Below are 56,301 nucleotides of genomic sequence, written 5' to 3' on the forward strand. Positions count from 1 at the left end.
GATGGACACCCTTGCCGTCCGGCTAGTGGTTCCCCTTACCGGGCCCACAGGGGACTTGCACCCCCAAGTCATCCGGCCAGCACCACCTGTACCGGAACAGCGCCCGTCAAGGCGCTACGCGCCATGCCTGGCGCACCAAAACAAACGCCGCCCGGGATCCGGGCGGCGCTGGGAGCTACAGGGGTTTCCTGGCCGGCAGAGTCAATGCTCTCCGGCAGGTCGGCCGACACCCGGATGACGACCGTCATCGGAAGCCTTGGGCTCCGGCGCCACTTCAGGCTCATCGACTTTCACACCACCTGCGGGACCACTGTCTCCCCAACCTTTCGGCGGACGAGGTGTTCGGCCCTCCATGATGTCGTCGATCTGGTGACGATCGATGGTTTCGTACTTGATCAGCGCATCGGCCATCATGTCGAGCTTGTCGCGGTTATCGATCAGAATCTGCCTGGCCTTTTCGTAGCAGGTGTCAATGATGTTGCGGACTTCTTCGTCAATCCGCTGGGCCGTTTCCGGCGAGTACACCGTCTGGGACTGGCCGGCGGACATGCCGAGGAACGGCTCTTCGCTGTCAGTGTCGTACTGAAGCGGCCCAAGCTTTTCGGACAGCCCCCAGCGGGTCACCATGTTGCGGGCCAGGCTGGTCGCCCGCTCGATATCATTGGATGCACCGGTGGTAACGCCATCAAACCCAAGGGTCAGCTCTTCGGCAACACGGCCACCGAAAAGACTGCAGATGGAGCTGATCAGGAAACGCTTGCTGTGGCTGTACTTATCCTCTTCAGGGAGGAACATGGTCACACCCAGCGCACGGCCGCGAGGAATAATGCTGACCTTGTAAACCGGGTCATGCTCCGGCATCAGCCGGCCGACAATGGCATGGCCAGATTCATGGTAAGCCGTGTTCCGCTTTTCCTTCTCACTCATGACCATGGACTTACGCTCGGCGCCCATCATGATCTTGTCTTTGGCCAGCTCGAACTCTTCCATGGAAACCAGGCGCTGGTCACGACGCGCCGCAAACAGGGCAGCTTCATTCACCAGGTTGGCCAGGTCAGCACCGGAGAATCCGGGTGTACCACGGGCAATCAGAGCCGGTTCTACGCCATCCGCCAGGGGCACCTTCTTCATGTGCACCTTGAGGATCTGCTCGCGGCCGATGATATCCGGCAGGCCAACGACCACCTGGCGGTCGAAACGGCCCGGGCGCAACAGCGCGGGGTCCAGAACGTCCGGACGGTTGGTGGCGGCGATGACGATAACGCCTTCGTTGCCTTCAAAGCCGTCCATCTCAACCAGCAACTGGTTCAGGGTCTGCTCGCGCTCATCATGACCACCACCCATACCGGCGCCACGATGACGACCGACCGCATCAATCTCGTCGATAAAGATGATGCACGGGCTCTGCTTTTTGGCCTGCTCGAACATGTCGCGAACACGGGATGCACCCACGCCCACGAACATTTCCACGAAGTCGGAACCGGAGATGGAAAAGAACGGCACCTTGGCTTCACCGGCAATGGCTTTGGCGAGCAGGGTTTTACCAGTGCCCGGCTGACCCACCATCAGAACGCCTTTGGGAATGCTGCCGCCAAGACGCTGGAATTTGCTGGGATCCCGCAGGAAGTCCACCAGTTCTTTGACGTCTTCCTTGGCCTCATCAACGCCGGCCACGTCACCGAAGGTTGTCTTGATCTGATCTTCACTCATCAGACGGGCCTTGCTCTTGCCGAAGGACATGGGGCCTTTGCCGCCGCCACCTCCCTGCATCTGGCGCATGAAGAAGACAAACAGCGCGATGATGATCAGTATCGGGAACGCAGCCACCAGCAACTGTGTCCACAGGCTCTGGCGCTCAGGCTGCTTACCGATAACCTCAACGTTGTTCGCGAGAAGATCGTCCATCAGCTTGTTGTCAGACACCTGCGGACGGATTGTCTGGAACTGGGAGCCGTCACCACGGGTACCCTGAACCTCCAGCCCATCGATTGTGACCTGACGGACCTGCCCTTGCTGGACCATCTCCACAAACTGGGAATAATTGACTTGTTGGCCGGTGGTGGTGGGAGAGAAATTCTGAAACACCATCAGCAGCACGGCGGCTATAATTAGCCAGAGAACCAGATTTTTTGCCATATCGTTCAAGGATCATCACCTGTGAATTGAAGGGTTAGCTTTTCGAAAGCACCCTTTTCAGACACCTTACACCAATTGTACGCCCGTCCACCAGAAACGGCCCATCCGTATCGGCCACACGGGACATACAGATTTTCCGATGAAAAGCGGCCATACCATTCATAGTGGGCGCCATATCTGAAATTACAACAGCGACACCAGACCACCCCCCAACTTCCTGGTACTTTTTGACCCAGAGTCGATCAATTTGTTCCTTCGGCCTGCCAGCGACCACTTCAATAACTTCAATACATGTTAACGGCCATTTTTACGGCAAGACGATCTGTTACAATCCTTCGATTATACGTTCAAGTCTGCGCATGTGCCGCTGACCTTTTGTTAATTGCATCGATAAAGAGATTACATCATGAGTCTTTCACCGGAACAGCGCCGGGAATACCGGGCCATTGCCCACAATCTGAAGCCGGTCATCATCGTTGGCGACAAAGGTCTGTCGGAGGGGCTGCAGGAAGAACTGGAGCGCGCCCTGAATGATCACGAGCTGATCAAGATCAAGGTGGCAAACCAGGATCGCGAAGCAAGGCAGGAAGCCATCGCGGCACTTTGCGAGAGTTCCGGCGCCGAGCTGGTCCAGACCATCGGCAAAATCGCCGTGATCCTGCGCCGCGCGAAGAAACCCAACCCCAAGCTGTCCAACCTACTGCGCCACAAGCACTGATCCGACGCCCGGGAAGCAGGAAACGTGAACATGGGGTCAGATGAAAGCTTTCATCTGACCCCATGTTCACCGCACCGGGTGATCAGACGTATTCGACTTCCTCGATCTCGTATTCCACGGTACCAGAGGGCACGCGAATCGCGACCACGTCACCTTCACTCTTGCCAACAAGGGCCCGGGCGATGGGTGAGGAAATCGACAACTTCCCTGCCTTGATGTCGGCTTCGTCCTCACCAACGATTTTGTAGATGACTTGCTCATCCGTGTCCATGTTGAGCAGATGGACAGTGGTGCCAAAAATCACCTTTCCGGTGTTCTCCATGGCGGTGACATCAATCACCTGGGCGCCCGACAGCTTGCCCTCGATTTCCTGGATACGGCCCTCGATAAAGCTTTGCTGCTCCCGGGCGGCATGGTATTCCGCGTTTTCTTTCAGGTCGCCGTGCTCACGGGCGTCGGCAATGGCCGCAATCACCCGGGGACGATCTTCGGACTTCAGCTTCTGAAGTTCCTGGCGGAGGCGGCTCTCCCCCTCCTTTGTCATCGGTACTCTGTCAGCCATAGTCTCACTTTCCTGCGTGAAGATCCTGAAGGCGGCGTACAGTGCGCTCCGGGCCGAACTTGATGGCCCGGCAGAAGGCTTCGCCGCCCGCCAGTGTCGTTGTGTAGGTTACCTTGGTCTGCAATGCCGACTGGCGGATCTGGGCCGAGTCGGAAATCGCCTTGCGACCTTCGGTGGTATTGATGATCAGCTGAACCTGACCGTTCTTGATGGCATCCACGATGTGCGGACGACCTTCACGGACCTTGTTCACCCGGTCAACCTCAATTCCGGCCTCTTTCAGGGCCTTGGCGGTACCGGTAGTAGCAATCACCTTGAAACCGGCCTCAACCAGATCACGGGCAACTTTCGCGGCGCCCGGCTTATCCACGTCGCGCACCGACATGAACGCAGTTCCCTTGGTCGGCAAGCGATCGCCGATCGCGAGGGCGGCCTTGGCAAAGGCCTCATCAAAGCTGTCACCCAGGCCCATGACCTCACCGGTCGACTTCATTTCCGGCCCGAGGATCGGATCCACCGCCGGGAACTTGTTGAACGGGAATACCGATTCCTTCACCGCGTAGTAGCGCGGGATGATTTCCTGGGTGAACTCCAGTTCCTTCAGGGTCCTGCCCGCCATCACCCGGGCCGCCACCTTGGCCAGGGACACACCAATGGCCTTGGACACAAAGGGCACAGTCCGGGACGCGCGCGGGTTGACCTCGATCACGTAGATCTCGCCGTCCTGCCAGGCCAGCTGGACATTCATCAGGCCCACCACATCCAGCTCGATGGCCATCTTCCTGACCGCGTCGCGCATCTCGTCCTGAACCTGCTGGGACAGGGTGTACGGCGGCAGCGAACAGGCGGAGTCGCCGGAGTGTACGCCGGCCTGTTCGATGTGCTGCATGATGCCACCGATGACCACGTCCTTGCCGTCGCAGATGGCGTCAATGTCCACCTCGATGGCGGCATTCAGGAAGTGATCCAGCAGCACCGGGCTATCGTTGGAGACCAGAACCGCGTTGCGCATGTAGCGCACCAGTTCTTCCTCGTCGTAGACGATCTCCATGGCCCGGCCGCCCAGCACGTAGGACGGACGCACCACCAGCGGGTAGCCGATTTCACGGGCCGCCAGAATGCCTTCCTCGTGGCTGCGCACGGTGGCGTTTTCCGGCTGCTTCAGGCCCAGGCGGGTGATCATCTGCTGGAACCGCTCCCGGTCCTCGGCGCGGTCGATGGCGTCCGGGCTGGTGCCAGTAATGGGCACGCCGGCCGCCTCCAGGCCACGGGCCAGCTTCAGCGGAGTCTGGCCGCCGTACTGGACAATCACACCCTTGGGTTTTTCAACGTGGATGATTTCCAGCACGTCTTCCAGGGTGATCGGCTCGAAGTACAACCGATCGGAGGTGTCGTAGTCGGTGGACACGGTCTCCGGGTTGCAGTTGATCATGATGGTTTCATAGCCGTCCTCACGCATGGCCAGGGCCGCGTGAACACAGCAGTAATCGAACTCGATACCCTGACCGATCCGGTTCGGGCCGCCACCGATCACCACGATCTTTTCGCGATCACTGGCATCCGCCTCGCACTCTTCCTCATAGGTGGAGTACATGTAGGCGGTGTCGGAGGCGAATTCCGCGGCGCAGGTGTCCACCCGCTTGTACACCGGACGGATGTCCAGCTCGTGACGCAGCTTGCGCAGGCTCACTTCGGAGATGCCCAGCAGCCTGGCCAGGCGAGCGTCGGAGAAGCCCTTGCGCTTGAGGCGGAACAGGGTGGCCTGGTCGATGTCGGCCTTGCCGGCACTCTTGAGCGCCTGCTCTTCCTTGATCAGGTCCTCGATCTGCACCAGGTACCAGGGGTCCACGTGGGTGTGCTGGAAGACATCATCTACGCTCAGGCCGGCGCGGAAGGCATCCCCAATGTACCAGATCCGGTCGGCACCGGGCACGTTCAGTTCACGGGTCAGGGTTTCCCGGGAGTTTTCGGAATCCAGGTCCTCAAGTTTCTCATCAAAGCCTTCAGAGCCCACTTCCAGCCCGCGCAGGGCTTTCTGCAGAGATTCCTGGAAGGTCCGGCCAATGGCCATAACCTCACCCACGGATTTCATCTGGGTGGTCAGGCGGGCGTCGGCCTGGGGGAATTTCTCGAAGGTAAACCGGGGAATCTTGGTGACCACGTAGTCGATGCTGGGCTCGAACGAGGCCGGGGTGACGCCACCGGTGATTTCGTTGCGCAGCTCGTCCAGGGTGTAGCCCACCGCCAGCTTGGCGGCGACCTTGGCGATCGGGAAGCCGGTGGCCTTGGAGGCCAGGGCGGAAGAACGGGACACCCGCGGGTTCATCTCGATCACCACCATGCGGCCGGTGTCCGGGTTGATGCCGAACTGGACGTTGGAGCCACCGGTTTCCACACCGATCTCACGCAGCACCGCCAGGGAGGCGTTCCGCATGATCTGGTATTCCTTGTCGGTCAGGGTCTGGGCCGGGGCCACGGTAATGGAATCACCGGTGTGCACGCCCATGGCATCGAAGTTCTCGATGGCACAGACGATGATGCAGTTGTCGTTCTTGTCGCGGACAACTTCCATCTCGTACTCTTTCCAGCCGATCAGGGATTCGTCGATCAGCAGCTCGTTGGTCGGGGACAGGTCCAGACCACGGGTACAGATTTCCTCGAATTCGTCGCGGTTGTAGGCAATACCGCCGCCGGAGCCGCCCATGGTGAAGGATGGGCGGATAATGCAGGGGAAACCGATGTCGTCTGCCACTTCCCAGGCTTCCGCCATGGTGTGGGCGATGGTCGCGCGCGGACACTCCAGGCCGATTTTTTTCATGGCCTTGTCAAAGCGATCGCGGTCCTCAGCCTTGTCGATGGTATCGGCGTTGGCACCGATCATTTCCACGCCGTGCTTTTCCAGGATGCCCTGCCTTTCCAGATCCAGCGCGCAGTTCAGCGCAGTCTGGCCACCCATGGTGGGCAGCAGTGCATCCGGCTGCTCTTTCTCGATGATCTTTTCAACGGTTTTCCAGGTGATCGGCTCAATGTAGGTGGCATCGGCCATCACCGGGTCGGTCATGATGGTCGCCGGGTTGGAGTTAACCAGGATCACCCGGTAACCCTCTTCGCGCAGCGCCTTGCAGGCCTGGGCTCCGGAGTAATCAAACTCGCACGCCTGCCCGATCACGATGGGGCCGGCGCCCAGGATCAGGATGCTTTGGATGTCGGTACGTTTTGGCATGTCTTGGTATACCTGTCAGCAACTGTTGAATTCTGGCAGCGCAACACGCGGCGCCCGTGAGTTTTCCGTGGCGATCAGCCTCAGGCAGATCGCGTCTCCATCAGGCGGATAAACTCGTCGAACAGGGGCGCCACGTCATGAGGACCGGGGCTGGCTTCCGGGTGTCCCTGGAAGCTGTAGGCCGGCTTATCGGTCCGGCGGATGCCCTGCAATGTGCCATCGAACAGGGACTTGTGAGTCGCCTCCAGATTGGCAGGCAGTGTTGCCTCATCCACGGCAAAGCCGTGGTTCTGGCTGGTGATCATCACTGTGCCTTGGACCAGGTCCTGTACCGGATGGTTGGCACCGTGGTGGCCGTGGCCCATCTTCATGGTTTTGGCGCCGCTGGCGAGGGCCAGGAGCTGGTGGCCCAGGCAGATACCAAAGACCGGGATGTCGGTTTCCAGCACTTCTTTAATGGCAGTGATGGCGTAATCGCAGGGCTCGGGATCCCCCGGGCCATTGGACAGGAACACACCGTCCGGATTCATCGCCAGCACTTCCGAGGCCGGGGTCTGGGCCGGCACTACGGTGATGTCGCAGTCACGGGACGCGAGCATGCGCAGGATGTTCAGCTTTACACCGTAATCCCAGGCAACCACCTTGAACCTTGCTTCTTTCCGCTCACCGTAGCCCTCGCCCAGGGTCCACTCGGTCTCACTCCAGGACCGGATCCTGTCGGAGGTGACTTCTTTCGCCAGATCCATGCCCTTGAGGCCGGGGAAGGCTTTGGCCAGCTCCAGTGCGCGCTCGGCAGTCGCGTTTTCGCCAGCCACGATGGCGCCGTTCTGGGAGCCCCTGTCCCGCAGGATCCGGGTCAGGCGGCGGGTATCAATGCCGGCGATCCCAACAATGTTGTTGCTTCGCAGGTAGTCGTCCAGATTTCCCTTGTTGCGCCAGTTGCTGGCCAGCAGCGGCAGATCCCGGATGATCAGGCCGGCGGCCTGGATGCGATCTGACTCGACGTCTTCTTCGTTCACACCGGTGTTGCCGATATGCGGGTATGTCAGGGTGACGATCTGGCGGGAATAGGACGGGTCGGTCAGGATTTCCTGGTAACCGGTCATGGCGGTGTTGAACACCACTTCACCACTGGTTTCTCCGTCAGCGCCAATGGCGCTGCCGTAGAACAGGCTTCCGTCTGCGAGTGCAAGGATTGCTGGTGTGCTCAAGGCTTGTATCCTCATCGAGTGGCGTATCGGTTCGTCACGAACAGGAACGCAAGCGCAAATTCAGGTCGCAAAAAAGCGAGAGGGAGTCAGAACTCCGTCCCGCTTTTTTGTAGGCCGGGAACGGTTTTTGTTCCCTGGGCGTTTTTCAAAGCTACGCTTGGTGCAGTTAAACCGCCTCATTGTAAAAAATATGGCGGTTTTTGTCCACGGGAAAAGCCCTCACTTCAAATCCAGAACATCCTGCATATCATAAAGTCCGGCCGGCTTACCCTTCAGCCAGAGCGCCGCCCTCATGGCGCCCTTCGCAAAGGTCATCCGGCTGCTGGCCTTGTGGGTCACTTCGATGCGCTCACCTTCGGTAGCGAACAGCACAGTGTGATCGCCCACCACATCACCGGCACGGATGGTTTCAAAACCGATTTCCCTGCGAGTACGCTCACCCGTAAAACCTTCGCGGCCATAGACGGCACATTCTTTCAGATCGCGACCAAGGGCATCAGCGACAACCTCACCCATCCGAAGCGCGGTGCCAGAAGGAGCGTCCTTCTTGTGGCGGTGATGGGCCTCGATGATTTCGACGTCGTAGTCGTCACCCAGGGTCGCAGCGGCAGTGCGCAGCAGATTGAGGACGACGTTAACGCCGACGCTCATATTAGGCGCAAACACCACGGGTGTGGATTCTGCAGTCAGAGCCAGTTGCTGTTTTTCGGCGTCGGACATGCCAGTGGTGCCAATGATGAGCATCTTGCCACTGGCTTTGCAGAACTCGGCGTTTTCCAGGGTCAGGTCCGGGAAGGTGAAATCGATGAGGACATCGAAATCATCCTTCACGTCGGCCAGGCTGCCGGCCATTTTCACGCCGGTTTTGCCAAGGCCGGTCATTTCGCCGGCGTCGGCACCGATCAGACTGCTGCCCGGCTCTACGACGGCGGCACCGAGTTCAAGGCCTTCGGTACCGTCAACGGCCTCGATCAGCACTTTTCCCATGCGCCCGGCGGCGCCGATGATTGCTACCCTCATGCTCGCTTTCCCTTTTTAACCCTTGTTGAACCCTAAGAGCTTGGCCCGTCAGAATTTCATTTCGTCGAAAAAGCTCTTCACACCCTCAAACCAGGAGGTTTTCTTGGGGCCGTGATCGCTTCCGTTGCTGGCATCGAGGGTCTTCTGGAACTCATTCAGCAGCTCTTTCTGGCGCTTGGTCAGGTTTACCGGTGTTTCCACAATCACCCGGCACAGCAAGTCGCCTGCGGGGCCGCCACGAACCGGGTTAACGCCTTTGTTGCGCAGGCGGAAAAGCTTGCCGGTCTGGGTTTCGGGCGGAATCTTGAGCTTCACGCGGCCATCCAGGGTCGGCACTTCCAGCTCACCGCCGAGGGTCGCATCCACGATGCTGATGGGCACTTCACAGTAGAGGTTGCGGCCATCACGGGTGAACAGGGAGTGCTCGCGCACGGCGATCTGTACGTACAGGTCACCGGGAGGTCCGCCATCGACCCCCATTTCGCCTTCACCGGACAGGCGGATACGGTCGCCGGTATCCACGCCGGGCGGCACTTTAACAGAGAGCGTCTTTTCTTCCTGAACCCGACCCTGGCCATGACAGGCCTGGCAGGGGTTCTTGATGATCTGGCCAGAACCGCGGCAGGTGGGACACGCCTGCTGCACGGTAAAGAAGCCCTGCTGCATACGTACCTGCCCCATACCCTTACAGGTACCGCAGGTTTCCGGGCGGGAGCCTTTTTCGGCGCCACTGCCGCCACACACTTCACATTCGCGATGTCCGGGAATCTTGATCTGGACGGTTTTGCCTTTGACGGCTTCTTCCAGGTCCAGCTCCAGGGTGTAACGCAGGTCGGCGCCACGGGTGCTGCGGCCACGGCCGCCGCCACCACCGAAGATATCGCCGAATACGTCACCAAAGATGTCGGAGAAGCTGGCTCCGCCGCCTCCGAACCCACCACCGGCCTGACCATCTACGCCGGCGTGACCGAACTGGTCGTACGCCGCCCGCCTGGACTGGTCCGCCAGTATTTCGTAGGCTTCGCTGGCCTCTTTGAACTTGTTCTCGGCTTCCCTGTCGTCCGGGTTACGGTCGGGGTGGTACTTCATCGCGAGCTTTCGATAGGCTCGCTTGACTTCCTTCTCGTCCGCATCCCGGGAAATCCCGAGAATTTCGTAATAATCGCGCTTGGCCATGCTGTTAAAACCCTGTTTTTAAACGCGGAAAACGCGGAGATGCCCCCGCGTTTTCCAACTGCCTGATGTACTTCAGATTTATCGCTTGTCGTCGTCTTTCACTTCTTCAAACTCGGCGTCCACGGCGTCGTCAGCCTGCTTTGCCTGGGCATCTTCCTGCCCACCAGCCTGCTGTGCCTGCTCGGCCTGATCTGCGTACATCTTCTGGGCCAGCTCGGAAGAGACTTCGGTCAGCTTCTGGGTCTTGGCCTCGATGTCTTCCTTGTTGGAACCCTCCAGAGCTTCTTCCAGCTCTTTGATGGAAGCTTCGATAGACTCTTTCTCGCTGTCGCTGACCTTGTCGCCTGCCTCTTTCAGAGTCTTGCGAACGGCGTGCACCATCGCGTCGCCCTGGTTGCGGGCCTGGACCAGCTCTTCGAACTTGCGGTCCTCGTCAGCGTTGGCTTCGGCGTCACGAACCATCTTCTCGATTTCATCATCGTTCAGGCCGGAAGAAGCCTTGATCACGATGGACTGTTCCTTGCCGGTGGCCTTGTCCTTCGCGGACACGTTCAGGATACCGTTGGCATCGATGTCAAAGGTGACTTCGATCTGCGGCACACCGCGCTGGGCCGGCGGAATGTCGGCCAGGTCGAAACGGCCCAGGGACTTGTTCTGGGCAGCCTGCTTGCGCTCACCCTGAACCACGTGAATGGTTACGGCGGTCTGGTTGTCTTCCGCTGTAGAGAAAGTCTGCGACTTCTTGGTCGGAATAGTCGTGTTCTTCTCGATCAGCGGAGTCGCCACGCCACCCATGGTTTCGATACCCAGGGTCAGCGGGGTTACGTCCAGCAGCAGAACGTCTTTCACATCACCGGACAGCACGGCTGCCTGAATAGCAGCACCCATGGCCACGGCCTCGTCCGGATTGACGTCCTTGCGAGCCTCTTTGCCGAAGAACTCTTTTACCTTCTCCTGCACCAGCGGCATACGGGTCTGACCACCAACCAGGATAACCTCGTCGATCTCGGCGGCCTTCATGCCGGCATCCTGCAGAGCCACTTTACAGGGCTCAAGGCTGCGCTGAACCAGGTCTTCCACCAGGGATTCCAGCTTGGCGCGGGTCAGTTTCACGTTCATGTGCTTGGGACCAGACGCATCCGCGGTGATGTACGGCAGGTTAACGTCAGTCTGCTGGCTGCTGGACAGCTCAATCTTGGCCTTCTCGCCAGCCTCCTTCAGACGCTGCATCGCCAGGGAATCACCACGCAGATCGATGCCACTGTCTTTCTTGAACTGGTCTGCCAGGAATTCAATGATTTTCAGGTCGAAGTCTTCACCACCCAGGAAGGTGTCACCGTTGGTGGCAAGAACCTCAAACTGGTGCTCACCGTCCACGTCCGCGATCTCGATGATGGACAGATCGAAGGTACCACCACCCAGGTCGTAAACTGCGATGGTGCGATCGCCGCTCTTCTTGTCCATGCCATAGGCCAGGGCAGCCGCGGTCGGCTCGTTAATGATACGCTTCACATCCAGACCGGCAATCTTGCCCGCATCTTTGGTGGCCTGGCGCTGGCTGTCGTTAAAGTACGCCGGAACGGTAATAACCGCTTCCGTTACCTTCTCGCCCAGGTAGTCTTCCGCAGTCTTCTTCATCTTCTTCAGAACTTCTGCAGACACCTGCGGCGGCGCCATTTTCTCGCCCTTAACTTCTACCCAGGCGTCACCATTGTCCGCCTTGGCAATCTTGTACGGCACCATTTTGATGTCTTTCTGAACCACGTCGTCTTCAAAACGACGACCGATCAGACGCTTGATGGCGTACAGGGTGTTGTTCGGGTTGGTGACCGCCTGGCGCTTGGCTGACTGGCCAACCAGGGTTTCACCATCGTCGGTGTAGGCGATGATGGACGGGGTGGTGCGATCACCCTCGGCGTTTTCAATAACCTTGACCTTGTCGCCATCCATGATGGCTACACAGGAGTTGGTCGTTCCCAGATCTATACCGATAATCTTGCTCATTGAGTCACTCCAATTCTTCTGAATGCTTTCCCGGAGGCCCGGCCTCCGCTGTCGCTATTTAATGGCTATATTGGCGCTTTAATCGGCTTTTCAAGCCTGCTCATCAATTTTTGGTGCATCTTCTGCTTTGGCGACGACCACCATGGCCGGACGTACCACACGGCCATTCAACAGATACCCTTTCTGCACTACGGCCACCACGCTGTTGGGTTCGGCGTCCGGGGCCGGCACCATGGACATGGCCTCGTGTTGCCGGGGGTCGAACGGTTCGCCCACCGGGTTAACCGGCTCAACATTGAATTTTTTCAGGCTGGACATGAACAGGCTCAGCGTCATTTCCACGCCTTCCCGAATGGAAGCCACCAGCTCGCCGGACTCTTCCTGGCCTTCGGTGCTCTCAACCGCCTTTTCCAGGCTGTCTGCAACCGGCAACAGCTCCTTGACGAACTTCTCCAGGGCAAACTTGTGGGCTTTCTCCACATCGATCTCGGCACGACGGCGCACGTTCTGCATCTCGGCCTGGGAGCGCAGCATCTGCTCCTGGAACTCCTGAACCTGAGCCTTCAGCGCATCCACCTCAGACGTTTCGCCTTCGGTGGAATCCTCTTCAGCCGTCCGGGCTTCCTCTTTGGCAGCCTCAAGGGCTTCGTTCAGCTCCTCGTGCTCGTTGCGGTTCTCATCAGTGCTCATGGCTACTCCTGCTTGGTCTTCAGCGGCCTTCTTTTCTGTGGCCGGTTGAACATGGGCTCCGGCCGCAGCGCGCCGGAAAAATGTCGTTGCGAACGGATATGGGGCCCCGCTTTCAGGTTTCAACCACCGGCGCCTGCATTCCTGAAGAAAATCACATCACAGGTTTGCAAACAGGAAAAACCCTGTATATATTCACAGTTACTGTATGTATTCACAGCATCGAACAGTAATATAAGACTGCTCAACCGGTTTTCAGAAAGTCGCGGAGGTTATCTGCATGCTTACCCAGCTCACGGTTTCCAACTACGCCATCGCCGAACGGGTGGAACTCCAGTTCAGCAAAGGCATGACTGCTCTTACCGGCGAGACCGGCGCCGGCAAATCCATCGTGCTGGATGCCCTGGGCCTGGCCATGGGCGGCCGTGCGGATGCCGGCGCAGTTCGCCACGGAGCCAAGCGCGCGGACATCACGGCCACATTTGATGTATCCACCATCCCCGAGGCAACCGAGTGGCTCGCAGAGCATGAGCTGGATGATGAAAATGACTGTATACTTCGCCGCGTTATCAGCAAAGACGGCCGTTCCCGCGCCTATATCAATGGCCAGCCCTGCCCGCTGAATCACCTCAAGGAACTTGGCGGCGTGCTGATGGACATCCACAGCCAGCACCAGCACCAGTCCCTGCTGCGCAAGGAAACACACCGCAAACTGGTGGATGAGTTTGCCGGCGCCGAGGCCCTGGCCGCCGATACCCGGGAGGCGTGGAAAACCTGGAACCAGATCCGCCAGCGCCTGATCGAACGGCAGCAAAACGCCGATGAAGCGGAAGCCAAGCTTCAGTTGCTGCGTTACCAGGTGGAAGAACTGGACCGCCTGGCACTGGAAAGTGGCGAGCAGGAGCAGCTGGAACAGGAACAGGCACAGCTGAGCCAGGCGGACACGGTTCTGCACAACAGCCATCAGGCTGCCCTGCTGTGCACGGAAGACGAGACCAGCGCCGCCGATCTGGTCCGCCAGGCCCTGCAGCAGCTGGAACAGCTTCCGGTAGACGTGCCGGCACTGGCCGACACCATCCAGATGCTGAACGAGGCCCAGATCCAGATCAGCGAAGCCGGCGACAACCTGCGCCACTTTGTCGAGGATTACGAGGCGGATCCTGCCAGGCTGGCAGAAGTGGAAGAACGGCTGAGCGCCATCTACCAGATGGCGCGGAAGCACCGGATTACCCCGGAAGAGTTGCCGGAACTGCACCAGCGCCTGAGCGCCGAACTGGCCGAACTGGAAGGGGGAGAAGGCAGCCTGGAACAGCTGGAAGCGGAACTGGCCAGCCAGCGCAGCCGGTTCGATGCGCTGGCTGGCCAACTGTCGGAGGCACGCGCCAAGGCTGGCGCCGAGCTTGACCAGCGCGTAGCCGCAGAGCTCGGCCAGCTGAGCATGCCCAACATGCAGTTCATCACCCATCTGAACCGCAACACCGGCGAAGAACCTGCGGCCCACGGTCTGGAGGAGATTGAATTTCTGGTCAGCGCCAACCCCGGGCAACCGGCACGACCACTGGCCAAGGTTGCCTCCGGCGGCGAGCTGTCACGTATCAGTCTCGCGATTCAGGTGGTGGTCGCCCAGACCTCAACCACACCGACCCTGGTCTTTGACGAAGTGGATGTCGGTATCGGCGGCGGCACTGCCGAAGTGGTTGGCCGGCTGCTGCGCACACTGGGGAGCAATGGTCAGGTGCTTTGTGTCACCCACCTGCCGCAGGTCGCGGCCCAGTGCCATCAGCACCTGTTCGTCAGCAAGTTCACTGATAAGGATGCCACCTTCTCAAAAATCGAAACACTGGACGACCAGGGCAGAATCAGCGAAGTGGCACGAATGCTGGGCGGTGTGGACATGACAGACCATACGATCGCTCATGCCAGGGAAATGTTTTCAAAGGGTCAGGCAACTCACCACTGACCCGAAAGAACCAAACCTCTACCCCTCTCGATCCTGAGAGCTGTTGGGGCGGGCCTGAACACCCGCCCCCTTTTTCTGCCTGGCGCTTCCTTCTACCTGGCGCTTCCGCGGGCCGGAATCAGGATTTGATCGGCTTGACGTAAAGAATCAGACTGTGGTCCACGATTTCGTAACCGCGCTCTTTGGCGATCTTCTTCTGACGCTCTTCAATCATTTCATCGAAGAACTCGATAACCTCACCGGTCTGAGTACAAACCATATGATCGTGGTGATCATCACCGGCCATTTCAAAAACGGCATGGCCGCCTTCAAAGTTGTGGCGCAGCACCAGCCCTGCCGCCTCAAACTGCGTCAGCACCCGGTAGACCGTCGCCAGCCCCACGTCATCCCCCTGATCCAGAAGCTTCTTGTAAACATCCTCGGCGCTGAGATGATGCTCTTCGGCCGTCTCCAGTATGTTGAAGATTTTCACTCTCGGCAGAGTCACTTTCAGACCGACTTTTCGTAATTCGGCGTTTTCAGATGACATGTTACTATTCACTCTTTGGTGTGCCTCACGGCTTCCGGTATGATGAAGCCGCCATTAAACGTAAACGGTTAACCCGTGTCACACCTGCCTCGGGCAGGCGATTTCAAGATAGAGGATTTCCCCCGGCGATGCAAAAGCTCACAGCTCTCATTCTCACTCTCGTTCTATCCGGTTGTGGTTTCCCGGGCGTTTACAAGATCAACGTCCAACAGGGAAACATCGTAACCGATGATGAGCTGTCGCAACTGTCCGAGGGCATGTCCCGCAGCCAGGTGCATGCAGTGATGGGAACACCACTCATGCTGAACCCGGTCGATCTCTCCCGGGAATACTATGTGTATACGTTTCAGCGGGAAGGTGGCGATATCACGGAGCAGCGAATCATCGTTTATTACGAAGGCGATCAATACGCCCATTACGAAGCACAGCTGCTCGAAGAAACCCCGGCTTACTGAGCTCAGGCTTTCTTCTTCGCCCGATTCAGGCGCGCCTGTTTCGGGTCGATCCTGAGCGGTCGGTAGAGCTCCACCCGGTCTCCCTCGCGGAGTTCATGGGTCGCAGGATCCTTGATGACCTTCCCGAACACGCCCATGTCAGTGGCATCCACATCAATTTCCGGGAAAATATCAGCAATACCTGAGAGTTTCGCTGCCTCCAGCGCGGTCACCCCCTCAGGAGCCTTCACCGGAACAATTTCCTGTTTGTCCGGGCGGGCATAGGCCACTTCCACCTGAATCATGCACCCTCCGTCCGATAAAGATCATCCGCACGGCGGCAGAACGCATCCACCATGGTATTGGCGGCCTGGCTGAACACCGGTCCGAAGGTGATTCGGGACAGGGAACCGGAAAATTCAAACTCAAGAGAGAGAATCACCTTGCAGGCGTTGTCGTCCAGCGATTTGAAGAGCCAGCGACCGGTCAAATTCCGAAACGGACCCTCCACCAGGTTCATCTCTATCGCATCAGGCATTAACAGCTGATTCCGGGTGGTCAGGGTATGCCGTATGCCACCCTTGGCAACTTCCAGGGAAGCGGTAATCTGCTCCGGATTCCGCTCATGAATCTCGGCGCCCGCACACCAGGGAAGGAATTCGGGGTAACGGGCAATGTCGTTTACCAGGTGGAACATGCGCTCGGCCGAGTGCATTACCAAAGCTGTTTTGTCGATCTGATGGGGCATTGGAACCGGTTGTCCTGCTTGCAAACACGCTGTCAAAGGGTGGCGGACTTCTGAAAAGGAAGACAGTCTCAATCACACGCTATGATAAAGGATATCGTCCTCTTTTGGGGCTTTTTCCCCCGACTTTCCGTTCTTGTCATTTTCCGCCGGCGGCGACTGTCCAGCGGCGGGCACGGTTTCATTGCCCGCGGATTCAGCCCCGGATGGCTCCGCCGATGCCCGGGCATCGACAGGCTCCTCCAAAGGTGCCGCCCTGTCACGGGACAGTAACGTCGCAGGCTGCCCACACCACACCGCCGTGCTGTCGCTGTCACAGAGGTTCGACAGTGAAAACGCCGTGTATTGAACGCCAATCCAGGCAACCACAAGTGGCAACACCAACCGCATCACCCAGAACCAGATACCGGCGAACAACCCCGGTGCCGCACCCAGCATCGTGCGGGAAAGGTGCCGGGTCAGGCCCCAGCCGGCAAACAACGCAATCAAAATGGCGACCAGAGGAATCAACAAGCCACCGGTCACCAGCTCCAGCCACCGGAAAATGGTGGCGCCGCCAACACGCTCCTGTGCCCACAGATTGAACGACAGTAGCGATGCCAGCCCAGCCAGCCATACCGCCAGGCCGATCAGCACCACAGACATCCCCCGCGGCGCCCCGGTCCATTCACGGAACCAGCCAACGATGGGTTCAAGCAGGTTCAGCGATGTGGTCCAGACGATCAGCACCACCATAAGAAATACGGTGGCAATCACGAACTGACTTGCCGGCAGCTGGGCCAGCGTTACGGGCATGGAAACGAACAACAGGCTGAACCCACGTTCGCCATCAAAGCTATTGCCGTCCGTGGCCATGGCAAAGATCATCAGGCCGGCAAGGATCGCCACCAGGGTATCCATCAGAACAGCGGCAAGAATCGAACGCTTGAGGCGGGTATGAGGCGTGGTGTAGGAACCAAGAATCGCCCATACACCCATACCCAGCCCCAGAGTATAGAACGCGTGGAACAAAGCCGCTTTCAGACTTCCCCAACTGAGGTCTTCCGGGTGCATGGCCAGAATCTGGCCGACGGCACCATCTATCCGCCCGTACCAGACCGCCAGAGCGAATAACATCAGCATCAGCACCAGAGTTCCCGGCACCACCACACGCAGCGTCCGTTCAAGGCCTTTGACAACCCCCTGCGCCGATACCCAGATCACCAGCAGCAGGAAAAAGATATGCCAGCCCATGAACATCCGGTACTCGCGAGGGTCTGAAACCAACCCGGCCAGGATCGCCGTTGCCTCAGCGTCTCCCGCCCCGGAGAACCGCCCCAACGCGCCAAAGAAGACATAAGCCAGAGCGATGGAACCGAATACCACCGTAAACGACAGCACCAGGAAGGCCGCAAGAATGCTGAGCCGGCCCACCGCCATCCAGGCGCGGGAACGTTTGGCACTACGAATCAGGCCGTCCATCGCCAGCACAATACCGTGGCGGGCATAACGACCAAGGGCGGCCTCCGTGACCATCAGCGGCAGGGTGACCAACAGCAGGCACGCCAGGTAGAGCAGGATGAACAGGCCGCCACCGTGCAGGCTGGCCAGATAGGGAAACTGCCACAGATTGGCGAGACCAACGGTCGCACCCACCGCAGCCCAGAAGAAAGTTGATTTTCGGGTGAAGGACCCGACATGTGTCTGATACGGCGTAGGCATTCGCGCCCCTGAGACCCCTGAATAAGTCTGGGTCAGTATTGTAGCCGAAGGATCCGGCCGCGCACGAACTGGCAAACGCCGTGTCGCTGATTTCGTGACCGGTCCGGCACTCCTGGGCTACAATGCGCCTTTTTCCGGCTGTACAAACGCCGGCCCGTTCATTCGTCCGACCCCGGATTCATTGATTCATGAGCAAGAAAAAACCCGGAACGCCGAGCAGTACTATTGCACTGAACAAGAAGGCGAAGCACGAGTATCACATCGAGGACCGCTTCGAGGCAGGTCTCGCCCTGCTGGGCTGGGAAGTGAAATCCCTGCGCGCCGGCAAGGCCCAGCTGGTGGACGCCTATGTACTGCTCAAGGACGGCGAAGCCTGGCTGCTCGGCTCTCACATTACGCCACTGATCGCCGCGTCTACCCATGTCATTGCAGACCCGACCCGCACCCGCAAACTCCTGCTGCACGCCAAGGAAATCGCCAAGATCGTCGGCAAGGTAAACCAAGCCGGTTACACCTGTATTCCGCTGGCACTCTACTGGAAAAACAACAGGGTAAAGTGCGAGATTGCCCTGGTAAAAGGCAAGAAACAGTTCGACAAGCGCGCCACCGAGAAAGAGCGGGACTGGAACCGCCAGAAGCAGCGCATCCTGCGCGATACCAACCTCTGATTACGGCCCCGCACCGATTACCAAATACCTGACACCGGTCATGGCCAGCACCGGCCGGTGTGTCGCATACTCAGTCTCTTTGTTCAGATTTCCAACAGGCCTATACTCGGGAGTCCCGGTGCATGGCAAAGGGAGAGCTTATGTCACCTAAACGGATACCCATGTCCGCCGTTGATCGGGCGTGGCTGCGCATGGACACCCCCCAGAACCCCATGATGATCTGCGGGGTGTGGACGCTGGAACGTCCTGTTTCCATGAATCGCCTCAGGCACACGCTTGAGGAGCGATTCCTGTGCTTCAACCGGTTCCGGCAACGGGTTGTGGACACCGGAGACCGTGCCTACTGGCAGGATGACCCCCTGTTTGATCTGGACAACCACCTCCACCAGATCGCCCTGCCGGGAAAGGCCGATAAAGCCGAGCTCCAGAAACTCGTCAGCGACATGAACAGTACCTCGCTGGATTTCCGGCAACCGCTCTGGCAAATGCATTACATCGACAATTATGGGAGCGGCGGTGCACTGCTGATCCGCATCCACCATTGTATTGCCGATGGCATCTCCCTGGTTCGGGTCATGCTGTCACTAACGGATAAAACGCCAGAACCCAAGCTGGGTAAAGTAGCGTCAACGCGTCATTCAAAACCCCGCCAAAGGTCCACAGTCCAGCAATTGCTCCACCGCGCGGTGAACAACGCGCAAACTGCCACAAATCAGGCCAGGCTGTTCATTCAGTCCGTCCGGGAAGAGCCTAATTACCCTCTCAAACTGGCGTCCACCGCCAGTGCCGTGGCCCTGGACCTCATCAAACTCGGCCTGGCCCCCGTCGAGCCCAAAACCGGATTGAAGGAGCCACTTTCCGGGCGCAAACAGGTAGCCTGGGCAAACCCTCTGGATCTGGCCGAAGTGAAAGCGTGCGCCAAGGCTCTGGGTGGCACCATAAACGATGCATTGCTCTGTACGGTCACCGGGGCTTTACAGCGGCATTTTGCAGCTCATAAGGAAACCGTCCCCGAGTGCGGAATCCGCGTGGCCGTTCCGTTCAACCTGCGACCTCTTGATCAACCCATAGAAACCCTCGGCAACAAGTTCGGCCTGGTGCTGGTTACCCTGCCGGTGGAAGTGATGGACCCGCTCATGTGCTTCCGACAGGTTCAGGAGAACATGAACCGGCTCAAGCGATCCTATCAGGCCCAGGTCACCTACAGCCTTCTTGATTTATTCGGTCGAGGCCCCGATGTCATCGAACGGAGAGCTCTGGACCTGCTCAGCAACAAAGCCTCCGCCGTACTGACCAACGTGCCAGGGCCGAAAGAGGCTCTGTACCTAGCGGGCAGTAAGCTGACCCAGCCTATGTTCTGGGTACCCCAGAGCGGCAACATCGGCATCGGCATGAGCATTCTCAGTTACGCCGGCACCGTTCAGTTCGGCATTACCGTCGACAAGGCCATCCACGCCGATCCAAATGCCGTGATGGACTACTTCCGGGAAAGCTTCCAGGCCCTGAGCCACGCGGCCCTGGCCGGCAGGCATGGCAGTCATGAACGCAAGGCCAGCTAGGCCGGTAGGTACATTTACCGGCCCGGCGGCACAAAACTGCAACAAACAAACCTTGAAGTCCGGCGAACCGGACACATATACTGGGTGTAAGGGGACGACATGGCTTCGACGCTGGTGGCGATCCCTTGAGTGCATGTCGAGATGGCAGCGAATCTCGTTAATCCAAAGCTGCAACGCAATAGTCGCAAACGACGAAAACTACGCACTAGCAGCGTAAGCTGCTAGTCGTCCTGACCGGGTCGCCCGTAGCCCGGAAGCAACATCTCAGGACGTCATCGCTTACGGGATGCTCCGTTATCCAGAGTTCACTGGCTAGCGGCTAAGATTCAAAGAACTCGGTTCCTGCACCCTGGCTCTCGGGTCGCTCGAACTTAAATCAATAGAGAGACGCTAAACATGTAGACCTCAAGGCTGAGTACTGGCGGACGCGGGTTCAATTCCCGCCGTCTCCACCAACCAAGAGTTTCAAGAGGTCCATCGAGATCCGCTGAAACGCCCCAAGGCCCCGGAAACGGGGCTTTTTTATGCCTGTCACATCCATATTGATCCATTGGCATCCACGCTCACTTGTGGGTAACATTGTGGGTAACAGCACTTTTCCAGAAGTCGTTACCCACAAATCGGACAATCATGGCCCGCCAACTTAATAAACTCTCCGCTAACGAAGTAAAAAATGCCAAAGGTTCCGGGAAGATACGGAAGCTGGCAGACGGTGGCGGCCTGACACTGATCATCAGAGGCGAGTCCAAGTATTGGTGGCTGCGGTACCGTTTTGCGGGTAACGAGAAGACGCTGTCGCTGGGCAGTTACCCACAAGTCACTCTCGCCGATGCTCGTCGAGCTCGCGATGAAGCCAGAGCACTACTCCAGCAAAACATTGACCCCAGCGCTAACCGACAGCGGGAGTCCACACAGCGGATGTCGGATGGCGAGAATACCTTTCGCACCCTCTGTGAGGACTGGTACAAGCAGAAGCACTCCGTTGAAGTGACGGAGGCGCATGCAGTCCGGAACTGGAGAAGACTGGAAATCTACACTTTTCCTCTGCTGGCCGGACGCCCTATCCGCTCCATTCAGCCAGTGGATGTCCTGCAAGTCCTGGATGCCATTGTCAAAAAAGGCAACACAGAGACCGCTCACCGGGTCAAAACCCTTATCAGCCTGGTGTTCCGGTACGCAGTTGCAACATCGAGGGTCGACTCCGACGTTACCCGCGATCTGACCGGCTACTTACCCAACACACAAGTGAAACACCAGCACGCGCTGGTTCGGCCCGATGAAGTTTCCCAGTTGCTTAAAGATATTCATGCCTACCAGGGCCACTTTGCAACGTCAGCCGCCTTGAGGCTCTCGCCGCTGGTGTTTACGCGCCCCGGCGACACCAGACAGATGCTTTGGGAACAGATCGATTTCGACAAGGCTCAGTGGGAGCTACCCACCACAAAGAACGGCGCGCCATTGATTGTGCCCCTGTCGCATCAGGCAGTTGCCATCCTTAAGGAAGTAGAACCAGTTACCCAGCAACGGAGCCGGTATGTATTCCCAAATGCCCGGGATGCGAAACGCCCCATGAGCAACGTGGCGATCAAAGCAGCATTGGATCGGATGGGATACGGAGGCAAGATGACGGCTCACGGCTTCCGGGCTATGGCCCGGACTCTACTGCAGGAAGAACTCAAGTACCCCGTCGACCTGATCGAAATGCAATTAGCCCACCGTGTTGCGGACATGCACGGTCGCGCCTATAACAGGACAGAGTTCATCGATGATCGCAAAGAGATGATGCAAGCTTGGGCAGATTACCTAGACGATCTCAAGCACCCGCCTGATTCCACCCATTAATTGACATCGTGAGCCCGAAAAGATGAGCAACCCAGCGAATCCAGACAAATACCCGCAACGAGTTAACATTCCTAAGCCAACACCCCCGACGAAGAGCGATCAGGTAAGGGCAATTGTCGAACTCACATTGTCCGTCATGCAGAAACGCTTGCATAAAAACGGAAATGTTTACCTCGTAGATACTGAAACCAGAGAGGTCTTCTTCATCGACGAGGAGACAATTTTTAATAAGATTACAGACGTAGCATTCTCCAGTTACGATATCGTTATTAGTAACTCAGCGATAGAAACAGCGAAACGTATCCTCAAAGCTGAAACTAAGGCTATTCCAAGCAAGATAAGTATTAGAGTTGGTATAGGGCAGCACTCTTATTTTTTGGATCTAGCTGACGGAACAAATTTCATTCGATATTCATCAGATGGAGCTGAACAATTTCTTCTTGATCCCCAGTCTAAGCACCTCATAGATGTTGACTTTTTACGACCACCCAACCTTTCCAGCATCGACGCAAGAATTCGCCATGATTCAGGTGTACCTGGGGCCTTGCTGTCGAACCCTGATGAAAAAGAATTTCCTTACCTGCTATCAAAAAAATCGCCTCATCTAACTTATATATTAGGCCTGACCAACATTCCCGAAACATACTACAGCACCGTGATAACTTGGATGGTTTGCACACTTTTTCCGGAGAGAGACCAAACAATTCTGGAAATAACCGGTGCAGAAGACTCTGGAAAAAGCACCGCAGCCTGGATTATTAAAAGCTTGATAGATCCGACTGACAAAAAATTAAACGAAGCACCAAACTCGTTAAAAGAATTACTTTCCCTCGCTCAAAACAATTACATAATTGCAATAGATAATGCAGACGACATTTCAGACCCTTTGCAAAAGCATATTTACGAGCTATTAAACAATGGAATAAATAACCAGATCAACCACGGAAACTCAGGACATAAATGGACCATCAATCTAAGAAATCCGGTTATTGCTGCCAGTACGTCCTCAATACTTTCAAATCCACTTCTTATTAAAAAAGGAATATCTCTTGACCTTCCAACACTAGATGAAAAAACCTTGAATGAAAATTTAAATCAGCTATTTCAAGAAACCAGATATCAGGCCTTACTTGAATTGGTAAATATTGCAGCTGGCACACTTAACAAGCCAAGATCACCATCACTTACAATTAATGACGAAATATATTTTGACAATTTTGCATTAACGGGAGTAATGGTCTGCAAATATTTTAATGCCAATATTAGCTCATTTGCAGAAACACTTAGTGAGTTAAGAAGCGAAACCAACGAAAACATCATAGATGAATCTGTTGTTGCCAGATCTCTTCTCTTATGGGCAGCTGAGAACCCCAAATATAAAGAAAATAAGCCGTTAAGTGATTGGCAAAAAGATCTCTTCAAAAACCTTCCAGAAGAAGACCGTAATGACTGGCCGAAAAGCACGCGGAAATTTGGCGCTGAATTAAAGAAAGTTGCCCCTAGGCTTAAGAAAAAAGGAGTCTCTTGCAAATCATTAGGAAAGCAAGGATCGAACGTTGTTTGGGAGATCCGAGTCACCGAGACCACTCAACTCTCTGACGACATTGACGACGTTTAAGACATCTTTTTTTCAAATTTAATGTATTGGTATTAATCCAAGCCCCGAAAATAGGCCTGTTGAGGCCCTGAAATCATCTCGAATTGGCGAGACCGCTGCACGCCTACCCTCACTCGCTCACCCAACCACGCCAATAATTGTTGCTGCCTGAACTGAACGCATGGCGAGGTAAATGACTACCGATCAGTGCTCCAAGCTATAAAATCGAGCAGGCCACCAAGTCCGGCTCCAACCGCAATGGCTTGTATAACAGCGAGACCAATATTTAAATCTTCCTCCATAGATACACTGGCATCTATTATTGTTTACACAGTCGCCAGATCCTTTGAACGCATACGCTTTGGAGGAGAAAATGAGAGTACTTAGACTTAAGGACGTAATTGAGAAGACCGGCCTAGCCCGTTCGACTATTTATAAGTACGTTGACGCGGGCACTTTCCCCAAACCCATCCCTCTTGGAGGCCGATCGGTAGGCTGGGTTGATGCCGAGGTACACAGGTGGATTACAGAAAGAATTGAAAACCGCGACATCCAAAACCACCCGATGAACCGTAATTCCGTTGCTTGATTGACCCCCTCTCGAATAATTCGCGACTATCCAAACAAACCTTGATATTGATGCAGAGTAATGCTGCTCTGAATCTCTCATGATCGCTCGATCAATATTAAGCCAATATTCGGAGCCCATCGACAAAAAAGATGTAGGTTTTAATAGTATTTATTTGCCAGAATCATACCAATCAAATAGACAGACTAACTAATACAGAATCAATGCAAAGATATATCTCTACCAGAATAGATATCCTAGAGATCTTTATTCCTATTGATTATTCTTGAAGGATAAAACCATGTCTAATATTCCATATCTTGAAAGACACCACCAAGATCCTAATCTACTTATATACTACGGACGTGAATACAATGGAATGCCAATAATTTGGCAAAGAGGCCCGTATATTTATAACTACCTCCAAAGAATTGATGAAACCATCCGAGAAGCATTAAACGAACATAAGACCATAATGGCCGTCAGGGTTGAGCTAAGACTTCCCACACAGTTTGACTGGATGAGGCATTCAGGAAGACCCGTCTTCAGCCGCTTTATCGCTTCACTGAAAGCAAAGATCAAGGCACGTAAAGATAGAACTGAAAGAAGCGGCAGCCGGTTCCACGCCACAAACGTGCATTATGTGTGGGTTCGAGAGTTTGGAGAAGAAGGCAAGCCTCACTACCATTGCGTGCTGTTTTTCAACAAACAGACCTTCAGAAACCTCGGCGAGTACAACCCTCAATCTAACAGCCTCTTCAGCATGATTGATAACGCTTGGCACAGCGCTCTCGGGCTCGAACAAGGGCTCGCTGATGGGCTTGTGAGCTTTCCTAGCAGAAAGGATTCTTCTAGCCCTATCTACTGGATTCGAAGAGGCGAGGATTACAGCGAACTCTTCTATCGAGTCAGTTACTTTGCAAAGCTCGCTACCAAACGTTTTGGGTTGAACAGCCACAACTTCGGCACGAGCAGGACTCCTGGCAACTGAATAGACCTTAACTCTCGGCCCCTTCGCGCGCCCCCCCCGTTTTGCCTACAAGAGTTACACCCATGAAAAACAAACCAAACCAACCGCTAACGGCTGCGGAGGTCGCGGCGTATTTCGACGGAAGTGAAGCCACAGACTACCAAGCAAGGATGATTCGCGAGTGCGGGCAAAGAGTGAAAACGTATCCGTTTGAGCGTGTCGTGACCAATCCATACTTGCTTACCTGTCATCACCGATTCTGCCCCAATTGCCAAAGACGGCGTGCTCGCAAATGGGCATCGGCGCTAAGGTCGGTGATTGACAGGGAGTCCGCGCCCGCCTCAATGACCGACCTCAGGCGTGCCCCTAACTGGATTGCCATCAGATTACCAGGCGTGCCATGCAATGCGTCAGATTTCCAAAATCAGCTCGGGACGCTGATAGAGCACCTATCTATCGCCCGTGGCCAGCCGTTCTGGCGTTACAATGTCAAAACGGCGCTGCGGCTCCTGAAAGTCGAGATCAATCAAACAACAGACCGGGGGCTCCAGATCACACCAACATTCACATGTCTCGTGCGCGTCTCACGAGATCTGCTCAACGCACAATTCCAAGGGCGGCTGATTCAGCGGGTTCAAAGGGACTGGATTCAGCCGACAGATCCTAATAGCTGGCCCGGCACACATTCTTTCATCATCCCTACGGCGACAGCACGAGAGCGGGATATCCTACAAAACAAGGTCTCAGAGATGATCGAGAACCACTACCCCCTAACGAGTAGGCAGGCCTTCCTGGCCATCAATGAGCAATTGAAGGGCGTGAAGACAGTAGCCATGCATGGACCTGAAGGGACGCCATTCCGGCTCCCCTACATTTCGCAGGCTGACGATCTTCGCTATGAGCAGGAGTACTCCGTTTCCAGGATTGGTGAGGACCTACCGGAATCCATGAGCGGAAACCGAGGCCTTGAGCTGCTGCCATGGAATTTGAAGGCGGAACTCAAGGCGCGGTAACTTCGACCCTCACCGCCGGTTAAAGATTACGGACGACCCACGCCAATTCTCGGACCGCTCTTTTACTGCTTGGGCTCGTCGGAACAACTACGAAGCCCCTTCTACCAGGGGCAATTAACTTCCCGTGTTTCTTACCACGCTTGAAGCCCCACCCCTCTCGAACCAACTGTCGTGCATATTTGTTAACGTCCTTATCCGAGGAATACTTCATGCAGCACCCTCACCGTTGCCAGGGTATCGGGAGCTGAACTTCTCGACATCGAAGTTGACCTGGCTGAATGCCTTTTCAGCACCAACCTCGAGGATAGGCTGGCTGTACTGATACCCCGCTGAGCATGGCGAGTTCTGGAAAAAACGCCCCTGAGGATCAACCATGATGTACGACTCCTGCATGTCCTGGTTGTCCTCAACCACCGCAACTGATCGATAGGCCGAGTGACGCACCACAAATGCCCGGAACTGGACGTCCGTCACGCTAGTCGATTGATCAATAACCGGCAGCGCCCTGAGAATTTTCCATTTCTCGGGCTGTATTAAGTCAACAACGCTTGAGAGGTCATCCTGCCAGTTCAGCCGATTAACCACGGTATTCAGTTTTACCTTTAATGCAGGATTGCGACGCCTCAGGACCTCAAAAGAGCTACTGAGAGAGTCCAAATTCAGGAAGTGTCCCTGACTATCAACTCTCCCGATAAGGTTGTTGGTGTCGGATTCTCCGGAGTCGATACTAACCCCGAGCATATCAAGGCAGGGTGCTAGAGATTCACACAGCTTTTCGGTCAAGAAGGACCCGTTGGTAATCAAAGAAGCTCGAAGACCAAGCCTGCGCGCCTGATGCACAGCTGTCTGCACTGCAGAAGGGAAGAGCAAGGGCTCCCCACCTGCGATGTTCAATCGTGGGTCGGCACTGCAGAATCCAAACTTTTCTGCGGCGCCATCTGAGCGGAAAAATCGTCCAAGCTCTGTCACCAAGGCACGAACCTGGTATTCCTCTCTGATCAAGTCCTTTATGGTTTCAGCGCGCTCCCAATGGGCATAACAGTATCGACATGAGAAATTACATGCCTCAGTCAGATGCCAATTGACGACAACGGGTACGGAATGCGAAGTTTGATTCATAAAAGCTCCTATTGATTGATCGAGGAGCCAGAATGTCAGGCGTCAAACCTTCTCAGTATGAAATCCGCCGTACCCCCCTTCTCACTGAACCGAGTTCATTTGAATAACGGGGGGGTACGCCACTTTTCAGTGAAAGCGCTACCAATTTCGACAAGGATGGGGCCATCACTAACCAAGGAGAAATATATGGCTGCCTTCCCTTCGATTGAGACCGTATTGATGGAAATCCATCAAAGCTTGGGGCTCAAGCAGGATCAGACGAAGATCAAAAGAAAATTTAGTACCGGAAACATGCGCCTTGCAGAGCACACGGTAATGGGCGAGCGGATCCTTCGTGAGATATTCGATGAGCTCGAATTTGACGGCCAAGCGCGCGCAGATTTCATGACCAACCTGACGGAACTCGGGAATGCCCTCAAGGGGCTGGAATGCAATACATGGACATTTCGGGCCGATGAAGAACAGGTCCTCTGGGTATTGTTGGGATACTTCTTTATACCCGGTATTGCCCGCCACACAGCCTTCTGGAACCTACACGGCAATTTAGATCAGGGCATGCCTCGGGGAAGCTTTTGGTATCTCCCAGAACCGCGCACAACATCTGAGGGAATGGAAATAGATCTTCCTGTAAAGCAGGTTGTCGATTGGCTGGCGGATTTAGCTGGTGGTTCGATTGAGAGCCTTTCCCTGGCGAGAGCTGGGGCTAAAAGCGGTAAAGGTCAAGATGATTTCGACACCTTCACCAGAACCTTGTACAACTGGCGAAACAGTACCCTACCCTACCACGACAAGATTTATCAGTTTTTTCCTGACGACTTGGCCATTCCCTTCGAAGGCACATTTGAAATCGACGAAGCCCAGCCTGCTGCGCACCAGTTCGACGCCGCAGTGGCCTTTTTGAAGAGTAGAGAATTGGATGATAACAAGGATGCTCTCAGGCGAGAGCTTGCAATGGGCAACGATAACGATGTGAAGCGAATAATCGATGGTCAAGCAACGGAATCTGAAAAGGAACTTTTGGTACGTCTGGTCGCAGACCGTTACCAGAAACCAACTGCTAAGATCATCCGCCAACGCCTGCTTTTCGCTAGGTTGATGCAAGACGGTTACGACCGACTCTTGAAAAAGCTCTGCCCCGGTGTCGATAAGTTATGTTCTGACTTCGAGCAGAACAAACTGCTGCAAATTCTTGCGAGCTATAAGCATGTCTACAATCTTACGATAGAAGCCTGGCGCAACTTTCGAAGCTCTGGCGAGGCGGCAGAAAATGCCTGGTTCGAAGCGCAGCTTGAACCCTGGGACGCAAACACTCTTTACCTGTCCATCCTTCCTTCAAAGCGTGATACCGGAAATCTCGAATTGGCGCAATTGCTGACCCAGCTGTTCTCTTTATCAAGGTCTGGCGATGAACTGACAGACATCGTTGGCAGTGATGCGCCGACTCACGTGCAGATAGTTCGTTCCCGGCTAGAGCTGCTCAGGAGCCACGCAGAGGAAGCAAAAGCCGCTCGAGACCTCATAGAGAGGGCTAGAACGGCCTCACCCTGGCGGACTTTTCAAAAGGAAAACCGCTTCGCTGTCATGGCTCAAGTAGCAAACTTCGCGGGACTTTCACCCAAAGCGAGGTGGGCTGCGACCTCGAGAATGAAAGAGCTGGCGGACACTCCCGAACAGAAGATTCAGCCAATACTACTTGAGCTTGGCAATTACCTAGGTGGCCAAGGCAAGAAGAGGTTGCCAAACGACGTTTCTACCCGGGTCGAATCGCTTTTGGATGAAGCCAAGCAAAATTCTGCCTATGAGAATTGGCAGGCACTGTTGCTTCACTTTGAGGCCAAACACCATCTGGCCATGAACGACATCAACAATGCGTCAAAGAGGTTCCACCAAGCTTTTGAGGCGTCGAACGAGAAGGCGTTCGGAACTCTCAAGGGTGAGATCGCCCTGGATTGCCTCGCCACTGAAGTCGCGAACCAAAAGCTATTCCCAAATAACCACGAAAGATACTATCGGGCTATGCTTGGTTGGGGCGTCTTCAACAATCGTCAGGTGTTAGACATCTATGATTCAGCACGGGAAGCCGCCGATTATTTCTGGCATCAGCTATACAGCCCCTATCCCGGCATTGAACCAATGAAGCCCGTCTCCGAGCAAGCCTTGAAGGACTCCTTTGGTCTCATCATGTCTGGCGACTTACCCGGACTGGAAAACTGGATTAAGGATAACTCCCGCAAATTCAGCAATAGCTTGAAATGCGTTACCGGAGATTCGGTTCTGATGCTGTGGATCAAGCTCCGATCCCATTTCACTGATCAACTCCCCAAATTACGGCGTATCGCCCCGGCAGAGTTCGAATCAGAGCTGCAACGAGTAGAAACGGTAACAACAACCTGGAGACAGGCAATCAAATTGCTCGCGAGCAAGGTTGAAAAGCAGTTGAATTACGCTGATTTCAAGGGCCAGACTCCCCTGATGCTGGTTGCTGAGGAGGGTGATGCGGAATTGGTTCAATCCTTCCTCGACGCTGGTGCAGACCCTGATCTTAAGGATTTTGAAGGTAGATCTGCACTGCATGCTGCCGTGAAATCGCACGACAAAGAAACCATCGACGCATTATTGAACCACCCATGCAATACGGATTTAAGTACTGTAGACGGGCGTTCACCAATGCATACTGCAGCTTGGTCAGGAAATGGGTATGCAATTGATCGGCTTATTGAGCTATCACCGCAGCTTGCCTGGCAGAGAGATTCACACGACATGACACCCTTGGAGTTGGCTGAAAAATTCTGTGAAGAACCGAGTGCCCTCGCCGAGCTTAACAAAGAACTGACAAAACAGAGGCGAAAACCGGTCCATGCAAAGGACCTGGAGGGGCTCATTAGTTCCCTGGAAAACGCCCCTGTTATCAATTGAACTAGGATTGCTGCTCATTGCATATCTGGCTAACGGACAACCCGTTGGCCAGATATGCCCCACCACCCTCGCTTGAACATCCCAGAACTACAGTCCAGTATCACTACATAAAAGCCGCAAGCTATTCTTTTTTCTCAAGGACGCAGAATGACAACCTTCGACAGTACCAAGCGCTCCCTCCCTGACCTCCTACGCGACATCACCAACGGTAAAATCCAACTCCCGGATTTTCAGCGCGGCTGGGTATGGGACGATGATCATGTGAAAAGCCTATTGGTTAGTATCGCCAGATCCTTCCCAGTAGGAGCTGTCATGCTGATGGAAACGGGGGGAGAAGTTAAGTTCCAGGTGCGCCGGGTTGAGGGTGTCCCGATCGACCGAGCCACGAATTCGCCTGAGCGCTTGATCCTGGACGGCCAGCAACGCCTGACCAGCCTGACGCAAGCAGTTGCACTTACCAGCCCGGTAGCAACCCGCACAGCCAAAGGGAGCAAAATATCGCGACACTATTACTTCGACATCCAGTTGGCGCTTGAGGGCGAGGATCGCCTTGAGGATGCCATCATCAGCGTGGATGAGAAAAAACAGATTCGATCCAATTTCGGACGGGACATCGAACTCGATCTCTCGACGCGAGAACTTGAGTGCAAACAGCTTTACTTCCCCTGCGACCTGATCCTGGACGATTCCCAATGGCTTCAAGAGCTCTTTCAACATAATCGGGATGGCATGGAGCAATTCCTGATGTTCAAGAAGAAGGTAATCGATGCCTTCGTTGCTTATCAGATTCCAATCATCGAGCTGAAAAAAGAAACATCGAAAGAAGCCGTCTGTCTTGTCTTCGAAAAGGTTAATACCGGCGGTGTCCAGCTTTCTGTATTCGAGCTGATGACTGCTAGTTATGCTGCGGAGAATTACAACCTGCGGGACGACTGGTTCGGCTCGGACGAGCGCAAAGTAGATTCCAGGAAATCGCGCCTAGCCACTCAGGAGTTGCTTGCGGACGTAGAAAGCACCGATTTTCTGCAGGCAATTACGCTACTCCATACACGCCAGCGCAAGTACCAGGATATAGCGGACGGAAAACAAGGAAAGCAGATTCGGCCTGTGAGCGCCAAACGGGCCTCCGTCTTGGAGCTCCCTCTTGCAGCCTATAAGAAATGGGCAGACGAGGTCGAAGTCGGTTTCATCGAAGCAGCCAAGTTTCTGACCGGTGAATGTTTCTACAGCCGGAAAGAACTTCCCTATGGCACTCAACTCGTTCCCCTTGCATCAGTATTAACTCTCCTTGGCGAGCGCTGGAGAGAGCCAAAGATCCATAAAAAACTGTCTCGGTGGTATTGGTCGGGTGTGCTGGGCGAACTTTATGGTGGTGCCGTAGAAACTCGAGTTGCGGTCGATCTTGAAGAGCTGATGAACTGGATCGAGAACGACACCGAAGTTCCCAGAACAGTGACCGATGCATCGTTTGACCCCGAGCGACTTGAATCACTCCGCAGTCGACTCAGCGCCGCCTATAAAGGTATCAATGTGCTGATACTCCGAGAGGGCGCCTCCGATTTTTTCTGGAAAGGGCGCATCCAGCAACTGGATACTCAAGAGGTGGCACTGGACATCCATCACATCTTCCCCCGCGCCTGGTGTGAGGCCCAGGGTATCCAGCCGAAGGTTTACGACTCAATCATCAACAAAACGCCAATTTCGTACAAAGCAAACCGAATGATTGGTGGAGATGCTCCGTCGGCTTATCTGGCAAAACTACAGAGCCACGATCAGGTCCAACTAGATAATGATGAGATGGATGCCATACTTTCCGAGCACTTCATCCCAACCGAAAGGCTGCGAGCAGACGATTTTCATGGCTTCTTTGATGAACGGAAGCGGCTTCTGATGGGATTGATTGAACAGGCCATGGGTAAGAGGTCTCTGTAGTGACGGACCAGAATTTTTCAGAATTCGAGCAGCTGATTCTCAAAAGTAACAATCAGCTCGGAACCTCAATTCTGTTGATACTTGCATGGATCGCGGCAAGCGACGGCAACGTTGATAAAACAGAAGCAAAACAACTTTCCGAGATTTCAGCAGCTGCTAAACATGGAATCTCAATCCAACAGCTCATTCACATCGCTGAGAATCACGACCTCGCCGCAATTCATTTGGCCTGCGACATTGTTTCATCACATTTCAAAGGGGAAAAAGCTCACCTGTTCATGGAAATGGCGATCGGTATGTCCATTGCCGATGGGCTACTGCTTCCTTCAGAAAACCACATCCTCAGATTTCTAGCAGACCTTCTCGGCTTAGACCGGGCGAGATTAAATGAAACGTTTATCAATATGACCGGTCGGGAAATCCCCGCTCCATCAGATGTCAGTTCCGCAAGTTATTGGCGAAACCGTGAAAAAGCTCAAGACTCGTCAAGTCAGTCGAAGGGATCGGATAGCACCAACAATCGCCATGAACAACCCAGACACCCAAGCAGAGCAATCGCAGCCTACGCCACGCTCGGGTTAGAACCTGGTGCTAGTAAAGAAGAGATCAAAAAGTCGTATCGCAGGCTTGCTCAGATTCACCATCCGGATCGATTTTCATCTTTAGGCGAGGAATCTGTCGCCGCAGCATCCCAGACGTTTGTTCGAATTCGTGAAGCTTACGACTACCTGGTGAAATATGCGTGACCTTTATCGTCGGCTCGGAGTTAGTCCAAAAGCGTCGCTTCGGGAGATTCAGAAAGCCGTTCAATCCTGCAGCGATGCCAGGCTTAAGGAGGATGCGACCGAGGTGCTGCTCAGCGAAGGTCGAAGACAAACGTATGATCAAGTGCATACCGCTCTAACCGACATCGGAGCACTTAGAGCCAAACTGGGACTTACTCATGGGGACAACTGGCAGGGGTTGCAGTCTCAGGACTTTGAAAAGGGAAGCTGGACTCCAACATCCGCCAGCCAAGCTTTCGAGAAAAAAATAAAACGACACAACGCTAAGGCATCCGCCAAATCTCTGCTTCGGTCTGTCGTTGAATTCGTTAGCCCATTTATTCTAATCGGCCTCGTGGTAGGCGGTTTTCTCTACTACAAGTCCGCGAACAACGCTTCTCCCTCAACTCCCACTCCGCCATCGAGTACGACTTATCAGCAACCTGTCTCTGGTAACGGAACATCCAGCCCCGGTACTCAGTCTGCAAATGAGTTTCTAGACGAGCCCGCTTTCAGTGAACCAAAACTCCCTCTTCCTGCGACTGGTACTATTGACCGCTACACAAACGAATCCGGTGAAGCCCCGCTGCAGATCAAGACAAGTTCAGGAGCAAACTACCTGGTCAGACTGGAGAACATATCCACTGGGAGGAATGTCCTCGATGTTTTTGTGCGCGGTGGGACGACCGTTGATCTCGAGGTACCCCTCGGGACCTACCAACTGAAATATGCCTCAGGTCAAAACTGGTATGGCACGGAGCACTTCTTTGGTCCTGAAACAGCGTACAACAAAGCAGATACACCGTTCCGGTTCTACATCCAGGGCCAACAAATTAGCGGCTATACCGTTACGTTGTACCGGGTGAGCGACGGAAATCTCAGAACCAGCGAGCTACCTGCTGATCAATTCTGAAAACATTGATCCAAGAAGAGGTAAAGTCCAGCCAGCATGAATAATCACCACTCGCCCTAACTTGAGCGAATCAAATGGCACCGAGTTAAGTCTGCAGATCCCGATAACTGGGCAGGCGTGAAAACAATGGCTGTGTATGGACCTCAAAGGACCCCATTCCCGCCCTCGCGCATCTCACTCACAAGCTGACGGTCTTCGCTATGAACGGGAGTATTCTATCGTGAGAATTGCGTAGACTTGTCTGAATCCATAAACGGCACCCGAGGCCTTGAACTGCTGCCATGGCAGCTAAGCCAAAATTCTCAATCTCCCGCTGCATTGCAGCCCTAAAATCGATCAATCGATGTGAGACGAGATTGCTGGTTGACAAAAGGGAGAATTTGCCAGAACATGTGAGTGGTTGACAAATCACAGAATCTGCCAGGTAGACGATTATGACACTCCCCCTTCCATCGACGTTTTATCCCGAGCTAACCAATGATCGATTGACTGATATTGCAAACGAATTGCTGGACCTCAGGCATGAAACTTTGAGTGCATTAAGTTCGGAGTGGGATGACGCTTACACCAAGGAATCAGCAGTGTTCGGCCGGTGTCGTAATCGCCTCATAGGCCTGTGTAAGGAGCGTGACTGGCTGAGCGTTAGCCATGCTGGAATGGATGTCACGCTCTGCATCGGGAAAAAAGTACCTTTCAGATTTTTCAGAGACGACCCGGAAAATCCTAGAAAGCGAGGTTTCTTCAAACAGAACAGGACCGATGACCTCTTCCCTGTAGACATGGTTACCCCAGTAATGTGGCGCTTTATCATTGAGCGCGCAATGACGGAAGAGGATGAGGACAGGGTGTACTTCGCAGGCTTTAATGAACTGCAGGACAAAGTTTCGCTTTGGGAACACAAGCCTGGTGTCAGCAGCCCCTACTCGGTGGGCGATACAGCGCCAAAATCGAAACAGCTCCCGCCAGCGGCCGTGCATTTAAAGGGTGGCAAAGACGCTGTCGATACAAACACAAAAATCACTCCCTGATGAGTCTCGGGCTGGACAACGTGAGTAAGCTAGCATGACCACAGAGTTCGAAGGAGCCGCCCTGAGGTTAGCCCGCATTTTTTGCGGGCTTTCGCTTGAAGAGGTGGCGGAAAAGGTCGAAAAGTCTCGCCAATACCTACACAAACTGGAAACGGGACAAAGCAGTCCAACGCCAGAGCTTTCAGCTGAGCTCGCTGATGCGCTCAATGTTGAGATCGGTTTCTTTTCAAACCGGAAATTGCAGTTGCATGAGGATCAGTTTCATTTCCGTAGTTTGATGACTACTAAGAGCAGTATCAGGCAAATAGCAGTAGCAAGGGGTGAAATGGTCAACGAGCTCATTCATGTGCTGGAAGACTACTTAAGGCTTCCAGCGATAAACATCCCCAGCTACGACCATCTGGCCAGCGTGAACGATATCGAGGCAATTGCCGAATCATGCAGAAAACATTGGGACCTAGGCCTAGGACCAATCGATAACATGACACGGCTTGCTGAGAACGTGGGCGCCATTGTCACCACGTTTGCGGGAGTATCAAAGCACGTCGACGCTCTATCTGTCGCCGTCGAGAGACCTTTGATAGTCCGAAACACTGCTAAGACTGATACCTGCAGGCAACGCTTTGATATCGCCCATGAGTTGGGTCATTTAGTGATGCATGAGGGCGTTGTCACAGGGGACCGCACTACGGAAAGCCAAGCCAACCGTTTTGCCAGTGCTTTCCTGTTGCCAAGAACCATGATGGCAAGGTTGTTCCCACGCCCCAAAGGAAATCGACTCAATTGGATTGGTATCCGCGAATTCAAGCAGACCTGGAAGGTGAGTAAAGCTGCCATTCTTTACAGAGCAAGGCAGTTGGACCTCTTAACCGAGCAGCAATACAAAACCGGTGTAATTACGCTCCGCAAATATGGTGAGAGCAGCGGGGAAAAGGACGATTATTTAATCGACCAGGAGCCGCCGGAGCTGCTAGCCACTGCAATAAAGGCTCTATCTGAAAATCATGCGATTGGGATAGACGAGCTGGCCCAAATGCTCAAAGTAAAAAGGTCTTTCCTGGAGGAGGTAACAGGACTGGATTCACAGCTAATTGGCCAAATAGACGTTCCTATGAGAACTAAACCTCAGCCACCGAAACTAACGCTTGTATGAATTTTCTGGCGTGAACCTCAACTGGTGGGCGAGCATATCTCTGCCGCCCACCTGAGGAGAGTTCAGCTAAACAATCCGCCCATCACCCGAATAAAAATGACACTTTCACTGATTCGCTGATATCAAGCAGAAACAGGCTGCTTGGAGTGGACAGCAATCACATCCCTCACCAAGCTCGGATCAAACACCGTATCAAAGCACCAGGAGCCAAAGCCCCCCTGCTCGTTCACCGCTTTAACCCAGACATCCATCGCTGCTCGCTTGGCTCGATTCTGCTCTGAATCCTGCCCTTTCACTTCCAATACCAATGTCTGGCCATTCTTTAGCCGAATGAGATAGTCCGGTATAAAGTTGCGAGAGGAACCATTCCACAGGTATCGGACCTTGAAGCCCAAGTGATCGTTCTTCGCCCATGAATGGACTGATTCATCCTTTTCACAGACATCCGCTACGAGTTTTTCCCAGGTGCTGTCGTATACAACATGGCTGATCTGAGAACGCTCTGTCTGCCTGCACGGCTTGGTGGTTAGCCAAGGGCGCATCTGAGAGGTTGCACCGATTGGCTGGTGCTCATCGAACAAAGCTTCCAGACGTTCAACGTTTTGTTTGCTTACAAACCGATTCACATGGGTGACGACGTTATCCATATTTAGCGCGAACAAAAGTCGGCGGCGAACCGGGTCCTGATGCCATAGGCTTGGGATGTCTAACTTATCGGACTCCAGGAACTGTTCAACGATACGGATTAACTGCACAGCCAGGTATTGCTTATCCCCCTCAAATCCAGCACTGCTACTCACAAAAAGCTTTTTCGCTGCACGGAAGGTCAGGTGCTGCAGCCTGAAGTCCTCTACAGCCTTCTCCAGATCGATCTGAGACGCTTGTGCGAGATTAGGGATACCGGTCAGGGCAGGTGCGATTTCCGCATTCAGTGGCGTTTGTGCCGGGTCCAGCGTCAGAGGCTCAACGGCCTCCCAATTCATTCTCAACTCTGGCTTGAGAACAGTCTGAACCCGGTCAATATTGGGCCAGCGGATTTCGAAGTGGTTTCTGCCAGGCTCAACTTCTACCCGTACACTGGGTTTCGGAGGAGGCGGTGTCTCGCCGCCCTCACCCACTTCCTGGAAGATCGAAAGCGGAACACCGAACACATTCACGTATTCAGGAATGAACTTGCCGTTCTCATCCATATCGTGTGCTACCCGCCGCAACCCTCGGCCAATAACCTGTTCACATAGAAGCTGGCTGCTAAACGCTCTCAAGCCCATGATGTGAGTTACGTTGGCCGCGTCCCATCCCTCGGACAGCATGGCTACCGAAATCACGTTCTCAAGATTCTGACCTGGCTTTCCTCGTTTGCCGACGGTATCTACCAGAGCCCGGAGCTGCTCCTCTTGCTTCAATGAAAGCAGCTCTTCCTTCTTATCGGCCGGGAGCATGGATGCATTGATGATCTCCTCCATTCTCACCGCATAATCTTTATCCTTTGTGATGCTTTCCCCTCGCTCGGCTTTTTCCAGAACCCTCGAGTCAACACGCAAGGTAGCCAGTGGATTCTGAGTTCCGGAAATCAGGCAGTCGCCGCTATTGAAGAAATGCTCGATACGGGACGCGGTTTCGGTCCGGTTGCAAACGGTAAGCAGCACAGGTGGAATCGTGTGACCTTCCGCTTCCCAGCTTTTTGCCGTCTCTTGCCAATCATAGGCAAGGATCGCATAGGCCTTCTGAACCAGATCAGGCAGGGGGTCGGTAGGCTGAGCTTTGCGGGCAAGATCCTGCTTTACGGACTCGTCCCGGTACAAATGGTAAAGCTTACTGGCGTAGGTCTTCGCATCGGGTAGCGCGTCATCTCGCACGACAATTCGAGGTGTCTTGACCAAGCCCGCTTCAATGGCGTCATTAAGGCCAAAATCCGAGATGATCCACTCAAATAGCCCTTTCTCCGTGTTTTTCTTGCCCGTAGGTGAGAAAGGAGTCGCGGTTACGTCAAAGCATCGGCGAATTCTGCGGGTCTTGTGAATGCGATCCAGCCCCTCGATCCAACGGGTCGCCTCCTCCAGATCGATCCCCATTTCCTCCGCCTCTTTCTTGCTGACTTTTACCTCAGCCTTTTGGCGGTATGCATGGTGGGCTTCATCGTTAATAACCAAGATGTCTTTGTAGGAAGCCAGCTTGCCAAGCACTCTTCGGGTAAACGCCTCGTCGCTCTCTTTACCCTTTTTCACGACGGAGCGTACCTGCTCTTTGAGGGGCATCAGGCTGTGCCAGTTTTCGATAACCAGAACCACCTGGTTCAGCTTCTGGCGCATTGCCTCATTCGGGCACAACACGAATTCATCGTAAACATTACTCTCGTTGCCAGGGTTGAGCACCTGCAGTCGGCTTTTTACGGTAAGGCCTGGAGCGACCACAAATACAGCCTTTGAATAGCGTTTATCCTTCGGATAGGTGACGGCATTCAGGGTCTGCCAAGTAATGATCAAGGCCATCAACGAAGTTTTGCCGGAGCCTGTTGCCATTTTGTTGCAAATGCGCTCCCAGGGACCGCCATCGCCTTGCAGAAAGATTCCTTGGCGATAATCCTCTGGAGCTTCCAGCCACCAGATCAGAGATTCAATGGCTTCAAGTTGGCAAAAATAGAACGGGAAAGGCCTTGGGCCACCATTCCAGCGCTTTGAATCAGAGTCCCACTCCCCCCTTGAGTACCAGTGGCTAAGCAGTTCGCGGGAAACACTCGTCACCCCTGGCCAGCCAGCCTCTCGCCACGCATCGACACGCTGACGAATTCGGTTGACCGTTTCCAGCTCCTCAACTCGGCGCGTATTATTCCGCGAATCGTAAAGCTCGTAGGCGGCAGGTCTACGACCACTCACTACACCGGCAACACGTCCATTATCATCCTGTGACCAGTACTGATCAGGCTTGTCATACGGCGAATTGATCACCAGGGAATTCGGTTTATCAGCCATGCATCCCTCCTCAATTCAGCCTGATGACTTTCAACGACTCGATACCCCGGTCATCCACGATCTTAACCGCTATGCAGCGATTGTCGCCTGGCTCGAATGGAATTGACTTGGTACCGTGAAATTTGTCCATGAGCTCTTCATTGAGCTCGGCTCGGATATCCTTCTTAAGTCGGTACCATCCATCTTTCTTGCCTGCCATGGGGAAGAATATCTGGCGAGCGTACAATGATCGGTTATCGTAATCGGTATCAAGCTGCCACATAGCAATATTTTTCTTGCCGCCGGATTTCAGCTCTCCTGTCTTGGTATCGAAATAATCAAATCCGTGCACTTCGACCTGGAGTTTGCCTTCCTTCAGCTCATGTACCTCAACGTCGGGCTGCCCCATTAGCCAGAATGACTGATTGCTGGCCCGACCTTTTTTGAGATCTTCGGTGAGCAAATCCGTGTTCATGTGCACTTTCAGTGCCTGGACACCCTTTATGTTGTCGATATCCTTTGCTGCCTCAGGATCAAAGTTGAAAGCACAGAAAACGAGCATTTTGGGTAGCGGAAATAGATCACCGGCCTCCCTCATAGCAATCTCAACCTGGCGTTGCTCAAGTGCAGCGTGTTCCGGGCCAAAGCTGACTGCCACACGGTCGCCATTTTCCGCTAAGGTGCCAACAGCGTGAATGTAATGAGCACCCGGAAGTGTTTCGAGATCCTGAAGCTTGATTTGCTGCCCGCCTTTACCGCGAATACCTGCTTTCAATAACTCTTCTTGCCATTGTCCCTGGCGTGAGGTTGCTCCGGAACGGGCAACCGCCACATCGGCTTCCTTAGGCTGCTCAGCCTCATCCAGACCAAGTACCGTGGCGAATGGAACAGCCTCTACGGTGAAAGGACCAGTAATGCGAACTTTGTCGCGGCTGACCTCAGGTTGGTCATAGAAAACCTCCTGGCTGGCATGGTTTGCAATACTCTCATCGATACGCTGCTGCATTGTCATGCGGGTCTGATGAAAAGCTTCGAAGTGTTTTTGGGCTGCCTTCGGCCAGTCTGGAGGGAAATCGAACGGGACCTCCCACTCTAAAAGCTCGTTTACTTGAACAGATTCACCGGAAGGAAGCTTGACCATTTCGCCATCCCCTCGCGAAAAATCAACTTTGTCGCCCTTACGCCCCCCTTCGGTAACAGTTACAACAAGCGAATGCCCCTTGAGCGATTTGTTCAAGTTCGACAATTCATCCTCAATCGCTGGTTGATGTCTTTCGTATATCTCGTCGATCTCAGGGTTGTTAGCGATTGACTTGAGGGTAATGTGAGGCGCCGTCTTATAAATGAAGCCACCCCGAAGGCCTTCCTGGGGGTATTTCAATTCGAAATAATCGTAGCTCGCGGTCATCAAGCGTTGTTTGCTCAGTGCAACGGCGACACGGGATGTGTCGCAAGTGATCCAACGTCGCCCCCACTTTTCAGCGACCGAAGCAGTGGTGCCGGAACCACAGGTAGGGTCCAACACCAAATCGCCCGGATCGGTGGTCATAAGCATGCAACGTTCGACAATCTTGTTGCTTGTCTGAACGACATAAACCTTCGGGTCCGTCCTATCTTGCACTGCTCCGGCCACGTCAAACCAAGCATTTGTCACTGGCTTAAGTATGAAGTCCTCAAAAAAGCGGATATATCGGATCTTGTTCTTCGGAGTAACTTGAAATCGATATGACCTTGCCAGCCGTCGCATTCCGTCCGGAAGAGGCGCTTTCCAGTGGTTCGCTGTGCCAGGGTGGAACTTTAGACCTCTATATTGAAAATAGTCGGTTGAGGCTCCAGCCCCCTGAGAAGTGGGATTATCATCTGTAAACTGCTTGATCAAGTTGGCGGCCTTTTCAGGTTCCGCTTTTTCCGAACTCTTCATTGGACGACGGCGCCCCAATTTCTCCTGGGCCTGGTCATAATCATTCTGTGCTGCCTCTGCTCGATCCTTCTGAGTATAAGGCTGACGGAACTTGAGGTTTTTTATCTCTCTGGCGTACCAGAGTATGTAATCCCCTGTTCGGCTGAGAGCGGTAGAAGAAAATCCTCCCGTTGTGGAATACGTGATGATAGAGACAAAATTCTCTTCTCCGAAAATCTCATCTAAAAGGCATCTAACCCTGTGGATATTCTCATCCGATATCTGAATGAAAATGGAGCCGCTATCACTGAGAAGGTCTTTAGCCAGCAACAAACGATCTCTCAGGTAAGTCAGATAGGAATGAATACCGAGTTCCCAAGTATCCCGGAAAGCTTTAATCATCTCCGGCTCTTGAGTGAGGTCTTCATCCTTCCGATCCTTCACATCTCGATTGTTGGTAAATGGTTGGAAATTGGAGCCGTATTTTATCCCGTAGGGCGGGTCGATATAGATCATCTGCACTTGCCCTGCCATCCCCTCCTTTTGAACCAAGGAGTTCATAACCAGCAAAGAATCACCCGCAATCATGCGGTTGGCCCAGTCGCGCTCATGCTTGTAGAAATCTATGGCATCCCTAAGCGGCAAATTTTCAAATGGTGCATGAAAAAGATCAGGCTGTAGGGCCGGAGACGACTTACCTTTAGCATCCTTGATCCGTTTCTGAACAGTGGCAAGAATTGTCGCCGGATCGATACGCTCGTGTACATGAAGCGATACAGTATCCACCTCAAAACTGGTGCGTTCAGCTTTGCCGGTCCAGTTCAGATAAGGAGCCTGCATCCGTTTGAGCTCAGCAAGATCACCCCGCTCGCGCTCCAGAAATTCTTTGTCCGCCACCTTCTTTTTAAGGTTAGCGACAACCTCCCGAACGGCCTGCTCGTTGTCCGCCGCCAAAGCATGGTCCAACCAAGTCAGTAGATCATCTTTCGCCTGCTTTGCTTCCACCTCTCTGGCTTGCAGAGCATCTTCAATCAGGTCTTCAACGCGGGATCTAGCTGGATCGAACTGCAACTCTGGCGAGAGGTGAGGGTCGTATTGCCAGGTTGTTTTCTGCTCGACGCCGTCGGAGTGAGTATCGACCATCCCCACGTGAGGATTATTCTTCCGCTTCTCATCGTACCGGTACGACAGCACTTGGCTGTGCTCACCTCTTTTCTTACCGGGTTGGCGATTAGTTTGAGGCCGAGCAGGTTTTTGTTTCTCGCCAAAGGTAAGATCTTCCTGGGACGGAGCTACCTGCGCCTGCAACTCAAATCCAGCAGGAGCTGACTGTTCAGCGGCGCTCGCCTGGTTAAGATACGTTGCACCTCCACGACCACGCCCCTTGCCGACGACTCCTTCCGTCAACAGGCTTTGTCTAGCTGCATCAAATTCCTCATCAGAAATTTCCAACTGATGCTGAGTGCGTAACTGCTCTTTGAGGCTGAGATTTCCGACAGTAGAGCCATCTTTTGGTAACAAAGACAGCAGCAGGGATTTGATCTGCTCGATGTTGGTGCTCATGGGATGCTCGCTACGAATTTAGTGGTTCCGTCCTGCCTCTAGCCCTCGCGGAAAGGCACGGGCTTGGCAAGCAGCTACTGACGGAGAGTGCCGCCATGCTGCCAGCCGGTTTCAGACCGAGTATTGCGGGTAAAAGTAGCAGAAAGAGCCCTCCGTATCAGGTGTTTAACCCATTTACCCAGAGAGCAGCTATTTTAAAAGCTGTTCCCACGACCAAACTGGGGGCCTCACAGGCAAAACTGCACAGCTGAAATAGAACATTAAGTGAACAATCAGAAGAACCCTTACTCAACTCCAGCCTTTCTTTTTTCACCATAGTAAATTATACGGTCCTGACATTGGGGCGCTTGCGCCGACTATCACTAAAGGGCTAGACTAAATCCACTATGTTATCGATATGTCAGGTTAAGCCATGTCTACCTCAGAAAAAATAACCCGTCGATTGCGGCACATGAGGCGGGGCGTCCCGTTTTCCATTAGTCAGTTCCATGAGCTGGGCTCGAGTGCGTCTGTGCAAAAAACACTAAGCAGGCTCGCTCAAGAAGGCGTCGTCGAGCGCGTAGCCAAAGGTATGTATGTTCGCCCAAAACCCCTGGCTAGCATGCCATCCATCAAAATCACGGCTAGCGCAGAACAGGTCGCTAAAAAATGGGCACAAGAACATGGTTACACGCTGGTGAGGCAAGGTGTTGAGTCCGCTTATCGACTCGGCCTGCAAACACAAGCCCCCGTCAAAACGGTGTTTTGGAGTAACGGGGCCAGCAGAACGTTTTCAGTTGGCAACGAAGTTGTTGAGGTGCGGCACGTCGCGGAGTCAAAGCTACGATGGAAATCACGCCCGGAAGGTGAATTACTGCGAAGCTTAACCGTCACCCCAGCCAATTCCGTTAAGCTCAGCGGACTGAAAAAAGCCCTTTCCAGGCTGAAGCTTTCCGAGTCAGAAAGCCGAACGGCTATCAGAAGGCTCAAGTCGACACATCTGCCTGAAGGGTGGCACGCCAAATTAGAGCAGTTCGAAAAGGAAATGATGGCTTGACGGATATTTTCGATCTTTATCGCGATCCCAAAAAGCATGACGAGCTGAAAGCGATCCTGGACCTTGGCGCCCAAAAACATCCCGCTGGCCTGGCCCAGAATTTCCTTGAGAAGGATATCTGGGTAGCGGAGGTCCTTCGTCTGCTCTACAACGAGAACCTGCTTGGCGCTTACTCAACCGCCTTCAAGGGCGGTACCGCCCTGAGCAAGTGCTGGAGAGCCATTGAACGCTTCTCGGAAGACATTGACCTCTCCATTCACTGGAGTGATCTTGCCGGTGAACCTGATGAGATCGCAGCGTGGGAGCAATCCACTCAGAGCAACAGCCAGAAAAAGAAATTCCGCGACCGACAGACGAAGCTGCTAACCGAATGGTCTGCAAACCTGGTTGATCGTCTCAACGAAAGACTGGCCGAGTATGACATTGAGGGGCTACGGGCGGAGTTGGAACCTAACTCGAAAGGGGAAAAGGTAAACGTTCATTTTCCGAGACTGAGCAGCTATGACAGCAACTACCAGCTCGACTACATCCTGCTGGAATTCGGTGGCCGAAACCGGGGCCGACCAACCGTAAGCCATGATGTCGGATGCTATCTTGCAGAACTGGAAGAGCTTCAGGCCATCGCGTTTCCTCAAGCAACGGTTGCCGCATATCACCCAGGGTATGTTCTTTGGGAAAAGCTTACCGCACTGCACCAATTTTCGACTCAGGAGAAAGACCCGGACCCTCATCGACTGGCGCGGCACTGGTACGACGTGGACCGCCTCCTTCAGCAAGATGATTTCATTGGCCCCCTCGAGGCCATGGACGCAATGGCCGACGTAGTGGCTATGAAGAGCCAGCGGTGGGCGCAAAAAGGCGTGAGTTTTGAGGCGGTGCTAGAGGGTAAAATGGTTCTCATACCGGAAGATGATCGACTTGAACAGATTGCAGCCGATCACACGGCGGCAATTGAAGGCAGGATGTTTTTTGGCGTCCCGGACGACTTCGGGACCATCATCTCTAGGCTTCGGGAAGCTCAGGATAAGATAAATGCCGGAATTACTCCTGAGAACCCACACGAATAAAGCCGAGCCAAGTTACAAATGTAGATTGCCGTGCCGAACCCTGAGCCGACCGCAAACGTTGCGTTTAAATCAACAGCTCCTGGAAATCCACTGAGAACTCCTCTTCCAAACAGGCAACGGTCAGAGGCTGCGCATCCAATGAAGCCCGAACCAGCTGCGACGTAAAGAGTCCGCTTCGCGCCTTCCAGTAGGCGTCAGACCGTTTTCTTATCGAAATCCAATCAACCAGACACGCATATTCCGACTTGTCCGGATCATCACTGTTTTCAGCAATCTGGGGACACTTCAACTCCTGCTGCAGGAGGGGCCTGCCGTCAACATAGACCTCTCGAACTGGCTTTGCCTTCTGTGTTATCCGGCCGATTCCCACAAAACCATGCCTCTTCAGATAAGCAGCGAAAATGTCTCCCTTCTCGAAACCCAGCATTGCGTCACGAAACCGAGAAGCCTGCCCTCCGGAAATGAAGCCAAATCTCAAATAGTCATCCCAATTCCGATGAGTTCCCTCGCCGACATTGTAGTAATAGAGCCCGTTCTGGAAATCAAACCCGGACAGCTTTTTGTGCAAGGCATCGTGTGGCCGGAAGTTACTGGCGTAGTGCCCGGAGGAAATATTGGTGAGATGCTTTCCCAGTTTCCATAGGAGCGTTTTTTCAACCAGAAGCGCGTCGTGCTCAGACAGATTTCGAGCGATAACGCGAACAACCGGCTCCAGCCCCTCTTTCCTAATAGCTTTTATTCGTCTCGACTTTTCCGTATCTGAGGTCTCACCCAGGTGCGCGTTTTTCCGGGAACCTTTACCCTTTCCGTAGTAAAACTCTTCGAAATTCCGAGGGTCGATGTAGACGTAAACGTAGTAATCGTTCATAAACTGAAAAGTCCAGCGATTTCATCTTGGGTTTTGCGTTTCCACCTGACCTGCATCTTCGCCGGAATTCCAAGTCCCGATTGTCGAAGAGCACCTGAAATAGGACACGATTGGAGGGATTCACACAGGTATTGCACCGAAGCTTATTTACAAGGAAACGCCTCTCTAAAGGCCTGAACTGCAAGCTCAACTTCGTGTTGACCCAGTTTTTGAGGGTTGTCTTTCAAGTATTTCAAAACGATCTTTGCAGCCTCACCATTAGTGACGCCCTGCTCAGGGGTACAAAATAAAGCGCCATCGCCCAACAAAGCCTCATAAATCTTATTCAGGTTAGTCAGCCCCTGCATCATTCCCGTACAAGTACCGAGCGAGAGTCCATACTCAAAATTTAATGTCGCGTCCTCGCTAGGCACCTCCAGCACACTGCAATCGTTGAGTAAGTCGTTGCCATCAGCGAACGCAGCACCACTAAAAGCAATTGAGAACCAAGCGGTCAACACTACGGATAAAATTTTCATTATTTCCCTTATATTTTGATCCTAAGACACTTCAAACCCAGCTTTTCTCGGAACAAAAGAGCCTAGTTGGTCCTGACGAATTTACGTTTTACCCAGGTATATTCTCGAAAAAGGCCCTGTGATCCGAATGGTAACTCGATGGTGTCATGTCCAAGATATGCCTTTTGTTGGCCCGAAAATGAACCGATCAACTCCCAATTCTCTGCACGGGCGGCATTACTAGAAGACTGAGGCGCATGATATTTAACAACATTCACAGCCATGTCGAGCAAGCCATTTCCAACAGCAACAACGATTTCAGGCACATCGTCGCTGTCGAAATCATGTTCCGCAATTTGGACGTAGTAGCCCTGATTAAGCTCGCCCCACTTGTTGAAGCCCTCGAAACTGTCACTGAACTTCAGCGGCAAATTAACGGCAGACCCAGGGAACTTGGCTAGGAACCTAGTTCCATTTGGGGTGTTCCGCCCAACCCTCAGGAACTCTGGTCTGACAGCTGTCTGGTAGTTGAGTTGGAGAGTAGTGTCATCGAAAGACGTTTTCCCCCAGGTCTTTGAGTTCGATAACGGTCGCACTGTCCCGCCTGCATCAACAAGACGGAGGAGGTTGCCTTCTTGTGCAGAAGCAAGGTCTGCTGACCCAGAGGAGACAGCGGATTGATTTTCTTCATGCTGTGAACCTAGCAGGTACCCTCCGCCCCCAACCGCTAAGACGGAAACCATCATGACTATCTCTTTCTTCATCGTCTTTCCTTTTTACGAATACAGCTTGGCACAGACCTAAAAAAGCCTACAGAAGCCCAAACAGTGACATCTTTTGAAGTCAGCCATTACAGCACTTAATCCCCAGACGGGAAGGCGGCCGCACCAAAATTAAGATAGCGAATGTGGTGTAGATTGCGGCTATTGGGGTTTCAACTTAAGTCATTGAATATACAACAAAGGCAAGGGCAATATTAACGAATATGGTGACTACGCTAAGAAGGTAGTTCAAACCTGGAATTTGAAGAAATCCGGAGAGCACTGCCCCTCCAATCGAAGCAAGCACGAAGAAGAGTCCGTCGAGAAATCCGTTCCCATAATCAGAGCCAATAAAATACGCAGCGGGCAAAATACAAAACCATCCGCCGAAAGCACCAAGTGACGACAACATACTCATCGCGGGATTCGCATAATCTGCGCCAACGAATCTCTTTGCCTGTTTTTCAACCAGAGCATTCGTTCCGACGAAGTACCCCATCACTACTGCGATCAAGTACAGCAAACATTATCTCCTGTTCAATTGTTTTTTGATTTAGAGGCTATTGCCAGCAGCTGCGGCTTTAGGCGCGTACCGGCAAAAGGCATTCGAAAGACGCGCTTTGTTAACGACTACTGGGCTGGGCAGGTATTGGTGCAAACAACGTATGACTCCCTGCATGCTCGCAATGTTTCGGTTTTGAAGCCAACCTGGTTGCCCTGAGAAACGCACGTCGAATAACTCATTGCGCACTCCCTGATACAGCTTGGCTCCTTGCCGCTCACATCTACGTCTTTGATGCTGTATGCGCACCCGTAAAGGGTAAAGATCAACCCCACCATAACAGCCACTTTCAACATTAATAACACCACTTCGTTCAAAATTTAGCGCAGCTCTATAAAGCCACGGAGCAGCCGTTAAGGCTTGCCGGGTAACTGGTAACTGACCTTGGAACCATTCGTAATGACGATCTTCTGGCGAATGAGCTCATCAATAATCTTCGCCAACTCCTCTTCTTCGAGCCTCTTCATGAATAGGGAGTTCACTGAATTAGATAGCGTTTTAACGGCCCTTGGCTTGGCCGATCCTCGGGCTTTAAGAAATTCAACGATGGCATCAATACGCTCTGCCATAGATTTGGAGTTTGCGATCTTGAGAAGTGGGATTTCGGAGATATCCTTTTCTCGCTGAGCGTAGATTTTCCTGGTTTTCAGGTGTTTGATCAGCGGATCAAAGCCGGTGTCCTTTGAAATGACATGGAAGTAGCAATCGGGATCTTTTGCCGCGATGTTCCCAATGTAGAACGCGATATGGAAGTCCAGAGCATTCGGCCCATTGCCCTCAATTTTTACGTATTCGGCATCAGGGCCTAGAGATTGCATTGCACAAGCGAGATCGAACGAAATCTTCACCTGCTTAGAGCCCACGAAAACAAGGACTTTAAAGCCATGGCCCTTTAGCAGCTCGAGGTTTTTCGGCTGCACATTTTCGAAGTCGATCAGTACATAGTTAGTTTTCAAGGCTACTTCTCCGCTTCCTTGCTGATGGCTTGAACAAGAGTCAGCCAGAACTCCAACACGTTGCAACTCCGTTTAATTAATCAGCAGGTTAGACCAAACCATAGTTCGTTACCATGTGGTCTGACTAGGACCCTGCCTCTCACCCCAGCAGCATCCCTCCGCAACCAAAAATAAACATGCAGCACGCGAGACGAGTGGCCCATGCAGGACCACTCGTTTAATGTCATCGGGATGCTGACGTCGCAGGTTCGAGGCCCCTTTGCAGCTTTGATACGACAGAGGAACCGTCCGCTGGCCCCTTGTCTGCATCTTTAAAATCGGCGTCTGATGGCTCTGCGTCGTGCTCTTCCCCCTCACCTTCAATTCCAGCGGCATGTACGCCAGCAGAGCACCAGAGAATGCCTGGTAGCAGCTCAGCCTGGCAGCAAGCGTACGGATACTGTTGTAGCCGGAAGGTCGCAAAGCGAACATTCAGACGCACCTGATTGCAACCATGTTCCTAGCCTCCCACGGCGGTGGGTACAAGCTTGGGAGCTACACCGGTGGATGAGTAGCCAAGCACCATTAACTGCTCAAGAGAGATCCGGCCCTGTGAGCGCACGGGACAGGATGTCGTTACATGTATCTGATAGTTAATCACAACATCTTCTTCAACTGCCCGTAGTCTCCTCCGGTACGAAGTACCAGAGTGATATCGTTGTCGTCTCGATTGCGAAAGAACCAGCCGTGATTGCCAGTAAAGGCAGCCTCCAGCTCGCCTTCGTCTTCCGGCACCCCCCGGCCCTTTTCATAGGAAATTGACTGCCCGCCTCCATCACAATGGGTATCGAAGTTGATCGGACCACCTTCTGGCACCCAGGAGAACCGGGCTGTAGCACCTTCCTCCATGGTGAGTTTGAATTCGGTGCCTTCTCCGGGTGTGAGAACCACGCGCACTTCATCCTGCCACTGCGGTTCCGCAAATTCTGATTCAGGCGCAGGCTCTGACTCGGCAGACGCAACCTCTGCTTTAGTTGAGGGGGCCGGCTCCTCAACGGATGCAGCCACGACAGGTTCTTTGACCTCCGGGGCTGCCTGATCAACCGAGGTTTGCACCGCAACCATCTGAGCAGCCTCGTCAGCCGCTGCTTCAGCGAGCTGTTCCTTGATCTCGCAGGCCCAAAAGGCGACCTGCGCCGGTTGGGTCCAGGGCGTATTCGGCGGGCATGACCACGGTTGCCAGCAGAACCAGCGCGACGATAGCGGCAATGATAGTGGATCGAATCAGCTTGGTAGTGCTGGGAAGTTATTCCCTGTTGGATTGAAGACGATTACATCAAGGCGCTGTTCTTGAGCACGGTAATCGGTTTTATCGTATCGCCTATGCTGGTAGTCTCCGTTGCTTTTCCATTGGCATCTGGGCCATGGCACTTTTAACGTAACCATGGAGAAGAAACTCCGGTATCTCAACCAGGCCGGATCCAGCGCCCAACCAGCAGCAAGGCGGCTTCGGCCTTTGGCTTGTACTTGTGAGGCCATGCAGGCAACACCGCCGTCTGGTAATGGAGGGTGTAAACATCCCCAAAACAGAGCCGTATTCGTGAGCTCGAGGCGCGCTACATATAGTACAGTGGTTCAAGTTGCTGCGGTTTTGGAGGCTAGTGGCAATCGCAACAGCCAGTCCATCCCGCCAACCTGATTATAACTGGACAAAAGGGAGCCGCCGCACTGGCTCACGATCATGTCGACAATTGCCAGCCCTAGTCCGTGACTCTCCAGCTTGGAGCGGCCAATTCCGGATTTGCGCCGTGCGAACTCGTCTACGCCTGTATCGTGGACTAATATCTTCACCGTTGGTGCAATGGTACCGTGTTCGTCCGCTGAGCAGTCAAGTACCAGTTCACACGCTGAGGCTGAATGCTTCAATGCGTTATCGACCAGATTGCGAAGCACCACAACTGCCAGTGCCTGGGGTAATGCGATCCGTCCATCCGGGCAGCGGTTCTCAACCCTAAGTCGCTCCTGATCCGGCAAATCCTCCAGTAAAACATCGACTACATCGGCCGCCCGGCATGTTCCTTCAGAGGCGCCCCACTGGCGTTCCATGCGCGACAGCAACAGGAGTTGCTCGGTCACTGTCTGTAGTCGCGCCACACCTTTTTCCGCATTGTTCAGCGCCTGTTGCTGGCGTTCACCGGTTACTCGGCTGGCCACCTGCAGATGCGTTTTGATGCCGGTCAGGGGCGTGCGAAATTCGTGGGCGGCATTGTTAGCAAAACGTTGTTCCCAGAGCACGGCACTCTCCACACGCCGGAAAAGACCGTTCAGTGTGTCCACAACCGGAGTCAGTTCGGCTGGGGCGTCATCGACCCGGACCGGATTGAGATTCTCGGGGGTGCGCCGGCGCAACTGATCCTGCAGGGCCTGCAACGGTCTGAGCCCTCCGCGCACGCCCCACCAGAGCACTGCCAATCCGCCAGTCAAGGCCAGGGTGAACGGGACCACCATCACCAGAATGATGCTGTTTGCCAGCGATTCCCGCTCAGACATCCGGTCGGCAGTGGTAATGAACGTACCATTCTGCTTAAGCGTATAGAGTCGCCACTGCTGATCATTTATGTTGCGGGTACTGAAGCCGGGGCCCGCATCCTGCAGCAATTGACCCTGCACGCCTTTCGTCTGCAACAGTACCTCTCCGCTAGCCGCCTGGATCTGGCAGGCAACGCCTTCTGCCTCTGGCGACACCAGGAGCGGGTTGTTTTGGGAGGAAAGCAGCATCTCCGGTTGCCGGGTGATGAGGCCCGCCACCATCGTGGCCGAGGCTGCAAGACGCTGATCCAGTGTTTGCGATACCTGCTTGTCGAGGTGCAGGTACATTAGCATCGCTACTGATAGCCAAAGCATAAGGAACGCACTGCCGAGGGACCAGAGTAGGCGGCGCTGAAGGCTCATGATGTGATTTCCTTCGGCTGAGCAGGTGGCGGCCCCAGCCGGTAGCCAAGGCCGCGCTCGGTAATCACCACATCACGGTAGAGTTTTCGTCGCAGATGGTGGATGTGGACATTCAGGGCGTTGCTCTCGACACTTGTGTCCATGCCGTAGAGACCATCTTTGAGCTGCTCTTCCGACAACACTGCCCCACGGGAATTAATGAGTTTGCCCAGCAACGCCAGTTCACGGCGTGACAGCAATACGGGCACTCCCCCGAGCAGCACTTTGCCAGAATCGGGGTAGACCTGAAGCTCGCCATGGCAAATCTCTGACACCGCTCGCCCCGCCGCACGACGCACCAACGCGTTGAGGCGCGCAGCCAGCTCGTCCAGCTCAAAGGGCTTGAGCACGTAATCGTCTGCGCCCGCTTTCAATCCATGTACCCGGTCTTCGACCGCATCCCGGGCGGTCAGAATCAGAATCGGTGTGGTCACTCCCTGCTGGCGCCAGGCTGACAAAAGCCCCATGCCGTCGCCATCCGGAAGACCCAGATCCAGAATCACCACATCACACTCAAACTGTGCCAGGACGGCCCGGGCTTCCCGGGCAGTGCGAACCCGGTCGACGGTGCAATGATGTAGCTCCAGACCGGCCTCAAGACCGGAGGCTACCAGATCGTCGTCTTCTACCAGTAGTGCGTGCAAGGTGTCTACTTTCCTCCGTTTCGACTCCGGCGTTCGTTAATGCTGACTTAATCCAGCCACCACAGACTACTGCACTAGGATCACACGATTCATCACCTGAACAAAGGGGAGTAGTGCGTGCGAGCAATTCGACTCTGGACACCGATCTTATCCGTTCTCATGGCTTTAGCAACCAGCTGGCCGGCAGCCGGTCAGTCACTCTTGGGCGGCGGCGATGACTTCCTGCCGCCACAGGAAGCCTTCAAGTACCAGCTTGAGCAGAATGGGGATGGCACGCTGACCCTGCTCTGGGAGATCGCGCCGGAATACTACCTTTACCGCAAACGCCTGACAATTGAAGGCGCCGACGGCAACCTTGAAGACATCCGTTATCCCACGGGCACTGTTATTCGCGACGAATTCTTCGGCGAGTCGGAGGTGTTCTACAATCGGGCCGAGATCCTGATCAATTCCGGCGACGCCAGCGCACTCAGTCTTACCTGGCAGGGCTGTGCCGATGCCGGTCTTTGTTATCCGCCGCAATCGGCCGTCGTGGATTTCAACGGTAGCCCGATAGAGAACCCGGGCATGGGCCCTGCGCCATCAGCCGAGGGTGCACCGGAGCCGGGCAGCGCCGCGCCGGCCAGTGACGAACTGGCCGGTGATCAGTCGCTGACCCGGCAACTGGCCACCAGTAGTCTGGTCTGGAATCTGGCGGTGTTCTTCGGACTGGGGCTGCTGCTGGTGTTCACCCCGTGTGTGCTGCCGATGATTCCGATATTGTCCACTGTGATCGTAGGCCAACACGCGAGCCAAGGCAGGGCCTTTGTGCTGTCAAGTGTCTACGTGATTGCCATGGCGGTTACCTACTCAATGCTCGGGGTCGCCGCAGCGCTAGCCGGCGCCAACCTTCAAGCAATACTTCAGGCACCGGTGTTTATTGTCTCCATCGCGGTGGTGTTCGTGATGCTCGCGCTATCGATGTTTGGCCTTTATGAACTGCAACTGCCGGCTTTTCTGCGCGACCATCTGGCCCGGGCCAACAACCGTCAGGAGGGTGGCAGTCTGGCCAGTGCCGGAGTCATGGGTGTGGTTGCCGCGCTGATGGCCAGCCCGTGCATGACCGCTCCGCTCGCCGGCGCGTTGATCTACATTGCGGACACAGGCGATGCCGCGCTTGGCGGCTTGGCTCTGTTGTCGCTGGGTCTGGGCATGGGCACTCCGTTGATAACCTTGGCGACCATTGGTTCCGGGTTACTGCCCAAACCGGGTGGATGGATGAATGGGGTCAAGGCGGTGTTTGGCTTCATTCTGCTTGGCACCACTGTGTACTTCCTCGAACGTATTCTGGATGAGGCTCTGGTCCTGGCGCTTTGGGGTGCGTTAACTATCGCCCTGGGCCTTTCGCTATGGCACATCCCCCGCGCTGCATATGGAACCGTACCGCTGCGTACACTAGCCGCCAGTGCTGGGGCGATAGTCACGTTCTGGGGCGCCTTGATGATGGTCGGCGCGGCGGCTGGTGGCAGCCAGCCCTGGCAACCGCTGAATGGGGTGGTTGCCGAAGGTAACGCCAGCGCGGCCAGCAAAAAGCAGCATGCAGCCTTCGACGGTTTCAAATCGGTGGCCGATCTGGACCAGGCGCTTGCTGAGGCCGGCGCAAAGGGCCGATGGACGCTGGTCGACTTCTACGCTGACTGGTGTGTGTCATGCAAAGTCATCGAAGAAGAAGTGTTCGGTAATGCCGCAGTGATCACCGCACTGTCAGACATGCAACTGCTGCGCGCCGACGTGACCGCCAACGACACCCTGGATCAGGCGTTAATGAAGCACCTGCAAGTGGTTGGGCCGCCCACCATCCTTATCATCGGGCCGGATGGCCGGGAGTACCGGGCGCAACGCACCACCGGGGAAGTATCTGCCAACGTATTCCTGGACCGCCTGGTCCAGGCACGCGAATCCTGAAGGAAATTCCATGTTAAGTGTTAACGTTGGACCACTCGCTTTGCCCTTGGGCCAGGCACTGCTGATTATTGCGTTTACCATCTCCTTGTTTGTGGGTGCGGCGGTCGGCCGCAAAAGTCGCATTCCCATCGCCGGACCGCTGTCGGACATCTTTTTAGCGGCGATGCTGGCGGCGCGCATCGGCTTTGTTATCCGCTATTTCGACCATTACCAGAGCGACCTTTTAGGGGTAATCGATATTCGGGACGGTGGCTTTGACATGATCACCGGGCTTGCCGGTGCACTCGTCATTCTCAGTTGGAAACTCTGGCGTCGCCCTTCGCTCCGCTGCCCGCTTGGCAGTGCGGTCGCCGCTGGCCTATTGACCTGGGGCACGGTTTCGCTGCTGATTATCCTGATGGAGAGCCAGTCCCGGGAGGTGCCGGACTCGCCCTTTGTGCAGTTGGATGGCAGATCGACCACACTGTCGCAAGTAGCTGATGGTAAACCCATGGTGGTGAACCTCTGGGCCAGTTGGTGCCCGCCTTGCATCCGTGAGATGCCGGTGCTGGAGCAAGCCCAAAAAGACAACCCTGATATAACCTTTGTCTTTGTTAACCAGGGCGAACAGCCCGAAACCATTGTGCATTTCTTAAACCAGCACAACCTGACCCTGAACAATGTGTTAACGGATACCCGCTCCAGCCTCGGTCGTACTACCGGCAGCCAAGCCTTGCCGACCAGCCTTTTCTACGATGCCCAAGGGCGGCAGGTGAACGCTCATCTGGGCGAGCTGTCTGCCGCCTCGCTGGCCCATAACCTTGAACGCTTTGATTGACACTAACCCGACTCGGAGACTGCTAATGAAAACTGTGAACGTCGTATTGAAACCCACCTTGCTGACCGTGACCCTCGTAACCGTCAGTCTGAGCCTGCCGGTATGGGCTCAAAGCTATCCGCCGGCAGTACAGCAGTTGATAGATCGCGGTGTATCGATCGATGGCGAATTTGATGCCCCCAGCGGCATGAAGGGCTATGTCGGTAACATGCAGGGACGTGCTGTGGCTTTTTACCTGACTGAAGACAAGGGCCACGTAATTGTCGGCCCCATGCTCGACGCCAAGGGCGAAAACCTAACCGAGTCAAAGATTCAGGAGCTGGTACTTGGGCCGCAGAACGAAAAAGCCTGGAGCCAATTGGAGGACGCTGACTGGGTACTTGATGGCAGTCCCGATGCTCCGGTGGTGGTATACACCTTCACCGACCCCAACTGCCCCTTTTGTCACCGGTTCCGGCAGGCCGCTGAGCCCTGGATTGATGCCGGCCGGGTACAACTGCGCCATATCATGGTGGGCATCCTGAAAGAGGACAGCTTGCCTAAGGCCGCTACTATCATAGGATCAGAAAACCCAAGTGCGGCGTTGGCTGAAAATCACGAAAGTTACAGCGACGGCGGCATTGCGGTGGACCGCCAGATCGTCAGCGCCAATGCCAAGCGAGTGCAAGCCAACAACCAGCTGATGTCTGGCCTCGGCCTGAGTGCCACACCCAGCACTTACTACCGTGACAGTGCCGGCGACGTGAAGATGAAGCAGGGTGCGCCCCGGCCCGGAGAAATGGAAAGCATCATGGGCAGCAAAAAGCCCTGAGCCGAGGACGGTGACAGCTGGAAGCGCTATGCCATGCTGATCGACCTGCGCCATTGCATTGGCTGCCAGGCCTGTACCATATCCTGCCACATCGAGAACTAAGCGCTCCCTGCGTACCGGTGTGCCCAGTACAGGCTACCTACCAGCGAGAGGACGGCCTCGTTGTAGTAAACAACGAGGCCTGTGTGGACTGTGCCTGCAGCGTGCAGGCCTGCCCGTATGACGCACGATTCATTAACGAGAAAACCCAGACCGCCATGGACTGAAAGCGCCGCGCGATAAATCACTGTTCAGGCTGGTTTCCAGTTGTCATCCCAGAATGCGACGCGAGAATAGGTCGAGTACGACCGCAAGAAAGACATTCTTCCGGCCCATCTTGATGTAGGTGACGGGCTGCCATAACGGCCTTCACTTCCGTTGAAGGTTCGCCGTATCTGAAGCAACAAATCAGCGTTCTCGGAAGCCCGTTTGCTGGGCTTTCGGTTGGCCCGGTGGCTCCATTCAACAGCTTCGACTTTGAGCTCGGCGGTGTATCGCTCCGTTTTCTTGCCGGTCTTGATCGCTGGCGTCGGTGTTCTCCTTTAATGGAGTTATCGATGCGTGTCTATTGAAGCGGGCAAGTGGATAACGAACGCCATTAGTATAAGCATCTAACCCTCTCGACTCACTAACCCGAATTATTCATAAAAAAAGGCGAACCTTGCTCAACCCATTGATATAATGGGAGTTACACCAATAACGCTTCGGAAGAAGCTAAACAAGGTTCGCCCATGTCCAATTCTATCCCAACTCAACTGCGCTTTCCTCCC

At 54.3% G+C, this 56,301-nt stretch carries 44 protein-coding genes, 1 other RNA gene and 2 pseudogenes; 23 read left to right on the plus strand and 24 right to left on the minus strand.

The window, feature by feature from the left end; all coding sequences use genetic code 11:
• Positions 1–201 precede the first annotated feature (201 nt).
• Positions 202–2,145, minus strand: coding sequence for an ATP-dependent zinc metalloprotease FtsH (gene ftsH / locus AC13C0_RS04090; RefSeq protein WP_264756473.1), 1,944 nt, complete (start codon positions 2,143–2,145; stop codon positions 202–204).
• 397 nt (positions 2,146–2,542) lie between these two features.
• Between ftsH and yhbY the strand changes: the two genes are divergently transcribed.
• Positions 2,543–2,854, plus strand: a complete 312-nt coding sequence (yhbY, locus tag AC13C0_RS04095; RefSeq protein ID WP_117618412.1) for a ribosome assembly RNA-binding protein YhbY — start codon at positions 2,543–2,545, stop codon at positions 2,852–2,854.
• 82 nt (positions 2,855–2,936) lie between these two features.
• Here yhbY and greA read toward each other — a convergent pair whose 3' ends face one another.
• The 7 genes from greA to grpE all read right to left on the minus strand — a co-directional run bounded on the left by greA (position 2,937) and on the right by grpE (position 12,740).
• The gene (gene greA / locus AC13C0_RS04100; RefSeq protein WP_117618413.1) at positions 2,937–3,416 is read right to left on the minus strand and encodes a transcription elongation factor GreA; all 480 of its coding nucleotides are present in this window, start codon (positions 3,414–3,416) and stop codon (positions 2,937–2,939) included.
• Positions 3,417–3,420: 4 nt separating this feature from the next.
• Positions 3,421–6,639 (minus strand): carbamoyl-phosphate synthase large subunit, encoded by a 3,219-nt coding sequence (gene carB, locus AC13C0_RS04105; protein WP_341582750.1) that lies wholly within the window; start codon positions 6,637–6,639, stop codon positions 3,421–3,423.
• A gap of 80 nt (positions 6,640–6,719) precedes the next feature.
• Complete coding sequence (gene carA / locus AC13C0_RS04110) at positions 6,720–7,850, minus strand: glutamine-hydrolyzing carbamoyl-phosphate synthase small subunit (protein ID WP_117618415.1); 1,131 nt, start codon at positions 7,848–7,850, stop codon at positions 6,720–6,722.
• A gap of 219 nt (positions 7,851–8,069) precedes the next feature.
• Positions 8,070–8,870 carry a 4-hydroxy-tetrahydrodipicolinate reductase gene (dapB, locus tag AC13C0_RS04115; protein WP_117618416.1) on the minus strand — a complete coding sequence of 267 codons (801 nt, stop codon included), beginning with the start codon at positions 8,868–8,870 and terminating at the stop codon, positions 8,070–8,072.
• A gap of 48 nt (positions 8,871–8,918) precedes the next feature.
• On the minus strand, positions 8,919–10,046 hold the full coding sequence (gene dnaJ / locus AC13C0_RS04120; protein ID WP_117618417.1) for a molecular chaperone DnaJ: 1,128 nt from the start codon (positions 10,044–10,046) through the stop codon (positions 8,919–8,921).
• A 78-nt stretch (positions 10,047–10,124) separates the two neighbouring features.
• A complete protein-coding gene (dnaK, locus tag AC13C0_RS04125) occupies positions 10,125–12,050 on the minus strand; it encodes a molecular chaperone DnaK (RefSeq protein ID WP_117618418.1) in 1,926 nt (641 codons plus the stop codon).
• A gap of 90 nt (positions 12,051–12,140) precedes the next feature.
• Positions 12,141–12,740 carry a nucleotide exchange factor GrpE gene (gene grpE / locus AC13C0_RS04130; RefSeq protein WP_117618419.1) on the minus strand — a complete coding sequence of 200 codons (600 nt, stop codon included), beginning with the start codon at positions 12,738–12,740 and terminating at the stop codon, positions 12,141–12,143.
• 277 nt (positions 12,741–13,017) lie between these two features.
• Here grpE and recN point away from each other — a divergent pair, with 277 nt between their 5' ends.
• A complete protein-coding gene (gene recN, locus AC13C0_RS04135; protein ID WP_117618420.1) occupies positions 13,018–14,697 on the plus strand; it encodes a DNA repair protein RecN in 1,680 nt (559 codons plus the stop codon).
• Between the two features lie 118 nt (positions 14,698–14,815).
• On the opposite strand, the gene fur is transcribed toward recN, so the two are convergent.
• The gene (fur, locus tag AC13C0_RS04140) at positions 14,816–15,226 is read right to left on the minus strand and encodes a ferric iron uptake transcriptional regulator (protein ID WP_117618421.1); all 411 of its coding nucleotides are present in this window, start codon (positions 15,224–15,226) and stop codon (positions 14,816–14,818) included.
• A gap of 128 nt (positions 15,227–15,354) precedes the next feature.
• Here fur and AC13C0_RS04145 point away from each other — a divergent pair, with 128 nt between their 5' ends.
• Positions 15,355–15,681: an outer membrane protein assembly factor BamE gene (locus AC13C0_RS04145; RefSeq protein WP_117618422.1), complete on the plus strand. Its 327-nt coding sequence runs from the start codon at positions 15,355–15,357 to the stop codon at positions 15,679–15,681.
• A gap of 2 nt (positions 15,682–15,683) precedes the next feature.
• On the opposite strand, the gene AC13C0_RS04150 is transcribed toward AC13C0_RS04145, so the two are convergent.
• From AC13C0_RS04150 to AC13C0_RS04160, 3 genes are all read right to left on the minus strand, one after another.
• Entirely contained in the window at positions 15,684–15,965 is a 282-nt protein-coding gene (locus tag AC13C0_RS04150) for an RnfH family protein (RefSeq protein ID WP_162893710.1), read from the minus strand.
• Positions 15,962–16,408, minus strand: coding sequence for a type II toxin-antitoxin system RatA family toxin (locus AC13C0_RS04155; RefSeq protein WP_117618423.1), 447 nt, complete (start codon positions 16,406–16,408; stop codon positions 15,962–15,964). The genes AC13C0_RS04150 and AC13C0_RS04155 overlap by 4 nt, the downstream gene beginning before the upstream one ends.
• A gap of 72 nt (positions 16,409–16,480) precedes the next feature.
• Entirely contained in the window at positions 16,481–18,106 is a 1,626-nt protein-coding gene (locus AC13C0_RS04160) for a sodium-dependent transporter (RefSeq protein WP_117618424.1), read from the minus strand.
• Positions 18,107–18,294: 188 nt separating this feature from the next.
• Between AC13C0_RS04160 and smpB the strand changes: the two genes are divergently transcribed.
• The 8 genes from smpB to AC13C0_RS04200 all read left to right on the plus strand — a co-directional run bounded on the left by smpB (position 18,295) and on the right by AC13C0_RS04200 (position 26,323).
• Positions 18,295–18,774 (plus strand): SsrA-binding protein SmpB, encoded by a 480-nt coding sequence (gene smpB / locus AC13C0_RS04165; RefSeq protein ID WP_117618425.1) that lies wholly within the window; start codon positions 18,295–18,297, stop codon positions 18,772–18,774.
• 140 nt (positions 18,775–18,914) lie between these two features.
• A complete protein-coding gene (locus AC13C0_RS04170) occupies positions 18,915–20,333 on the plus strand; it encodes a WS/DGAT/MGAT family O-acyltransferase (RefSeq protein WP_341582751.1) in 1,419 nt (472 codons plus the stop codon).
• Positions 20,334–20,423: 90 nt separating this feature from the next.
• Positions 20,424–20,788, plus strand: a transfer-messenger RNA (tmRNA) gene (gene ssrA / locus AC13C0_RS04175).
• Positions 20,789–20,963: 175 nt separating this feature from the next.
• A complete protein-coding gene (locus tag AC13C0_RS04180) occupies positions 20,964–22,175 on the plus strand; it encodes a phage integrase central domain-containing protein (RefSeq protein WP_273064863.1) in 1,212 nt (403 codons plus the stop codon).
• A 22-nt stretch (positions 22,176–22,197) separates the two neighbouring features.
• On the plus strand, positions 22,198–23,793 hold the full coding sequence (locus tag AC13C0_RS04185) for an ATP-binding protein (RefSeq protein ID WP_482953990.1): 1,596 nt from the start codon (positions 22,198–22,200) through the stop codon (positions 23,791–23,793).
• A 352-nt stretch (positions 23,794–24,145) separates the two neighbouring features.
• On the plus strand, positions 24,146–24,361 hold the full coding sequence (locus AC13C0_RS04190; protein ID WP_273064868.1) for an AlpA family transcriptional regulator: 216 nt from the start codon (positions 24,146–24,148) through the stop codon (positions 24,359–24,361).
• Between the two features lie 280 nt (positions 24,362–24,641).
• Complete coding sequence (locus AC13C0_RS04195) at positions 24,642–25,331, plus strand: inovirus Gp2 family protein (protein ID WP_273064870.1); 690 nt, start codon at positions 24,642–24,644, stop codon at positions 25,329–25,331.
• A 62-nt stretch (positions 25,332–25,393) separates the two neighbouring features.
• Positions 25,394–26,323: a hypothetical protein gene (locus tag AC13C0_RS04200; RefSeq protein WP_273064872.1), complete on the plus strand. Its 930-nt coding sequence runs from the start codon at positions 25,394–25,396 to the stop codon at positions 26,321–26,323.
• Between the two features lie 207 nt (positions 26,324–26,530).
• On the opposite strand, the gene AC13C0_RS04205 is transcribed toward AC13C0_RS04200, so the two are convergent.
• Positions 26,531–27,442, minus strand: a complete 912-nt coding sequence (locus AC13C0_RS04205; protein ID WP_273064875.1) for a viperin family antiviral radical SAM protein — start codon at positions 27,440–27,442, stop codon at positions 26,531–26,533.
• A gap of 186 nt (positions 27,443–27,628) precedes the next feature.
• On the opposite strand from AC13C0_RS04205, the gene AC13C0_RS04210 reads away from it, so the two are divergent.
• The 6 genes from AC13C0_RS04210 (at position 27,629) to AC13C0_RS04235 (ending at position 36,148) form a co-directional block, all read left to right on the plus strand.
• Positions 27,629–30,358 (plus strand): ankyrin repeat domain-containing protein, encoded by a 2,730-nt coding sequence (locus tag AC13C0_RS04210; RefSeq protein WP_273064877.1) that lies wholly within the window; start codon positions 27,629–27,631, stop codon positions 30,356–30,358.
• 147 nt (positions 30,359–30,505) lie between these two features.
• Positions 30,506–32,290: a GmrSD restriction endonuclease domain-containing protein gene (locus AC13C0_RS04215; protein ID WP_482953991.1), complete on the plus strand. Its 1,785-nt coding sequence runs from the start codon at positions 30,506–30,508 to the stop codon at positions 32,288–32,290.
• Positions 32,290–33,036 (plus strand): DnaJ domain-containing protein, encoded by a 747-nt coding sequence (locus AC13C0_RS04220; RefSeq protein ID WP_482953992.1) that lies wholly within the window; start codon positions 32,290–32,292, stop codon positions 33,034–33,036. Before AC13C0_RS04215 ends, AC13C0_RS04220 begins: the two co-directional genes overlap by 1 nt.
• On the plus strand, positions 33,029–33,967 hold the full coding sequence (locus AC13C0_RS04225) for a hypothetical protein (protein ID WP_482953993.1): 939 nt from the start codon (positions 33,029–33,031) through the stop codon (positions 33,965–33,967). The genes AC13C0_RS04220 and AC13C0_RS04225 overlap by 8 nt, the downstream gene beginning before the upstream one ends.
• Before the next feature lie 434 nt (positions 33,968–34,401).
• The gene (locus AC13C0_RS04230; protein WP_482953994.1) at positions 34,402–34,995 is read left to right on the plus strand and encodes a hypothetical protein; all 594 of its coding nucleotides are present in this window, start codon (positions 34,402–34,404) and stop codon (positions 34,993–34,995) included.
• A gap of 34 nt (positions 34,996–35,029) precedes the next feature.
• Positions 35,030–36,148 carry a helix-turn-helix domain-containing protein gene (locus AC13C0_RS04235; protein WP_482953995.1) on the plus strand — a complete coding sequence of 373 codons (1,119 nt, stop codon included), beginning with the start codon at positions 35,030–35,032 and terminating at the stop codon, positions 36,146–36,148.
• 122 nt (positions 36,149–36,270) lie between these two features.
• Here AC13C0_RS04235 and AC13C0_RS04240 read toward each other — a convergent pair whose 3' ends face one another.
• Complete coding sequence (locus tag AC13C0_RS04240; protein WP_482953996.1) at positions 36,271–39,117, minus strand: BPTD_3080 family restriction endonuclease; 2,847 nt, start codon at positions 39,115–39,117, stop codon at positions 36,271–36,273.
• Between the two features lie 10 nt (positions 39,118–39,127).
• On the minus strand, positions 39,128–42,559 hold the full coding sequence (locus AC13C0_RS04245) for a site-specific DNA-methyltransferase (protein ID WP_482953997.1): 3,432 nt from the start codon (positions 42,557–42,559) through the stop codon (positions 39,128–39,130).
• 412 nt (positions 42,560–42,971) lie between these two features.
• Here AC13C0_RS04245 and AC13C0_RS04250 point away from each other — a divergent pair, with 412 nt between their 5' ends.
• Complete coding sequence (locus AC13C0_RS04250) at positions 42,972–43,595, plus strand: DUF6088 family protein (protein ID WP_482953998.1); 624 nt, start codon at positions 42,972–42,974, stop codon at positions 43,593–43,595.
• Positions 43,592–44,662 (plus strand): nucleotidyl transferase AbiEii/AbiGii toxin family protein, encoded by a 1,071-nt coding sequence (locus tag AC13C0_RS04255; RefSeq protein ID WP_482953999.1) that lies wholly within the window; start codon positions 43,592–43,594, stop codon positions 44,660–44,662. The genes AC13C0_RS04250 and AC13C0_RS04255 overlap by 4 nt, the downstream gene beginning before the upstream one ends.
• A 64-nt stretch (positions 44,663–44,726) precedes the next feature.
• Here AC13C0_RS04255 and AC13C0_RS04260 read toward each other — a convergent pair whose 3' ends face one another.
• From AC13C0_RS04260 to AC13C0_RS04300, 9 genes and pseudogenes are all read right to left on the minus strand, one after another.
• Entirely contained in the window at positions 44,727–45,530 is an 804-nt protein-coding gene (locus AC13C0_RS04260; RefSeq protein ID WP_482954000.1) for an LEM-3-like GIY-YIG domain-containing protein, read from the minus strand.
• A gap of 143 nt (positions 45,531–45,673) precedes the next feature.
• Positions 45,674–46,048 (minus strand): Rap1a/Tai family immunity protein, encoded by a 375-nt coding sequence (locus AC13C0_RS04265; protein ID WP_482954001.1) that lies wholly within the window; start codon positions 46,046–46,048, stop codon positions 45,674–45,676.
• 62 nt (positions 46,049–46,110) lie between these two features.
• Positions 46,111–46,791, minus strand: a complete 681-nt coding sequence (locus AC13C0_RS04270) for a hypothetical protein (RefSeq protein WP_482954002.1) — start codon at positions 46,789–46,791, stop codon at positions 46,111–46,113.
• A gap of 175 nt (positions 46,792–46,966) precedes the next feature.
• A complete protein-coding gene (locus AC13C0_RS04275; protein WP_482954003.1) occupies positions 46,967–47,311 on the minus strand; it encodes a hypothetical protein in 345 nt (114 codons plus the stop codon).
• A 392-nt stretch (positions 47,312–47,703) separates the two neighbouring features.
• Positions 47,704–48,306, minus strand: a complete 603-nt coding sequence (locus tag AC13C0_RS04280) for a PIN domain-containing protein (protein WP_482954004.1) — start codon at positions 48,304–48,306, stop codon at positions 47,704–47,706.
• A gap of 315 nt (positions 48,307–48,621) precedes the next feature.
• Positions 48,622–48,774: pseudogene (locus AC13C0_RS04285) on the minus strand (recombination directionality factor); the annotation flags it as partial.
• Between the two features lie 168 nt (positions 48,775–48,942).
• A pseudogene (locus AC13C0_RS04290) lies at positions 48,943–49,573 on the minus strand (hypothetical protein).
• Positions 49,574–49,920: 347 nt separating this feature from the next.
• The gene (locus tag AC13C0_RS04295; RefSeq protein WP_482954005.1) at positions 49,921–51,237 is read right to left on the minus strand and encodes a sensor histidine kinase; all 1,317 of its coding nucleotides are present in this window, start codon (positions 51,235–51,237) and stop codon (positions 49,921–49,923) included.
• The gene (locus AC13C0_RS04300) at positions 51,234–51,920 is read right to left on the minus strand and encodes a response regulator (RefSeq protein WP_482954006.1); all 687 of its coding nucleotides are present in this window, start codon (positions 51,918–51,920) and stop codon (positions 51,234–51,236) included. The genes AC13C0_RS04295 and AC13C0_RS04300 overlap by 4 nt, the downstream gene beginning before the upstream one ends.
• A gap of 159 nt (positions 51,921–52,079) precedes the next feature.
• Here AC13C0_RS04300 and dsbD point away from each other — a divergent pair, with 159 nt between their 5' ends.
• The 4 genes from dsbD (at position 52,080) to AC13C0_RS04320 (ending at position 55,758) form a co-directional block, all read left to right on the plus strand.
• Positions 52,080–53,864 carry a protein-disulfide reductase DsbD gene (dsbD, locus tag AC13C0_RS04305; RefSeq protein ID WP_482954007.1) on the plus strand — a complete coding sequence of 595 codons (1,785 nt, stop codon included), beginning with the start codon at positions 52,080–52,082 and terminating at the stop codon, positions 53,862–53,864.
• 10 nt (positions 53,865–53,874) lie between these two features.
• Positions 53,875–54,681: a redoxin family protein gene (locus AC13C0_RS04310; RefSeq protein ID WP_482954008.1), complete on the plus strand. Its 807-nt coding sequence runs from the start codon at positions 53,875–53,877 to the stop codon at positions 54,679–54,681.
• Between the two features lie 25 nt (positions 54,682–54,706).
• On the plus strand, positions 54,707–55,492 hold the full coding sequence (gene dsbG / locus AC13C0_RS04315) for a thiol:disulfide interchange protein DsbG (RefSeq protein ID WP_482954009.1): 786 nt from the start codon (positions 54,707–54,709) through the stop codon (positions 55,490–55,492).
• Between the two features lie 119 nt (positions 55,493–55,611).
• Entirely contained in the window at positions 55,612–55,758 is a 147-nt protein-coding gene (locus AC13C0_RS04320) for a 4Fe-4S dicluster domain-containing protein (protein WP_482954010.1), read from the plus strand.
• Positions 55,759–56,301 lie beyond the last annotated feature (543 nt).

This window comes from Marinobacter sp. B-21 (assembly GCF_056857895.1).

What these genes read in the sequence shown, in the direction of transcription:
- AC13C0_RS04250 (WP_482953998.1), top strand. Translation starts at nt 42,972, where the DNA reads ATGTCTACCTCAGAAAAAATAACCCGTCGATTGCGGCACATGAGGCGG.
- AC13C0_RS04265 (WP_482954001.1), bottom strand. Translation starts at nt 46,048, where the DNA reads ATGAAAATTTTATCCGTAGTGTTGACCGCTTGGTTCTCAATTGCTTTT.
- AC13C0_RS04260 (WP_482954000.1), bottom strand. Translation starts at nt 45,530, where the DNA reads ATGAACGATTACTACGTTTACGTCTACATCGACCCTCGGAATTTCGAA.
- AC13C0_RS04210 (WP_273064877.1), top strand. Translation starts at nt 27,629, where the DNA reads ATGGCTGCCTTCCCTTCGATTGAGACCGTATTGATGGAAATCCATCAA.
- AC13C0_RS04190 (WP_273064868.1), top strand. Translation starts at nt 24,146, where the DNA reads ATGAGAGTACTTAGACTTAAGGACGTAATTGAGAAGACCGGCCTAGCC.
- recN (WP_117618420.1), top strand. Translation starts at nt 13,018, where the DNA reads ATGCTTACCCAGCTCACGGTTTCCAACTACGCCATCGCCGAACGGGTG.
- grpE (WP_117618419.1), bottom strand. Translation starts at nt 12,740, where the DNA reads ATGAGCACTGATGAGAACCGCAACGAGCACGAGGAGCTGAACGAAGCC.
- dsbG (WP_482954009.1), top strand. Translation starts at nt 54,707, where the DNA reads ATGAAAACTGTGAACGTCGTATTGAAACCCACCTTGCTGACCGTGACC.
- AC13C0_RS04200 (WP_273064872.1), top strand. Translation starts at nt 25,394, where the DNA reads ATGAAAAACAAACCAAACCAACCGCTAACGGCTGCGGAGGTCGCGGCG.
- AC13C0_RS04225 (WP_482953993.1), top strand. Translation starts at nt 33,029, where the DNA reads ATGCGTGACCTTTATCGTCGGCTCGGAGTTAGTCCAAAAGCGTCGCTT.
- AC13C0_RS04245 (WP_482953997.1), bottom strand. Translation starts at nt 42,559, where the DNA reads ATGAGCACCAACATCGAGCAGATCAAATCCCTGCTGCTGTCTTTGTTA.
- greA (WP_117618413.1), bottom strand. Translation starts at nt 3,416, where the DNA reads ATGGCTGACAGAGTACCGATGACAAAGGAGGGGGAGAGCCGCCTCCGC.
- AC13C0_RS04270 (WP_482954002.1), bottom strand. Translation starts at nt 46,791, where the DNA reads ATGAAGAAAGAGATAGTCATGATGGTTTCCGTCTTAGCGGTTGGGGGC.
- AC13C0_RS04240 (WP_482953996.1), bottom strand. Translation starts at nt 39,117, where the DNA reads ATGGCTGATAAACCGAATTCCCTGGTGATCAATTCGCCGTATGACAAG.
- AC13C0_RS04185 (WP_482953990.1), top strand. Translation starts at nt 22,198, where the DNA reads ATGAGCAACCCAGCGAATCCAGACAAATACCCGCAACGAGTTAACATT.
- dnaK (WP_117618418.1), bottom strand. Translation starts at nt 12,050, where the DNA reads ATGAGCAAGATTATCGGTATAGATCTGGGAACGACCAACTCCTGTGTA.
- yhbY (WP_117618412.1), top strand. Translation starts at nt 2,543, where the DNA reads ATGAGTCTTTCACCGGAACAGCGCCGGGAATACCGGGCCATTGCCCAC.
- AC13C0_RS04205 (WP_273064875.1), bottom strand. Translation starts at nt 27,442, where the DNA reads ATGAATCAAACTTCGCATTCCGTACCCGTTGTCGTCAATTGGCATCTG.
- AC13C0_RS04310 (WP_482954008.1), top strand. Translation starts at nt 53,875, where the DNA reads ATGTTAAGTGTTAACGTTGGACCACTCGCTTTGCCCTTGGGCCAGGCA.
- AC13C0_RS04180 (WP_273064863.1), top strand. Translation starts at nt 20,964, where the DNA reads ATGGCCCGCCAACTTAATAAACTCTCCGCTAACGAAGTAAAAAATGCC.
- dnaJ (WP_117618417.1), bottom strand. Translation starts at nt 10,046, where the DNA reads ATGGCCAAGCGCGATTATTACGAAATTCTCGGGATTTCCCGGGATGCG.
- dapB (WP_117618416.1), bottom strand. Translation starts at nt 8,870, where the DNA reads ATGAGGGTAGCAATCATCGGCGCCGCCGGGCGCATGGGAAAAGTGCTG.
- fur (WP_117618421.1), bottom strand. Translation starts at nt 15,226, where the DNA reads ATGTCATCTGAAAACGCCGAATTACGAAAAGTCGGTCTGAAAGTGACT.
- AC13C0_RS04230 (WP_482953994.1), top strand. Translation starts at nt 34,402, where the DNA reads ATGACACTCCCCCTTCCATCGACGTTTTATCCCGAGCTAACCAATGAT.
- AC13C0_RS04215 (WP_482953991.1), top strand. Translation starts at nt 30,506, where the DNA reads ATGACAACCTTCGACAGTACCAAGCGCTCCCTCCCTGACCTCCTACGC.
- AC13C0_RS04150 (WP_162893710.1), bottom strand. Translation starts at nt 15,965, where the DNA reads ATGATTCAGGTGGAAGTGGCCTATGCCCGCCCGGACAAACAGGAAATT.
- dsbD (WP_482954007.1), top strand. Translation starts at nt 52,080, where the DNA reads ATGGCTTTAGCAACCAGCTGGCCGGCAGCCGGTCAGTCACTCTTGGGC.
- AC13C0_RS04235 (WP_482953995.1), top strand. Translation starts at nt 35,030, where the DNA reads ATGACCACAGAGTTCGAAGGAGCCGCCCTGAGGTTAGCCCGCATTTTT.
- AC13C0_RS04155 (WP_117618423.1), bottom strand. Translation starts at nt 16,408, where the DNA reads ATGCCCCATCAGATCGACAAAACAGCTTTGGTAATGCACTCGGCCGAG.
- AC13C0_RS04170 (WP_341582751.1), top strand. Translation starts at nt 18,915, where the DNA reads ATGTCACCTAAACGGATACCCATGTCCGCCGTTGATCGGGCGTGGCTG.
- AC13C0_RS04145 (WP_117618422.1), top strand. Translation starts at nt 15,355, where the DNA reads ATGCAAAAGCTCACAGCTCTCATTCTCACTCTCGTTCTATCCGGTTGT.
- carB (WP_341582750.1), bottom strand. Translation starts at nt 6,639, where the DNA reads ATGCCAAAACGTACCGACATCCAAAGCATCCTGATCCTGGGCGCCGGC.
- AC13C0_RS04160 (WP_117618424.1), bottom strand. Translation starts at nt 18,106, where the DNA reads ATGCCTACGCCGTATCAGACACATGTCGGGTCCTTCACCCGAAAATCA.
- smpB (WP_117618425.1), top strand. Translation starts at nt 18,295, where the DNA reads ATGAGCAAGAAAAAACCCGGAACGCCGAGCAGTACTATTGCACTGAAC.
- AC13C0_RS04195 (WP_273064870.1), top strand. Translation starts at nt 24,642, where the DNA reads ATGTCTAATATTCCATATCTTGAAAGACACCACCAAGATCCTAATCTA.
- AC13C0_RS04295 (WP_482954005.1), bottom strand. Translation starts at nt 51,237, where the DNA reads ATGAGCCTTCAGCGCCGCCTACTCTGGTCCCTCGGCAGTGCGTTCCTT.